General features: G+C 71.6%; 44 protein-coding genes and 1 pseudogene. 9 read left to right on the top strand and 36 right to left on the bottom strand.

Features of this window, described 5'->3' with window-relative positions; genetic code table 11:
* Positions 1–650 (bottom strand): annotated as a pseudogene (locus ACP4J0_RS33350) (hypothetical protein); the annotation flags it as partial.
* A 284-nt stretch (positions 651–934) separates the two neighbouring features.
* Here ACP4J0_RS33350 and ACP4J0_RS33345 point away from each other — a divergent pair.
* Positions 935–2,137, top strand: a complete 1,203-nt coding sequence (locus ACP4J0_RS33345; RefSeq protein WP_426602440.1) for an amino acid deaminase/aldolase — start codon at positions 935–937, stop codon at positions 2,135–2,137.
* 10 nt (positions 2,138–2,147) lie between these two features.
* Here the strand turns inward: ACP4J0_RS33345 and ACP4J0_RS33340 are convergent, their stop codons facing one another.
* Genes ACP4J0_RS33340 through ACP4J0_RS33325 form a run of 4 tightly spaced genes read right to left on the bottom strand, consistent with a single transcriptional unit; the run spans position 2,148 to position 6,836 of the window.
* A complete protein-coding gene (locus ACP4J0_RS33340) occupies positions 2,148–3,236 on the bottom strand; it encodes a DUF2510 domain-containing protein (protein WP_426602444.1) in 1,089 nt (362 codons plus the stop codon).
* A 37-nt stretch (positions 3,237–3,273) separates the two neighbouring features.
* Positions 3,274–4,056 (bottom strand): 3-oxoacyl-ACP reductase, encoded by a 783-nt coding sequence (locus ACP4J0_RS33335; protein ID WP_426602439.1) that lies wholly within the window; start codon positions 4,054–4,056, stop codon positions 3,274–3,276.
* A 6-nt stretch (positions 4,057–4,062) separates the two neighbouring features.
* Positions 4,063–5,463, bottom strand: a complete 1,401-nt coding sequence (locus tag ACP4J0_RS33330; RefSeq protein ID WP_426602438.1) for an aldehyde dehydrogenase family protein — start codon at positions 5,461–5,463, stop codon at positions 4,063–4,065.
* Between the two features lie 8 nt (positions 5,464–5,471).
* Positions 5,472–6,836, bottom strand: a complete 1,365-nt coding sequence (locus ACP4J0_RS33325; protein ID WP_426602437.1) for a glutamine synthetase family protein — start codon at positions 6,834–6,836, stop codon at positions 5,472–5,474.
* Positions 6,837–6,910: 74 nt separating this feature from the next.
* On the opposite strand from ACP4J0_RS33325, the gene ACP4J0_RS33320 reads away from it, so the two are divergent.
* Both ACP4J0_RS33320 and ACP4J0_RS33315 read left to right on the top strand, forming a co-directional pair.
* On the top strand, positions 6,911–7,645 hold the full coding sequence (locus ACP4J0_RS33320; RefSeq protein ID WP_426602436.1) for a FadR/GntR family transcriptional regulator: 735 nt from the start codon (positions 6,911–6,913) through the stop codon (positions 7,643–7,645).
* 76 nt (positions 7,646–7,721) lie between these two features.
* The gene (locus tag ACP4J0_RS33315) at positions 7,722–8,456 is read left to right on the top strand and encodes a gamma-glutamyl-gamma-aminobutyrate hydrolase family protein (RefSeq protein WP_426602435.1); all 735 of its coding nucleotides are present in this window, start codon (positions 7,722–7,724) and stop codon (positions 8,454–8,456) included.
* Positions 8,457–8,898: 442 nt separating this feature from the next.
* On the opposite strand, the gene ACP4J0_RS33310 is transcribed toward ACP4J0_RS33315, so the two are convergent.
* Positions 8,899–9,753, bottom strand: a complete 855-nt coding sequence (locus ACP4J0_RS33310; RefSeq protein ID WP_426602443.1) for a LysR substrate-binding domain-containing protein — start codon at positions 9,751–9,753, stop codon at positions 8,899–8,901.
* 184 nt (positions 9,754–9,937) lie between these two features.
* On the opposite strand from ACP4J0_RS33310, the gene ACP4J0_RS33305 reads away from it, so the two are divergent.
* Positions 9,938–11,095 carry a TDT family transporter gene (locus ACP4J0_RS33305; protein ID WP_426602434.1) on the top strand — a complete coding sequence of 386 codons (1,158 nt, stop codon included), beginning with the start codon at positions 9,938–9,940 and terminating at the stop codon, positions 11,093–11,095.
* On the opposite strand, the gene ACP4J0_RS33300 is transcribed toward ACP4J0_RS33305, so the two are convergent.
* From ACP4J0_RS33300 to ACP4J0_RS33285, 4 genes are all read right to left on the bottom strand, one after another.
* The gene (locus ACP4J0_RS33300; protein WP_426602433.1) at positions 11,022–11,744 is read right to left on the bottom strand and encodes a helical backbone metal receptor; all 723 of its coding nucleotides are present in this window, start codon (positions 11,742–11,744) and stop codon (positions 11,022–11,024) included. The two genes, ACP4J0_RS33305 and ACP4J0_RS33300, sit on opposite strands and share 74 nt — an antisense overlap.
* A 42-nt stretch (positions 11,745–11,786) precedes the next feature.
* Entirely contained in the window at positions 11,787–12,356 is a 570-nt protein-coding gene (locus ACP4J0_RS33295) for a helix-turn-helix domain-containing protein (RefSeq protein WP_426602432.1), read from the bottom strand.
* Positions 12,357–12,803: 447 nt separating this feature from the next.
* On the bottom strand, positions 12,804–15,419 hold the full coding sequence (locus tag ACP4J0_RS33290; protein WP_426602431.1) for an ABC transporter permease/substrate binding protein: 2,616 nt from the start codon (positions 15,417–15,419) through the stop codon (positions 12,804–12,806).
* Positions 15,412–16,503, bottom strand: coding sequence for a quaternary amine ABC transporter ATP-binding protein (locus ACP4J0_RS33285; RefSeq protein ID WP_426602430.1), 1,092 nt, complete (start codon positions 16,501–16,503; stop codon positions 15,412–15,414). Before ACP4J0_RS33285 ends, ACP4J0_RS33290 begins: the two co-directional genes overlap by 8 nt.
* A 286-nt stretch (positions 16,504–16,789) precedes the next feature.
* Between ACP4J0_RS33285 and ACP4J0_RS33280 the strand changes: the two genes are divergently transcribed.
* Together ACP4J0_RS33280 and ACP4J0_RS33275 are read left to right on the top strand one after the other, a co-directional pair.
* Complete coding sequence (locus tag ACP4J0_RS33280; protein ID WP_426602442.1) at positions 16,790–17,695, top strand: 5'-3' exonuclease; 906 nt, start codon at positions 16,790–16,792, stop codon at positions 17,693–17,695.
* 199 nt (positions 17,696–17,894) lie between these two features.
* The gene (locus ACP4J0_RS33275; protein WP_426602429.1) at positions 17,895–18,740 is read left to right on the top strand and encodes a siderophore-interacting protein; all 846 of its coding nucleotides are present in this window, start codon (positions 17,895–17,897) and stop codon (positions 18,738–18,740) included.
* Between the two features lie 368 nt (positions 18,741–19,108).
* Here the strand turns inward: ACP4J0_RS33275 and ACP4J0_RS33270 are convergent, their stop codons facing one another.
* Positions 19,109–19,690: a GNAT family N-acetyltransferase gene (locus ACP4J0_RS33270; RefSeq protein ID WP_426602428.1), complete on the bottom strand. Its 582-nt coding sequence runs from the start codon at positions 19,688–19,690 to the stop codon at positions 19,109–19,111.
* Between the two features lie 78 nt (positions 19,691–19,768).
* Between ACP4J0_RS33270 and ACP4J0_RS33265 the strand changes: the two genes are divergently transcribed.
* Positions 19,769–20,734: an RluA family pseudouridine synthase gene (locus ACP4J0_RS33265; protein WP_426602427.1), complete on the top strand. Its 966-nt coding sequence runs from the start codon at positions 19,769–19,771 to the stop codon at positions 20,732–20,734.
* On the opposite strand, the gene ACP4J0_RS33260 is transcribed toward ACP4J0_RS33265, so the two are convergent.
* From ACP4J0_RS33260 to ACP4J0_RS33185, 16 genes are all read right to left on the bottom strand, one after another.
* Positions 20,728–22,224 (bottom strand): cytochrome P450, encoded by a 1,497-nt coding sequence (locus ACP4J0_RS33260; RefSeq protein WP_426602426.1) that lies wholly within the window; start codon positions 22,222–22,224, stop codon positions 20,728–20,730. The two genes, ACP4J0_RS33265 and ACP4J0_RS33260, sit on opposite strands and share 7 nt — an antisense overlap.
* 53 nt (positions 22,225–22,277) lie before the next feature.
* Positions 22,278–22,898, bottom strand: coding sequence for a GTP-binding protein (locus ACP4J0_RS33255; RefSeq protein ID WP_426518638.1), 621 nt, complete (start codon positions 22,896–22,898; stop codon positions 22,278–22,280).
* Entirely contained in the window at positions 22,879–23,295 is a 417-nt protein-coding gene (locus ACP4J0_RS33250) for a DUF742 domain-containing protein (protein WP_426602425.1), read from the bottom strand. The genes ACP4J0_RS33255 and ACP4J0_RS33250 overlap by 20 nt, the downstream gene beginning before the upstream one ends.
* Entirely contained in the window at positions 23,292–23,669 is a 378-nt protein-coding gene (locus ACP4J0_RS33245; protein WP_383528034.1) for a roadblock/LC7 domain-containing protein, read from the bottom strand. Before ACP4J0_RS33245 ends, ACP4J0_RS33250 begins: the two co-directional genes overlap by 4 nt.
* A 26-nt stretch (positions 23,670–23,695) precedes the next feature.
* Positions 23,696–25,318, bottom strand: coding sequence for a sensor histidine kinase (locus ACP4J0_RS33240; RefSeq protein ID WP_426602424.1), 1,623 nt, complete (start codon positions 25,316–25,318; stop codon positions 23,696–23,698).
* 367 nt (positions 25,319–25,685) lie between these two features.
* Positions 25,686–28,538, bottom strand: coding sequence for a DEAD/DEAH box helicase (locus tag ACP4J0_RS33235; RefSeq protein WP_426602423.1), 2,853 nt, complete (start codon positions 28,536–28,538; stop codon positions 25,686–25,688).
* Positions 28,539–28,616: 78 nt separating this feature from the next.
* Positions 28,617–29,567 carry a twin-arginine translocase subunit TatC gene (tatC, locus tag ACP4J0_RS33230; RefSeq protein WP_426602422.1) on the bottom strand — a complete coding sequence of 317 codons (951 nt, stop codon included), beginning with the start codon at positions 29,565–29,567 and terminating at the stop codon, positions 28,617–28,619.
* 47 nt (positions 29,568–29,614) lie between these two features.
* Complete coding sequence (gene tatA, locus ACP4J0_RS33225; RefSeq protein ID WP_426518628.1) at positions 29,615–29,905, bottom strand: Sec-independent protein translocase subunit TatA; 291 nt, start codon at positions 29,903–29,905, stop codon at positions 29,615–29,617.
* Positions 29,906–30,183: 278 nt separating this feature from the next.
* Positions 30,184–30,378, bottom strand: a complete 195-nt coding sequence (locus ACP4J0_RS33220; RefSeq protein WP_426602421.1) for a hypothetical protein — start codon at positions 30,376–30,378, stop codon at positions 30,184–30,186.
* A 59-nt stretch (positions 30,379–30,437) separates the two neighbouring features.
* Positions 30,438–30,698: a hypothetical protein gene (locus ACP4J0_RS33215; RefSeq protein WP_053142264.1), complete on the bottom strand. Its 261-nt coding sequence runs from the start codon at positions 30,696–30,698 to the stop codon at positions 30,438–30,440.
* Positions 30,699–30,727: 29 nt separating this feature from the next.
* On the bottom strand, positions 30,728–31,765 hold the full coding sequence (locus ACP4J0_RS33210) for a helix-turn-helix transcriptional regulator (RefSeq protein ID WP_426602420.1): 1,038 nt from the start codon (positions 31,763–31,765) through the stop codon (positions 30,728–30,730).
* Between the two features lie 18 nt (positions 31,766–31,783).
* Positions 31,784–32,761 carry a helix-turn-helix transcriptional regulator gene (locus ACP4J0_RS33205; protein WP_426602419.1) on the bottom strand — a complete coding sequence of 326 codons (978 nt, stop codon included), beginning with the start codon at positions 32,759–32,761 and terminating at the stop codon, positions 31,784–31,786.
* A gap of 148 nt (positions 32,762–32,909) precedes the next feature.
* Positions 32,910–33,281, bottom strand: coding sequence for an FKBP-type peptidyl-prolyl cis-trans isomerase (locus ACP4J0_RS33200; protein WP_426602418.1), 372 nt, complete (start codon positions 33,279–33,281; stop codon positions 32,910–32,912).
* 60 nt (positions 33,282–33,341) lie between these two features.
* Positions 33,342–34,343, bottom strand: a complete 1,002-nt coding sequence (locus ACP4J0_RS33195; RefSeq protein WP_426602417.1) for an FKBP-type peptidyl-prolyl cis-trans isomerase — start codon at positions 34,341–34,343, stop codon at positions 33,342–33,344.
* A 144-nt stretch (positions 34,344–34,487) separates the two neighbouring features.
* A complete protein-coding gene (pafA, locus tag ACP4J0_RS33190; protein ID WP_217141436.1) occupies positions 34,488–35,849 on the bottom strand; it encodes a Pup--protein ligase in 1,362 nt (453 codons plus the stop codon).
* A gap of 9 nt (positions 35,850–35,858) precedes the next feature.
* Positions 35,859–37,118, bottom strand: coding sequence for an MFS transporter (locus tag ACP4J0_RS33185; protein ID WP_426602441.1), 1,260 nt, complete (start codon positions 37,116–37,118; stop codon positions 35,859–35,861).
* A gap of 107 nt (positions 37,119–37,225) precedes the next feature.
* On the opposite strand from ACP4J0_RS33185, the gene ACP4J0_RS33180 reads away from it, so the two are divergent.
* A complete protein-coding gene (locus ACP4J0_RS33180) occupies positions 37,226–38,242 on the top strand; it encodes a LacI family DNA-binding transcriptional regulator (protein ID WP_426602416.1) in 1,017 nt (338 codons plus the stop codon).
* A gap of 60 nt (positions 38,243–38,302) precedes the next feature.
* Here the strand turns inward: ACP4J0_RS33180 and prcA are convergent, their stop codons facing one another.
* The 6 genes from prcA to arc all read right to left on the bottom strand — a co-directional run bounded on the left by prcA (position 38,303) and on the right by arc (position 44,451).
* Positions 38,303–39,058, bottom strand: coding sequence for a proteasome subunit alpha (prcA, locus tag ACP4J0_RS33175; protein WP_426602415.1), 756 nt, complete (start codon positions 39,056–39,058; stop codon positions 38,303–38,305).
* Between the two features lie 63 nt (positions 39,059–39,121).
* The gene (gene prcB / locus ACP4J0_RS33170; RefSeq protein WP_398136586.1) at positions 39,122–39,967 is read right to left on the bottom strand and encodes a proteasome subunit beta; all 846 of its coding nucleotides are present in this window, start codon (positions 39,965–39,967) and stop codon (positions 39,122–39,124) included.
* Positions 39,919–40,527: an endonuclease VII domain-containing protein gene (locus tag ACP4J0_RS33165; RefSeq protein WP_426602414.1), complete on the bottom strand. Its 609-nt coding sequence runs from the start codon at positions 40,525–40,527 to the stop codon at positions 39,919–39,921. The genes prcB and ACP4J0_RS33165 overlap by 49 nt, the downstream gene beginning before the upstream one ends.
* A 17-nt stretch (positions 40,528–40,544) precedes the next feature.
* A complete protein-coding gene (locus ACP4J0_RS33160) occupies positions 40,545–40,763 on the bottom strand; it encodes a ubiquitin-like protein Pup (RefSeq protein ID WP_043374843.1) in 219 nt (72 codons plus the stop codon).
* Between the two features lie 177 nt (positions 40,764–40,940).
* The gene (gene dop / locus ACP4J0_RS33155) at positions 40,941–42,452 is read right to left on the bottom strand and encodes a depupylase/deamidase Dop (RefSeq protein WP_426602413.1); all 1,512 of its coding nucleotides are present in this window, start codon (positions 42,450–42,452) and stop codon (positions 40,941–40,943) included.
* A 232-nt stretch (positions 42,453–42,684) separates the two neighbouring features.
* The gene (gene arc / locus ACP4J0_RS33150) at positions 42,685–44,451 is read right to left on the bottom strand and encodes a proteasome ATPase (protein ID WP_426602412.1); all 1,767 of its coding nucleotides are present in this window, start codon (positions 44,449–44,451) and stop codon (positions 42,685–42,687) included.
* A gap of 245 nt (positions 44,452–44,696) precedes the next feature.
* Between arc and ACP4J0_RS33145 the strand changes: the two genes are divergently transcribed.
* Positions 44,697–45,002 carry a ferredoxin gene (locus ACP4J0_RS33145; protein WP_426518598.1) on the top strand — a complete coding sequence of 102 codons (306 nt, stop codon included), beginning with the start codon at positions 44,697–44,699 and terminating at the stop codon, positions 45,000–45,002.
* Between the two features lie 103 nt (positions 45,003–45,105).
* On the opposite strand, the gene ACP4J0_RS33140 is transcribed toward ACP4J0_RS33145, so the two are convergent.
* The 3 genes from ACP4J0_RS33140 to ACP4J0_RS33130 form a co-directional block, all read right to left on the bottom strand.
* Positions 45,106–45,684 (bottom strand): hypothetical protein, encoded by a 579-nt coding sequence (locus tag ACP4J0_RS33140; RefSeq protein WP_426602411.1) that lies wholly within the window; start codon positions 45,682–45,684, stop codon positions 45,106–45,108.
* A gap of 214 nt (positions 45,685–45,898) precedes the next feature.
* A complete protein-coding gene (locus ACP4J0_RS33135) occupies positions 45,899–46,801 on the bottom strand; it encodes a tRNA (adenine-N1)-methyltransferase (protein WP_398135289.1) in 903 nt (300 codons plus the stop codon).
* A gap of 58 nt (positions 46,802–46,859) precedes the next feature.
* Positions 46,860–48,102: site-2 protease family protein (locus tag ACP4J0_RS33130; RefSeq protein ID WP_426602410.1), on the bottom strand; the 1,243-nt coding region annotated here is incomplete at its 5' end.

The raw sequence follows: 48,102 nt of genomic DNA, 5'->3' as shown, positions 1-48,102 counted from the left end.
CCGCCCGGGGCGGTGTGGCCGACGGCCGGCGGGGCGTCGGGGAAGCGTGCGGAGGCGCGCGGTGGCGGGGGCGCCGGGTCGGTGCCGCGGGAGCCGGCGAGCCGGGAAGGCGGGTGGGGCGGCCGGGCGTCCCCGGAGCCGGCGAGCCGGGAAGGCGCGTGGGGCGGCCGGGCGTCCCCGGAGCCGCCGCCCTCCGTTGGTGCCCGGTCGTCCGGCGCGTCCGCGAGCCGCCGCACGCCCTGTCCGTGCGCCGGTCCGTCGCCCGTCGCCGGACGGCTGCCCGGAACGGCTTGGTTCTCCTCGGCGGAGGTGCCGCGGGTGTTCGGCTGCGGGGCCGTCGGGATCCGTCCGGCGGTGGGAGCCGACGTGACCGGAGAGCGTCGGTCCGCTTCGGTCATGCCGGTGCCGGGTGCCGCCGGTGCCTGTGCGGGACGGGGCGGGGCGGCCGGGTGGGGCGGTGCGGCGGGTCGGGGCGGCATGTCCGGACGGGCCGGCGTACCGGGGCGCGTGCCGGCGCCGGGCGGCACGTCGGGGGCGCGACGAGGGGGCGCGTCCGGACGGGGCGGCGGGGCGGCGTCCGGGACGGTGTCGGAGCGAGGCGCGGTCGAGGGGTGCGGGGGAAGGGAGGCGCGGCGTGCGTCCGTGCTCATGCACCCCCCGTTTCCTCGGGCCCGGGCCGTTCTCCGACGCGGGCCGGTGATGTGGTCTCCTGCCCCGGCCCGGCGCGGAACGATCCGTCCCGGGCACGCATACCCGCACGGGCCGACCGCCATCCCGGGGCGGACCCGAGGTCCCGCCGCCCAGGCCGTTCCGCCGTGCGTGCGCGTCACTCTACGGCGTGCCCCCGCCCGGCGGGGAACCAGTCCGCGTGCCCGTGGCATTGGCCCGGAACGTCCCCCTACCCTGCGGTAATCCCGTCTGGCAGGCTGCGTTCATGACTGCGCGCGCCGCCGACCGGGCCCGTTACGACCGGGCCACCGCCCACGTGGACGCCCCCGTGGCGATCGTGGACCTGGAGGCCTTCGACGCCAACGCGGACGACCTGGTCCGCCGGGCCGGCGGGAAGCCGATCCGGGTCGCCAGCAAGTCCGTACGCTGCCGGGCCCTGCTCGAACGGGCCCTGGCGAGGGACGGTTTCGCGGGCGTCATGTCGTTCACGCTGGCCGAGTCCCTGTGGCTGGCGCGCTCCGGATTCGGGGACGTCCTCCTCGCCTACCCGTCGGCGGACCGCGCCCGGTACGCGGAGCTGGCCGCCGATCCCGAGCTCGCCTCCGCGGTCACCGTGATGATCGACGACCCGGCGCAGCTGGACCTCATCGACGCGGCGCGCGACGGCGGCCGGGAAGTCGTCCGGGTCTGCCTGGAGTTGGACACGTCGCTGAGGCTGCTCGGAGGGCGGGTGCGGGTCGGGGCCCGGCGCTCCCCGCTGCACTCCCCCGCCCAGGTCGCCGACCTGGCCCGCGCGGTGGTCCGCCGGCCGGGGTTCGAGGTCGTCGGCATCATGGCGTACGAGGGCCATGTCGCCGGGGTCGGGGACGCGGTGGCCGGCCGGCCGCTGCGGTCGCGGGCGGTGCGGCTGATGCAGGCCGCCGCCCGCCGGGAACTCGCCGAGCGGCGTGCCGCGGTGGTGCGGGCGGTACGGGCCGTGGTGCCCGGCCTGGAGTTCGTCAACGGCGGCGGCACGGGCAGCGTGCAGCACACCGCGGCCGAGGACGCGGTCACGGAGATCGCCGCCGGGTCCGGGCTGTACACGCCGCGGCTCTTCGACAACTACACCTCGTTCCGCGGCCGTCCGGCGGCGCTGTTCGCACAGCCCGTCGTACGGCGGCCGGGGGTCGGGGTCGTGACCGTCCTCGGCGGCGGCTACCCGGCCTCCGGAGCGCCCGGCGCCGACCGGCTGCCGGTGCCGTACCTCCCCGAGGGGCTGCGCTACGACTCCCAGGAGGGTGCGGGCGAGGTGCAGACGCCGCTGCTCGGGTCGCCCGCCGACGACCTCCTCATCGGCGACAAGGTGTGGTTCCGGCACGCCAAGGCGGGTGAGCTGTGCGAGCGGTTCGACGCGCTGCACCTGGTGGAGGGGGACGCGGTGACGGCGACGGCGCCGACGTACCGGGGCGAGGGGCACACGTTCCTGTAGCCCGGCCCGGTCAGTCCGACGGGCCGATGCCGCTGCCCACACCGCCGTCGGTGGCGGCGTCGCCGACGGGCCGGATGCCCTTGGTGATCCTGTCCATGTCGTCGAGCGGCGGCCCGTCCTCGCCGGCGTCGAAGACGTAGCGGACGAGGATCGGGGACTCGGTGCCGACGGTGGAGGGGAACACCAGCGACTGCACGTAACCGCCGGGCCCCTCGGCCGTCGTCACCCGCCAGCGCACGTAGTAGCCGGCGCGTCCGGCGACCGCGACCGGCCCGGACGCCACCTCCTCGTGGGACTCGATGCCGCCGAAGGGCTTGTTGCCGATCAGGTCGCGGTCGTAGGCGTCGTCGGCCGCGTCCTCGACGTCCTGCTGGGCGATGGCCTTCGGGGAGGACTCGGCGTTCGCCGTGACCGTGCGGGAGATGACGAGACCGTGCCGGCACACGCCGCCGTCGGCGGGGCAGTCGTAGGTGCCGTCGGTGGTCATCATGACGTCGTCCTGGGTGACGTGCTTGGGCCGGACCCAGCCGTCCGGCAGCGGGAAGGTGATGCCGTTGAGCGGGTCCTCGACCACGGCCGGGGCGTCGGCGGAGGGTGCGGAGGGCGCCCGCGACGTGCTCGCCGGCGGCGGGCCGGTGGAAGCCGCCGTGGCCGGCGGGCCCTGTGCCCCGGTGCCGCCGCCGTCGTCCTCGCCGAGGACGAGAACGCCGGTGACGACGGCCGCGACCAGCACGGCCGCGGTGGCGACGAGGGCGACGGCCTTCCCCCGCCCGGTGCCACCGCCCGGCCGCCGCTGTGCCGGGCCGTCGCCCGTGAACAGCGGCACGGTCGACGGCCGGCCGGGCTGCGTCCCGTACGACGGCTGCTGCCGCAACGGCTGCTGATGTGGTGTCGGTTGCTGATGCGGTGTCGGCTGCGCCTGACGCGCCGGCTGCTGTACGGGATTCGGTTGTCGTACGGGCTGCTGGTGTGGGGGCGCGGGTGCCCCGTACCCGGCGGTCCCGGGTGGACGCCGGTGCTCCGTCCAGGCCGTGCCGTCCCACCAGCGTTCCTGGTACGGGGCCGACGGATCGCGGTACCAGCCGGGCGGCGGAGTCAGGCTCATTGCGGCACTGTAGGACGCCGCTCGCGGCCGGCTACAGCGGTGTGACGTACGCCCCGGAGATGCCGCCGTCCACCAGGAAGTCGGTGGCGTTCACGAAGGAGGAGTCGTCGCTGGCCAGGAACGCGACGGCGGCGGCGATCTCCTCGGCCTCGGCGAACCGTCCGACCGGAATGTGGACGAGGCGGCGTGCGGCCCGCTCCGGGTCCTTGGCGAACAGCTCCCGGAGAAGCGGGGTGTTGACGGGGCCGGGGCAGAGGGCGTTGACGCGGATGCCCTCCCGCGCGAACTGCACGCCCAGTTCACGCGACATGGCGAGGACGCCGCCCTTCGACGCGGTGTACGAGATCTGCGAGGTGGCCGCGCCCATCCTGGCCACGAAGGACGCGGTGTTGATGATGGACCCCCGGCCCTGGCGCCGCATGTAGGGGATGGCGGCCTTGCAGCACAGGTAGACGGAGGTGAGGTTGACCTCCTGGACGCGCTTCCACGCCTCCAGACCGGTCTCCAGGATCGAGTCGTCGTCGGGCGGCGAGATACCGGCGTTGTTGAAGGCGACATCGACACTGCCGTAGGTGTCGTACGCCGCCCTGAACAGCGCCTCGACCTGCTCGGGGTCGGTGACGTCGACCTTGACGAAGGTGCCGCCGGTCTCCTCCGCCACCGCCTCGCCCCGGGTCTCGTCCACGTCGCCGCAGACGACGTGCGCGCCCTCGGAGGCGAGCCGGCGGGACGCTGCGAGACCGATGCCGCTGCCCGCTCCGGTGACGACGGCGGTACGGCCGGCCAGACGGCGGCAGATGATGTCCTCGGTCATGAGTGGCTAGGCCTCCGTGCTCGACGAGACGTTGCTGATGAAGACGTTCTTGGTCTCGGTGAAGGCGGTCAGCGCGTCGGGGCCGAGTTCGCGGCCGAGGCCGGACTGCTCGAACCCGCCGAACGGCGTCCAGTAGCGGACGCTGGAGTGGGAGTTGACGGACAGGTTCCCGGCCCGGACCGCGTTCGACACGCGCAGGGCGCGGCCGACGTCCCGGGTCCACACCGAACCGGACAGGCCGTAGTCGGTGGCGTTGGCCAGGCGGATCGCGTCGGCCTCGTCCTCGAAGGGCAGGACGACGGCGACGGGCCCGAAGACCTCCTCGACGGCCACGCGCGCGTGCGCGTCGACACCGGTGAGGACCGTGGGCGGGAACCAGAAGCCGGGTCCGCCCTCGGGGGCCTTGCCGCGGATGCCGTCGGCGCCGTCGGGGACGTAGGAGCGGACCCGGTCCAGCTGGGCCCGGGAGATCAGCGGGCCCATGTCGGTGCGCTCGTCGGCCGGGTCGCCGACGCGGACGGACTCGACCGCGGGGGCGAGGAGGGCGAGGAAGCGGTCGTACACCGTGCGCTGGACGAGGATGCGGGTGCGGGCGCAGCAGTCCTGCCCGGAGTTGTCGAGGAAGGACATCGGTGTGGCGGCCGCGGCGGCCTCCACGTCCGCGTCGGCGAAGACGATGTTGGGGCTCTTGCCGCCGAGTTCGAGGGTGACGGGCTTGAGGAGGGCGGCGCCCTTGGCGGCCACCCGCCGGCCCACGGCCGTCGACCCGGTGAAGACGACCTTCGCGACGCCGGGGTGCCGGACGAGCGCGTCGCCCGCGACCGGCCCGTGCCCCGGCAGCACCTGGAACAGCCCCTCGGGAAGACCTGCCTCCAGGGCGAGTCCGGCCAGGCGCAGTGCGGTCAGCGGGGTCGTCTCGGCGGGCTTGAGGAGGACCGCGTTGCCCGCCGCCAGCGCCGGCGCGGTGCCCCAGGCGGCGATCGGCATCGGGAAGTTCCAGGGCGCGATGACGCCGACGACGCCGAGCGGTTCGAGGAACGTCACGTCCAGGCCGCCGGCGACCGGGATCTGCCGGCCGGTGAGCCGCTCCACGCCCCCGGCGGCGTAGTCGAGCAGGTCGCGGACGTTGCCGGCCTCCCAGCGGGCGTTGCCGATGGTGTGCCCGGCCTCCGTGACCTCCAGCCGGGCCAGTTCCTCCAGGTGCCCGTCGACGGCGGTGGCGAAGCGGCGCAGCAGCCGGGCGCGGTCGCCGGGGGCGAGCGCGGCCCAGGCGGTCTGCGCCCGCGCGGCCCGTACGACGGCGGCGTCCACGTCGGCCGCGGAGGCGGCGGGGACGGTGGCGACGAGCTCTTCGGTGGCGGGGTTCAGGACCCGCAGTCCGCCGGGCGGTTCCGATGACTCGGACATCTGATGCCTCACATGCGTTCGAAGGAGCGGCGCAGCTCCCAGTCCGTGACGGCGGCGGCGTAGGCGTCCAGTTCGACGCGCGCCATGTTGCGGTAGTGGGCGACGACCTCGTCCCCGAAGGCGGACTTGGCGAGGGTGCTGTTCTCCCAGAGCTCGGCGGCCTCGCGCAGCGTGGTGGGGACGTGTGCGAAACCGGCGGTGTAGGCGTTGCCGGCGCAGGGTTCCGGCAGTTCCAGACGCTGCTCGACGCCGTGCAGGCCGGCCGCGACCATGCCCGCCACCGCGAGGTACGGGTTGACGTCGCCGCCGGGGAGCCGGTTCTCGAAGCGGAGCGAGCGGCCGTGGCCGACGACGCGCAGGGCGCAGGTGCGGTTGTCGTGGCCCCAGGCGACGGCGGTCGGTGCGAAGGAGTCGGGCTGGAAGCGCTTGTACGAGTTGATGTGCGGGGCGTAGAGGAGGGAGAACTCGCGCAGCGCCACCAGCTGTCCGGCGAGGAAGTGCCGCATGACCTCGGACATGCCGTCCTGGTGGCCGCCGGCCATGACGCTGTTGCCGTCGGCGTCCGCGAGGGAGAGGTGGATGTGGCAGGAGTTGCCCTCGCGCTCGTTGTACTTGGCCATGAAGGTGAGGGACATGCCCTCCTGGGCGGCGATCTCCTTGGCGCCGGTCTTGTAGACCGCGTGCTGGTCGCAGGTGACCAGGGCCTCGTCGTAGCGGAAGGCGATCTCGTGCTGGCCGGGGTTGCACTCGCCCTTGGCGGACTCGACGGTGAGTCCGGCGCCGGCCATCTCGTTGCGGATGCGGCGCAGCAGGGGCTCGACGCGGCCGGTGCCGAGCACCGAGTAGTCGATGTTGTACTGGTTGGCCGGGGTCAGGCCGCGGTAGTTGGCGTCCCAGGCCTGTTCGTAGGTGTCCCGGAAGACGATGAACTCCAGCTCGGTGCCGACCTGCGCGGTCCAGCCGTGTCCGGCGAGGCGCTCCAGCTGGCGGCGCAGGATCTGCCGGGGGGCGGCGAGCACCGGGGAGCCGTCCTCCCAGGCGAGGTCGGCGACGACCAGCGCGGTGCCCTCGTGCCACGGCAGGCGGCGCAGGGTGGCCAGGTCGGGGTGCAGGGCGAAGTCGCCGTAGCCGCGGTCCCAGGAGGACATCGCGTATCCGCCGACGGTGTTCATGTCGGCGTCGACGGCGAGGAGGTAGTTGCAGCCCTCGGTGCCGTGCGTCAGGACCTCGTCGAGGAAGAAGCGCGCGGCGAACCGCTTGCCCTGGAGGCGTCCCTGCATGTCGGGAAAGGCCAGGACGACGGTGTCGAGGTCACCGGCGGCGACGAGGGCGTGCAGTTCCTCGACCCCGAGCGGGGGTGTGCGGTCTGGCACGGGGAGAGCCTCCTTCTGGCCGGGAGCCATAAGGTATGACCGGGAACCATTGCTTGGGAAGGGGGCGCGGCCGCATGCCGGAGGAAACCCGCGGGGGCGTGACGGACCGGCTCGTACCGGTGCTGCGGACGGTGCGGGCCGGCAACGGATTCGAGGAGGCGCTGGAGCAGATCCTGCAGATCGTCAGGCTGGGGCTGGTGTCCGAGGGCGAGCGGCTGCCGGCCGAGCGGGAGCTGGCGGAGCGGCTGGGGATCAGCCGGGTCACGCTGCGGGAGGTGCTGCGGGTGCTCCAGGACCAGGGGCTCGTGGAGGCCCGGCGCGGCCGGTACGGCGGAACGTTCGTGCTGCCCCGCGCGGACGCGGGCGGCCAGGACGAGCTGCGGCGCCGGGTCGCCGGGGTCGACATCGAGGACGTGCTGCGCTTCCGGGAGGTGCTGGAGGTGGGCGCGGCCGGGCTGTGCGCGGCGCACGGGCTGTCGGACGCGCGGGCGGCGCGGTTGCGCGAGGCGCTGGCCGGTACTCGGGACGCGCCGCTGGCCGAGTACCGGCGGCTGGACACGATGCTGCACCTCACCCTCGCGGAGCTCTGCGGCTCACCGTCCCTCGCGACGCAGTACGCGGCCGTCCGGGCCACCCTCAACGACCTGCTGGACTGCATCCCGCTGCTGGTGCGCAACCTGGAGCACTCCCAGCGGCAGCACACCGCGCTCGTGGCGGCCGTGCTCGACGGGGACGCGGACGGAGCGCGGCAGATCGCGCGGGAGCACTGCGCGGGGACGGCGGCGCTGCTGCGCGGGTTCCTGGCGTGAGGTTCCGGGCGCGACCCTGCCCCCGGCGGTGTCGCGCGGCAAAGGTACGAAGAGGATCCATTACCGAGGAGGTCGGATGGCGGACAGACCGCTGATCGGCGTCAGCACCTACCTGGAGCCCGGGGCGCGCTGGGGTGTGTGGGAGCTGGAGGCGGCGCTGCTGCCGGCCGGGTATCCGCGGCTCGTGCAGCGGGCGGGCGGACTCGCCGCGATGCTTCCGCCGGACGCGCCGGAGCACGCCGCCGCCACCGTCGCCCGCCTCGACGGGCTGGTGATCGCGGGCGGCCCGGACGTGGAGCCGGTCCGCTACGGCGCGGAACCCGGCCCGCGCACCGGCCCGCCCGCCCGGGCCCGGGACGCGTGGGAGCTGGCGCTCATCGAGGCGGCCCTGGGCGCGCGCGTGCCGCTGCTGGGCGTCTGCCGGGGCATGCAGTTGCTCAACGTCGCCCTGGGCGGCACCCTCGTCCAGCACATCGAGGGCCACGCCGAGGTGGTGGGCGTGTTCGGCGGCCACCCGGTCAAGCCGGTGCCGGGGACCCTGTACGCCGGTGTCGTGCCCGAGGAGATGTTCGTGCCGACGTACCACCACCAGGCGGTGGACCGGCTCGGCACGGGACTCGTGGCGTCGGCGCACGCGGCGGACGGCACCGTGGAGGCCCTGGAACTGCCCTCCGCCCCTGGCTGGGTCCTCGGCGTGCAGTGGCACCCGGAGATGGGCGAGGACGTACGGGTGATGCGGGCGCTGGTTCACGCGGCACGGTCGGAACTGTGCCGCCCCGCTCCGGCGATGGCACACGGCGGGCCAGGGTGATTCGTCGGGCCGATGCCGGCCGGCACGGGGTGGCCGAGAGGGCCGAGAGGGCCGAGAGGGCCGAGAGGGCCGAGAGGGCCGAGAGGGCCGAGAGGGCCGAGAGGGCCGAGAGGGCACCGGGCAGTGATCCGCCGGCGGCACACAGGGCCGGTGACCGCGGCAGCGGGCGCACGCGGGACCACACCCGCGGGCCCGCGGACCTCACGCCGCAACGCACGCGACCGGTCCGGCCCGAACCACCCCCCACTCCCCGCCCCGGTCACCCGCACCCGCGACCCGAACCGTCCCCACCCCCGCCGCGGGCATCCACACCCGCGCCCGCGGGACCACGCCCCCACCGCCCCCACCCGCACCCGCACCCGCACCCGCACCCGCACCCGCACCCGGCATGCTCGCCGAGGTCCCCTTGAGCAGTGTCGGCCCCGGACCCGCCCCGGCAGGCCTACGCCCGCGTCAGGGACAGCAGCCGCCGGGCCGGGCCCGTCGGGCGGTGTCCCGTGGGCCATACGGCCCGTAGGTCGCGGGCCAGCGCGACGTCCGCCACGGGCACGCTCACCAGGCGCCGGGTGGTGAGCTCCTCGCCGACGGCGAGTTCGCTGAGGACGGAGGGGCCGGCGCCGCCCACGGCCGCCGCCTTCACCGCCGTGGTCGACGACAGCTCGATCAGCGGGCGGGCCAGGCCGCCGAGGGCCGCGTCCAGGACCTGCCGGGTGCCCGAGCCCTTCTCCCGCAGGATCAGCGGGGTCGCCGCCAGCTCCGCCGCCGCGAGCGGGCGCCGGCGGCGCGCCCACGGGTGGCCCGGCGCGGTCACGACGATCAGCCGGTCATGGGCTATGACGGCGGAGTCGAGGCCCGCCGGGACGCTCACCCCCTCCACGAAGCCCAGGTCGGCCTCGCCGGACAGCAGGCGGTCCGCGACCGCCGCCGAGTTCCCGGCGAGCAGCGACACCGCCGTGTCCGGCAACTGGGTGCGCAGCGCGACCAGCCAGCCCGGCAGCAGGTACTCGGCGATCGTCATGCTCGCCGCCACCCGCAGCCTCGAGTCCCGCCGGTCCCGCAGCGCCTGCGCGCCCGCGTCGAACGCCTCGGCCGCCTCCACGATCCGGCGCGCCCAGTCCGTGACCAGCGCCCCGGCGTCGGTGAGCCGGGAACCGCGCGGGGAACGGTCCACCAGGGCCACCCCCAGCTGTCGTTCCATCGAGCGGATGCGGCTGCTGGCGGCCGGCTGGGTGATCCCCAGTTCGCGGGCCGCCCCGCCGAGGCTGCCCAGCCGTGCCACGGCCAGCAGCAGCTCCATCGCCCCGAGATCGGGCACCCGGTGCGCCAGCGAGCCCGCCGTGTGCCGCCCCGGTACGTCCTGTCCGCCCTCCGTGCCGCCCGCCCTGCCCGTACCGCCTGCGCTCCTGCTCATAACCCCAGCTTATGCCGTCATAGAGACATGATCCCTGGTCAGGGGCTTCGGCCGCCGAGACCCTGGACGCATGGTCACCGCAGCCCAGCCCCTGTCCCCTCCCGCCGTCCCGGCCCGACGCGTCCCGGCCGTCCGTCATCTCGGGCCCAACTGGTACGCCTGCGTCATGGGGACCGCCGTCGTCGGTACCGCGGGCGCCGCGCTCCCCTGGCTCGGGTCCGGGCCGCGCGCCGTCTGCACCGCGGTCTGGGCACTGTCCGTCGTCCTGCTGGCGGTCCTGCTGGTGGCCCGGTCCCTGCACTGGCTGCACCACCGCGACCAGGCCCGCGCCCATCTCCTCGACCCGGCGGCGGCCCCGTTCTACGGCTGTCTGTCGATGGCCCTGCTGGCCGTCGGCGGCGGCGCCGTGACCGTCGGGCGGGACTGGATCGGCGCCTGGGCCGCGGTCGCCCTGGACACCGTGCTGTTCACCGCCGGTACGGTCATCGGGCTCGCGGCGGCGGTCGCCGTGCCGTACCTGATGACCGTGCGGCACCGGATCGAGCCGGGGCAGGCCGGTCCGGTGTGGCTGCTGCCGCTCGTCGCGCCGATGGTGTCGGCGGCCGTCGGGCCGCTGCTGGTCCCGCACCTTCCGCCGGGACAGCCCCGGGAAACGCTGCTGCTCGCCTGTGTCGCGATGTTCGGGATGAGCCTGCTCGCGACCCTGGTGACGCTGCCGGTGATCTTCGGCCGGCTGCTCACCGGCGGCCCGCTGCCGCTCGCGCTCACCCCGTCGCTGTTCCTGGTGCTGGGCCCGCTGGGGCAGTCGACGACCGCCGTGGGGAAGTTCGCGGACGTGGCCCCCGGGGTCGTGCCAGGCCCGTACGCCGAGGGTTTCGCGGTCCTCGCCGTCCTGTACGGCGTGCCCGTCATGGGCTTCGCGCTGATGTGGCTGTGTCTCGCCACCGCGCACGTCGTACGGGCGCGGCGGGAGGGCATGGGCTTCTCGATGACGTGGTGGTCGTTCACCTTCCCGGTGGGCACCTGCGTCACCGGCGCCGAGGCGCTGGCCCGGCGCACGGGGCTCGCCGTCTACGACGGGCTCACCGTCGTCCTGTACGCCGTCCTCGTCGCCGCCTGGGCCGTCGCCGCCGTGCACACCGCGCGCGGCCTGGTCAGCGGCGCGCTGCTCGCAGGGCCGCGCCCAGCGCCCGGGGCGCCTCGGCCAGCGACGGCCCGTACCACGTGAGGTACCGCCCGTCGACGAGCGCGCAGGGCAGGCCGGGGAAGGCCTCCGGACCGTCGTCGGCGGTGAAGCGGTACGGCTCGTCCGGCAGGACCACGACGTCCGGGCGGGCCGCCCGCAGTTCCTCGACCGGGATCTTCGGGTAGCGCTCGGCGTGGGTGGCGTACAGGTGGTCGACGCCGAGGCGGGCCAGTACGTCGCCCGCGAAGGTGTCGCGGCCGAGCACCATCCAGGGCCTGCGCCAGATCGGGACGACGGCCGTGGCACGCGGCTCCGGGGGCGGCGGCAGGGCCGACCAGGCCGCCTCCGCCTCGTCCAGCCACCGGGGCCGGGACGGCGCTCCGCAGGCGGCCAGTACCCGGTCCAGCTCGGTGAGGGCCTGCGGCACGGTGCGGACCTCGGTCACGAGCACCTCGACGCCCGCCGCGCGCAGGGCGTCCAGGTCGGGGGCGCGGTTCTCCTCCTCGTTGGCGATCACCAGGTCGGGGCCGAGGGAGAGGATCCGCCCGGTCCGCGGGTTCTTCGTGCCGCCGACGCGTACGACGTCGAGGCCGGCCGGGTGCGTGCACCAGTCGGTGGCGCCGGCCAGGGCTCCCGGGACCGTACGGGCCACGGCCTCGGTCAGCGACGGCACGAGGGAGACGACCCTCATCGGACTCCCGCCCGGGTCCTCACCGGAGTCCCGCCCGGGCCCTCACCGGCGCGACCCGTCCCGTACCGCCTCGATGTGCTCGGCGACGGCCACCACGATCAGCCGGGTGTCGGGCACCGTGGCCCGCCAGCGGTGCCGCACCCCGCCGGTGAGGTACAGCGTGTCGCCGCGGCCCAGCCGGTAGGCGCGGCCCTCGGCCTCGATCTCCACGGCGCCCTCGGTCACGAACATCAACTGGTCGTTGCGGCACTGCAGTTCGCGGCCCGCGTCGTGGTCGCCGGTGAACTCGCTGGCGTGCATCTGGTGGTGTCCGCGCACCAGGGAGCGCACCTTGGGCGCCAGCTCCGGATCGGGTTCCTCGGCCCGGACCACATCCACACTGCACGCGGGGTCGGCGGCGGCGAGCAGCTCCACGGCGGTGGTGCGCAGGGCGTCGGCCACCTTCTCCAGGGAGCTCTGGCTGGGCCGCGCCCGGTCGTTCTCGATCTGGCTCAGGAAGGGCACGGACAGGCCGCTGCGCTCGGCCACGACGGCGAGGGTGAGCTCCAGGGCCCGGCGCCGCCGCCGTACGGCCGCGCCCACCCGGAGGTGCTGATCTTTGTGGTCGCCCATCGCTCCGGCTCCCTCCTTCACCCGTCGTACCGCCGCGGCGCCCCGGTCCGGTCGCCGTACTCCCGATGAGTTCTCGGACGAGACCTCTGATGGGTTCTCTGCACCCTACGCATGTTCGGCAAACCGTTTCACACGGCCGTCACGTCGACGTCACGGTGCGGTGGCCCCGAGCTCACGGTTCTCGCCATCGCGAGGCGCGCCGGTCCGCCGTATTGACGTCCTACCGGTTCAAGGCAGGGACGGCCCTCCATGTTCCCGTCGGCCACTGGAGCCCCGGTGGGACAAGGCTCGGGCAGGGGGTTGGCGCTCCGTGGTTGTCCGAATCCGTCCCCACCGTGTCCCCGGCCGTGGACGGCCCGAGGGGTGGGCCCGGACGCGCGCTGTCGGCAGACGCGTCCGGACCCACCCCTCGGGGCGGTCGGTACGGGAAGCCGTACCGGTGGTGAGCTACTGCGGGGTCATCCGGCGGACCATGTCCGGGTGCTCCTTCAGCCAGGCCGCCACGGCTTCCTCCTCCTGGCCCTGGCCGCGGTTCTTGATCTCCGCCTCCAGGCTGCCGAGCTCGTCCTCGCTCATGTGGAAGCCCTTGATCCACTCGGTGAGCTGCGGGTACTGCTCGGGGAACGCCTTGCTGGAGATGGTGCGGATGGTGTTGCCCTCACCGAAGGCCTTCTTGGGGTCCTTCAGCTTGGTCAGCTCGTACTCGCTGTACGCCCAGTGCGGCGACCAGAGCGTGACCGCGACCGGCTCCTTCTTGGCGAGGGCGCGCTTGAGCTCGGCCAGCATCGCCGGTGTGGAGCCGTCGACGACCTCGTACTCGTCCTCCAGGCCGTAGCCCGGCATGACCTCGTTCTTGAGCAGCTGCATCTCACCGGTGCCGGGCTCGATGCCGATGATCTTCCCGTCGAAGAGGTCGGCCTTGCCCTTGAGGTCCGCGAGGGACTTGACGTCCTTCACGTACGAGGGGACGGCGATCTCCAGGGAGGTCGGTTCGTACCAGGTGCCCAGGTCGGTGAGGTTGTTCTTGTTCTTCTCCCAGTAGTTGCTCTGGGCGTAGGGCAGCCAGGCGTCGAAGTTGAGGTCGAGGTCGCCGGAGGCCAGTCCGGTGTAGACCGGTCCGACGTCCATCTGCTTCAGGTTCAGCTCGTAGCCGCGCCGCTCCAGGACGTTCTTCCACAGGTGGGTGACGGCGACGCACTCGTCCCAGGGGAACCAGGCGACGTCCAGCGGGCGCTTGGCCTCGGCCGGCGTGGCGCCGGTGCCGCCCTGGACCGGGGCGAGCTTGTCGACGAGGCCCGGGTTGGCCTTCAGCCAGGTGCGGACGGCGTCCTGCTGGTTGCCCTTGCCGGCCGTGTTGATCTCGGCCTCGAGGCTGGTGAGCTGCTTCTCGGTCATCGAGAAGTCCTTGAGCCACTTGGCGACGGTGGGGTTGTCGCCGCCGAAGCCCTTGCGGGACAGCGTGTGCACGCCGTCGCCGGCGCCCCAGGCGCCCTTGGGGTCCTTGAGCTTCTTCAGGTCGAAGTCGTTGTACGCCCAGTGCGGGGACCAGAGCGTGACGACGATCGGCTCCTTCTTGCTCATCGCCCGCTTCAGCTCGGCCAGCATCGCCGGGGTGGAGCTGTCGACGACCTTGTACTCCTTGTCCAGGCCGTACTCCTTGAGGACCTTGCTCTTCAGCAGGGCCATCTCGCCGGCGCTGGACTCGATGCCGGTGATCTTCCCGTTGAACAGGCCGGCCTTGCCCTTGAGGTCAGCCAGCGAGTCGACGTCCTCCATGTAGGCGGGGACGGTCAGCTCCAGCGAGGTCTCGTCGTACCAGGAGCCGAGGTCGTCGAGGCGGTCGCCGTACTGCTTCCAGTACTGCTCGTGGGTGGTCGGCAGCCAGGAGTTGGTGACGATGTCGATGTCGCCCTGCGCCAGGGAGGTGTAGAGCGGCCCGGCGTCGAACTGCTTGGCCTCCACCTCGTAGCCGCGCTGTTCGAGGATCTCCTTCCACAGGAAGGTGGAGGCGATGCCCTCGTCCCAGGGGACGTAGCCGAGGCTGACCTTCTTGCCCTGGCCGACGTTCTTGCCGTCGGCGACGCTCTCGGAGTCGTCGGCGCCGCCGAAGACGCCCATGCCGCCGGCGACCAGGCCGAGGATCACGAGGCCGATGACGGCGACCTGGGGCTGGGGGCGGTAGGACCAGATCTTCAGGCCCTTGGCGGCGCGGGCCTTGGCGGCGGCGCGGCGGCCCAGCGGCGAGACGTGGGTGCCCAGCGCGCTGGTCATGCGGTCCAGGTAGATCGCCAGGATCACGATGGCGAGACCGGCCTCGGCGCCGAGGCCGACGTTGAGCTGGCCGATGGACTCCATGACGTCGCCGCCGAGGCCGCCGGTGCCGACCATGCCGGCGATCGCGGCCATGGACAGGCCGAGCATGATGACCTGGTTGACGCCCGCCATCACCGTGGGCAGCGCGAGCGGGAGCTGGACGCGCAGCAGGGTGTTGCGCGGAGTGGTGCCGAAGGCCTCGGCGGCCTCGACCAGTTCCTTGTCGACCTGGCGGATGCCCAGCTCGGTCATGCGCACGCCGGGGGCGAGCGCGAAGATCAGGGTGGCCACGATGCCCGGGGCGGAGCCGGTGCCGAAGAACAGGATCGCCGGGATGAGGTAGATCATCGCGGGCAGCGTCTGCATGAAGTCCAGGACCGGCCGGACGAACGCGCTCACCCGGTCGGAGCGGGCCGCCCAGATGCCCACCGGCACCGAGACGACCAGGGCGATGATCGTGGCGACCAGCAGGAGCGCCAGGGTCACCATCGAGTTCTCCCACAGACCGAGGGACTCGATGAAGGCGAACCCCGCGAAGGAGAGGACACCGGCGAGGGCGCCGCGCAGCCAGAAGGCCACCACGGCGAAGATACCGGCGAGCAGCAGCGGCTCGGGGGCCTGGAGGACGGCGTTGATGCCGTCGTAGGCGCCGGTGAAGACGCTCTTGAAGAAGGTGAAGAGCCAGGAGACGTTGTCGAGCAGCCAGTCGACGGTGCTGTTGACCCAGTCACCGAGGGGGATTCTAGGCACGGGACATCACCTTCTCGCCGCCCTTGTCCCGCGGGCTGTCGCAGACGCCGAGGACCGTGTCCTCGTCGTCGCCGAGGAAGCCGACGAGCCGCCGGGCCGGGACGACGCCGACCAGCCGCCGGTCGGTGTCGAGCACCGCCACCGAGTGGGTCACCCGGGCGCTGATCGCGCACAGCTCCGCGAACGTCGTGTCGGGCGTCGCGGTCTCGCAGCCGCAGTCGGCCTCGTCGCCGCGCACCTCCGTCTCCATGACGGAGCCCGCGGTGAGCACGCGGGAGCGGTCGACGTCGCGGGTGAAGGAGGCGACGTAGTCGTTGGCGGGGCGTATCAGGATGTCCTGCGCGGTGCCTATCTGCACGATCCGGCCGTCGCGCATCACGGCGATGCGGTCGCCCAGGCGCATGGCCTCGTTGAGGTCGTGGGTGATGAAGACGATGGTCTTCTTCAGGGTCTTCTGCAGGTCCAGCAGCTGGTCCTGCATGTCCCGGCGGATCAGCGGGTCGAGGGCGCTGAAGGACTCGTCCATCAGCAGCAGGTCGGCGTCCGTGGCGAGCGCGCGGGCCAGGCCGACGCGCTGCTGCATGCCGCCGGACAGCTCGTCGGGCCAGGACTTTTCCCAGCCGGCCAGGCCGCACAGGGCGAGCGCCTCGTCGGCGCGGCGTTCGCGCTCGGCGCGGGGCACGCCCTGCACTTCAAGACCGTAGGCGGCGTTGTCCCGGACACTGCGGTGCGGGAACAGCGCGAAGTGCTGGAAGACCATGCTGATCTGCTTGGAGCGGACCTCGCGCAGTCCGCGGTCGCTGAGCTCGGTCAGATCCTGTCCCCCGAAGCGGACGCGCCCGGCGGTCGGTTCCGACAGACCGTTGAGCATGCGCAGGAGCGTGGACTTGCCGGACCCGGACAGGCCCATGACCACGAAGATCTCGCCGGGCTCCACGGTGAAGGACGCGTCGATGACGGCGGCCGTGGTGCCGTCGGCGCGCAGTTCCTCCCGGTCGGCTCCCTGGCGCAGTCGTTCGACTGCCTGGTCCGGTTTTTTGCCGAAGACCTTGTACAGGTTTTCGGCCTCTAGCCTGGCTGACACGCTTACCTCTTGGATCGGGGGCAGGGACAGGGACGTGAAGACTCGTGACGCAGCTCGGTGAAACGACTCGGTGCGACGACTCGGTGGAACGACTCGTCGAGCGACCCGGTGTTGCGACTCAGCGTTACGAAGACTCGCTAACAGTTGAATGCATCAACCAGCTTCGGCCCGGAAGCGCGCCTGCCCTGATCACCCCGAACCAAACACAAGAGTGACCCAGTTCACACACCCTCCCTCATCCGTCCATGTGACCTGCGGCATGATGCGAGGCGTGACCGGACGACTGATGCTTCTCGACACCGCCTCCCTCTACTTCCGCGCCTACTTCGGCGTGCCGGACTCCGTGAAGGCCCCCGACGGAACGCCGGTGAACGCCGTCCGCGGACTCCTCGACTTCATCGACCGCCTGGTGAAGGACCACCGGCCCGACCACCTGGTCGCCTGCATGGACGCCGACTGGCGCCCGCGGTGGCGGGTGGAGCTGATCCCCACCTACAAGGCGCACCGCGTCGCCGAGGAGACCCCCGAGGGCCCGGACACCGAGGAGGTGCCCGACACGCTCTCGCCCCAGGTGCCGGTCATCGAGGCCGTCCTCGACGCCCTCGGCATCGCCCGCGTCGGCGTGGCCGGGTACGAGGCGGACGACGTCATCGGCACGTACACGGCGCGGGCGACCGGCCCGGTCGACATCGTCACCGGCGACCGGGACCTCTACCAGCTCGTCGACGACGCCCGCGGGGTGCGCGTGCTCTACCCGGTCAAGGGCGTCGGCACGCTCCACCTCACGGACGAGGCCGCACTGCGCGAGAAGTACGGCGTCGACGGCCGCGGGTACGCCGATCTGGCACTGCTGCGGGGAGACCCGAGCGACGGCCTGCCGGGCGTGGCGGGCATCGGCGAGAAGACGGCGGCCAAGCTGCTCGCCGAGTTCGGGGACCTGGCCGGGATCCAGGCGGCCGTCGACGACCCGAAGGCGAAGCTGACGCCCTCGCAGCGCAGGCGGCTGACCGAGGCCCGCCCGTATCTCGCGGTCGCCCCGAAGGTCGTCCGGGTCGCCGACGACGTGCCGCTGCCGGACGTCGCCACGGCGCTGCCCCACGCCCCGCGCGACGCGGCGGCGCTGGACGGACTGGCGGCCCGCTGGGGCCTGGGCGGATCACTGGAGCGACTGCTCACGACCCTCACCGCCTGAACCGGCCCGGCCGCACATCGCCGGGCGGGCGGTGCCCGCCCGGCGCTTCGGCACGCCGACGAGGGGAAGCCGTACCCTGCGCGACCCTGCGCGCGGGGGCCGGGTGTCCTCCCCTCCATGACGCGACAGGACGGGCGGGGATGCTAACTTAGGTATACCTAACTCAGGGAGCCCTCACGCAGGGAGCAGGGAGGCCGTCATGGCAGACCGTCCGGGACGCAAGCCGCGCAAGCCGCACAGCGCACAGGTCGTCCGCACCGAGCGGTTGACCCCGCACATGCAGCGCGTGGTGCTCGGCGGCGAGGGTCTCTCCGCATTCTCGGCGGACACCTGCACCGACCACTACGTGAAGCTGCTGTTCCCCGCCGGGGGCGCCACCTATCCGGAGCCCTTCGACATGGAGCGGATCCGCGAGGAGTTCCCGCGCGACCAGTGGCCGGTGACCAGGACGTACACGGTGCGCCACTGGGACGCCGAGCACCGCGAGCTGACGCTGGACTTCGTCATCCACGGCGACGAGGGTCTGGCCGGCCCCTGGGCGAGGCGCGTCCAGCCGGGCGAGACCGTCCGCTTCCTGGGCCCCGGCGGCGCCTACGCCCCCGACCCCGCCGCCGACTGGCACCTGCTCGCCGGTGACGAGAGCGCGCTGCCCGCGATCGCCCGGTCCCTGGAGGCGCTGCCCGACGGCGCCCGCGCCTTCGCCTTCATCGAGGTCGAGAGCGCCCAGGAGGAGCAGAAGATCGATTCCGACGCGGAGGTCGTCTGGCTGCACCGCGGCGACCGTCCGGTCGGCCGGGCCCTGATCGAGGCCCTGCGCGGCCTGGACTTCCCCGAAGGCCGGGTACACGCCTTCGTGCACGGCGAGGCGGCCTGCGTGAAGGAACTGCGGCGGCTGCTCCGGGTGGAGCGCGGGATCGCCCGCGAGGACCTCTCCATCTCCGGCTACTGGCGCCTCGGCCACAACGAGGACGGCTGGCAGGCCTCGAAGCAGGAGTGGAACGCACGCATCGAGGCGGAACAGGAAGGCGCCGCCCCCGCCGCGTAGCGCGGCGCGGCCGCCGGCTGGAACGGCACTCCGCCGCGCACGGACGAGCGGGGCCCGGCCCCGCGTGTCCGCACGCAGCGTCACGACGCCGTGGGGCCCCTCCGCAGGGCCGCACGCTCGCCGGGGCGTAGAGCGAGCCGGCGTTCGAGCGAGCCGGCGTTCGAGCGAGCCGGCGTTCGAGCGAGCCGGCGTCCCCGTCCCCGCCACACACGCCCAGCCCAGCCCGGCACCCGCACCGCGGCACCCACGCCTCGCCGGCCGTCCGTGCGGCGCGTCCGCCTCGCTCATCACGCCCGGTACGGCGCCACCCGTGCCCGGCGTCCCGCCCACCCGTGTGCGGTGCGCGCCCCGCGAAGCCGGCCCGCGCCTCAGTCCCCGCGTACCCGGGCGTGCAGGTGCATGTCGTGCCAGCCGTCGGAGTGGAGCAGGGCGCTGCGCTTCGTGCCCTCCAGGGCGAACCCGGTCTTTCCGGCGACCCGGCAGGAGGCCTCGTTGGCGACGGAGTGGGTGAGTTCCAGGCGCTGGAAGCCGATCTCGTCCAGGGCCCAGTGGGCGAGCGCGTTCGTGGCACGGGCGGCGACGCCCCGCCCCCGGGCCGCCGCTGTCGTCCAGTAGGCGACCTCGGCCACCCCGTCGCCGAGCAGCACCTGGCGCAGGGCCACCCGGCCGAGCAGCCGGTCGTCGCCCGCGTCGGCCACGGCCCACTGGACGTCCCGCTCGTCGGCCCAGCCCCGCTGCCACTCGGTGATCCAGCCGCGCACCTCCTCCTCGGAGTCGGCGGCGCGGATGTGCCACTGGTGCATCACCGGGTCCTGGAAGGCCGCGTGCACGGCGGGCGCGTCGTCGGTGCGCCACGGGCGCAGTACCAGCCCGTCTCCGGTGGGGAGCGTGGGCTGCGGGGTGCGGGAGAGGGTGCCCGCGGCGAGGACCGGGCGCGTCAGATAGGGCATGGGCGCATCCTGCCAACGGACCGGCCGGCGGCCCAGCGGTTTTCCCGGCGCCGGTCCGTCCTCGTACGCTGGCAGGCGATGAGACGCCGCACTCCTCCCCCGCCCTCACCCCTCCCGCAACGCGACGGCATCGACGCGGTCCGGGTGCGGCTGCCCGCGGCCGGGGGGCCGTGGTCCACGGTGCGCGAACACCTGAGGGAGCGGCTGTCCGGGGCGGGTGCCGGCGTCGTCGACGGCATGTTCGACGCCGGGCTGTTCGTCGGGGCGGACGGGCGGGCGGTGCCGTCGGACGCGCCGTACGAACCGGGGATGTTCGTGTGGTTCCACCGCGAACTGCCCGTCGAGGTACCGGTGCCCTTCCCCCTGGAGGTCGTGTACCGCGACGAGCACATCGTCGTCGCCGACAAACCGCACTTCCTGGCCACCACCCCGCGCGGCGGCCACGTCACCGAGACCGCGCTCGCCCGGCTCCGCCGGGAGCTGGGCGTCCCGGCGCTCGCCGCGGCGCACCGCCTCGACCGGCTCACCGCCGGACTGGTCCTGTTCACGGTGCGCCCCGAGGAGCGTGGCGCGTACCAGGGTCTGTTCCGCGACCGGCGGGTGCGCAAGGAGTACGAGGCCGTCGCCCCCCACGACCCCGCCCTCGCCCTGCCCCGGACCGTACGCAGCCGGATCCTCAAGGAACGCGGCGTGCTGGCCGCCCGGGAGACCGAGGGCGAGCCGAACGCCGTGAGCCGCGTCGAGCTGATCGGACACCGCCCCGGCCCGGACCTCGGACTGGGCCGGTACCGGCTGGTGCCCGCCACCGGCCAGACCCACCAGCTGCGCGTCCACATGACCGCGCTCGGCGTGCCGATCCTCGGCGACCCCCTCTACCCGGTGGTGACCGCCCCGGTGCCGGCCGGCGACTTCCGGCGCCCGCTGCAACTGCTCGCGCGGGAGCTGGGGTTCACCGATCCGGTCACGGGGCGGGAGCACCGCTTCCGCAGCGGGCGGTCCCTGGACGCCTGGGTGGCGTACGAGGACTGGGCCGGCCGTCAGTAGCCGCGCCACCAGAGCAGGAAGCGCTGCCAGGCACCGCGGGGACGGGGCTGCTCCGGTCCCGGTACCCGCTGGGGCTCCGCGGCCGTCACCGACACGGGCTCCGGCGGGGAGACCGGGACCTGCGGCTCGGGCCGGCTCTCCGGTCGCGGAATGCCGACGTGCCAGGCGGTGCGCTGCGCCGGGGCCGGGGCGTGGCTCGGCTGCTGCCTGATGTCCTGCTGCGCCCTGGGCTCGAACCGCACCGGCAGCTCCACCAGGTGCCGCGACGCGATCGACGACCGCCACCGCAGTTCGTCCTCGTCGCAGTCGAGCTGGACGTCCGGCAGCCGCATCAGCAGCGCGTCGATCCCGGCGTCGGCGATGGCCCGCCCGATGTCCTGGCCGGGGCACTCGTGCGGGCCGCCGCCGAAGGCGAGGTGGGCGCGGTTGCCCTCCATGCTCGCGGTCAGGTCGGGTCGGATGCGCGGATCGACGTTGCCCGGTGCGATGCCGAGCAGCAGCCCGTCGCCGGCCCGGATGCGCTGTCCGCCCAGTTCCGTCTCCTGCTTGGCGAAGTAGGCGAAGACGCTGCTGAACGGCGGCTCGTCCCACAGGGACTGCTCGACCGCCTCGGGCACGGTCATCTGACCGCCGCTGAGCTGGGCGCGGAAGCCCGGGTCGGTGAGGACCACGCGCAGCACGTTGCTGATGAGGTTGACGGTCGCCTCGTAGGCGGCGATGAGGACCACCCGCAGGTGCTCCCTGACCTCGTCGTCGGTGAGCCCGGCCGGGTGGGTGACGAGGCGGCCGGCGATGTCGTCCTCAGGCTTGGCCCGGCGGGCGGTGGCGAGGCGGCTCAGGGCGTCCATGACGTAGGCGTGGCTGGCGTTGGCCGTCTCGGTGCCCTTGAGCATGTCGCGGGCGGCCTCCACCATCCGGTCGTTGTACTCGTCCGGCATGCCGAGGAGATGGCACATCACGCCCATCGGCAGGTGCTCGGCGAACTGGCTGACGAGGTCGGCGCGGCCCGCCTCGCAGAACCGGTTGACGTGGCGCTGGGTGTACCGCTTGATGTGGCGACGCAGTTCCCGGTAGTCGATGTCGGCCATGGCACTGGTGACCGCGCCGCGCAGCCGCTTGTGCTCCTCGCCCTCGGCGTGGGAGCAGATGGGCTGCCAGGCGATGTGCGGCATGAGCGGGTGGTCCGGTTCGACCATGCCCTCGTTGAGCGGCGTCCAGATACGGCTGTCGCGGCAGAACTGGGCGGGCGTGCTCACCATGTGCAGGTTCTCGGCGTGCCCGAGGACCACCCACACCGGTACGTCGTCGTGGAGCAGCGCCGGCGCCACCGGACCGTGCTGCTCGCGCAGCTTCTCGTACAGCTCTTCCAGGTCGTCCGCCTCGTGCAGCCGGTGCAGTCCGCCCGGTCCGAGGCCGTGCGCGGGGCAGCCGGGAGGTGGTTCGAGCAGGGGGTCGCCCGTTCCGGTCAGGGAATGGCGTTCAGGCGTCACAGTGTCGCTCCGCAGCAGAAGTGTGGGTCAGGGGGTGGGTCGGCCGCGCCGGGTCAGGTGAGCGCGCCCTTCGAGGCGATGGAGTGCAGGAAGCGCATCAGCGTCATCAGGACGTCCCGGCTCGAGGCCCGGCGCCGCACGTCGCAGTCGAGGATGGGGATCTCCTCGGGCAGGTCGAGCGCGGTCCGCAGCTCCGCGACGGGGTAGCGGGGCGCGTCGGGGAAGGTGTTGACGGCGACGACGAAGGGCACGCCGCGCTCCTCCAGCCGCCCCATGACGTCGAAGCTGACCTCGAGGCGGCGGGTGTCGACGAGCACCACCGCGCCGAGTGCGCCCTCGAACAGGCCGTTCCACAGGAACCAGAAGCGCTCCTGGCCGGGCGTGCCGAAGAGGTACAGCACCAGTTGGTCGGTGATGCTGATGCGGCCGAAGTCCATGGCGACCGTGGTGGCCGTCTTGGAGGCGGAACCGAAGTTGTCGTCGACCCCGATACCGGCCTGGGTCATCGTCTCCTCGGTGGTCAGCGGTCTGATCTCGCTGACCGAGCCGACCATGGTGGTCTTGCCGACTCCGAAGCCGCCCACGATGACGATCTTCACGGCGGCCTCGGCCGTGTGCGGCAGCCGGTCCTCCGTCCGCGGGCCCGGGATCGTGTCAGAGTTTTTGAAGTCCATGCATCACCGCTTCGAGGAGGGTTCGGTCGGCGACCTTCTGGCGGACGATCGGGGCGCGGGCCTGCACCAGTTCCGTCGCCAGCAGGTCGGTGAGCAGTACGGTCACCACGCTGAACGGCAGGCTCAGGTAGGCCGACAGCTCGGCTACGGACAGGGGTGCGACGCACAGCCGCAGCAGGGCCGCCTGTTCCGGCGTGGCGGACACCGGCGGATCGGCGCGGGCCACGATCAGGGTGACCAGGTCGATGTCGGCGCGCTCGCCGCCGCCGTCCCCGCCGATGACGAACAGCCGCTCGGGGTTGGGGGTTCCGTCGTCCTTGGCGGGCTGTGCGGCACGGGTCGACGCGGCGGACGGCTCCTGCCCGGGAGATCGCCTCTGGCGCTGGGGAGGCGTCATACGGTCTGCCCGTTGCGCCGGGCCGGACTGGTGAGGTGGGGGCCGATCCGGGCGACCAGGTCGGCCATGCTGAGGCCCATCCGGCCGGGCTCGCAGCGGACGTCGGAGAGCACGGCGAGGTAGGCGTTGGGGCCGGCGGCCATCAGGTAGAAGTAGCCGCCGTTCATCTCGATGAGGACCATCTTCATCGCGCCGTCGCTGGTCGGGATCTCCTGGCTGACGGCGCTCGCCAGGCTCTGCAGGCCCGCGCAGGCCGCGGCGACCCGGTCGGCGGCGTCGGGGTCACCGGAGTAGCGGGCGATGCGCAGGCCGTCGGCGGAGAGCACCACGATCATCTCGATGCCCGGGACGCCGTCGTAGAGGTCCTGGAGCATCCAGTCGAACTTGCCTTGCTGCTCGATCACTTGAGGTTCCCCTCGTCGTCTGCCGGGGCGTGGGCCGGCTCGTTGCTGCTGGACTGCTGGTGGGCCTGGGTGCTGCCCGGGTGCTGCTTGAGGCCCTCCCAGAAGGCGCCGATGAAGTGCCCCGGCGGGAGCCCTTCGTCCTTCTTCGGCCCGGGTTCCGGGTCCGCGGCCGCCGGGAAGCCGTTGCGGGCGCGCTCGGCGGCCCGGCGGGCCTCGCGCTCGGCCTCCTCCCGCTCCCAGATCGCCTGTTCGGCGAGGCGCTGGCTGATCGGCATCTTGACCCGGCTGCGGCGCTGCGGGAGTCCGCCCGCCGTCCACTCGGTCACCTCGGGAACGTCGTCCTCCAGGGAGACCGTGTCCGGGATGCGGGGGCTGGTGGGACGGCGCTTCTTGGGCGTGCGCTCGGGTCCGGGGAGGGCGTCCGGGCCCGGGTGGGGGATCGACGCCGCGCCGATGCCGTGGGCGAGTCCGACTCCCGGCTCGGTGGTCATCATCTTGCTGGGCACGATGAGGATGGCCCGGACGCCGCCGTACGCGGAGGCCCGCAGCGACACGTCCATGCCGTACTGCGTGCACAGCCGGCCCACCACGGACAGGCCGAGACGCGGGTGCTGGGCGAGGTCCTGCACGTCGGTGCCGCGCTTGGCGTGCTCCAGCAGCCCCTCGATGCGGGCGCGGGACTCCTCGCTGAGGCTGACGCCGGCGTCCTCGATCTCGATGCAGACACCGCTCTGCACCTCGGTCGCGGTGACGTGGACCTTGGCTCCCGGCGGCGAGTACCGGGTGGCGTTGTCGAGGAGCTCCGCCGCGGCGTGGATGACCGGCTCGACCGCGGTGCCCTTGATGTTGACCTTGGCGATGGAGGCCAGGTTGATCCGGCGGTACTGGAGGATGCGGGACATGGCGCCGCGCAGCACGCTGTAGAGCGCCACCGGCTTGGGCCACTGGCGTCCGGGCCGGCCGCCGCCGATGACGGAGATCGAGTCGGCGAGGCGGCCGATCAGGGCGGTGCCGTGGTCGATGCGCAGGAGGTCGTCGAAGACCTCGGGGTTGCGTCCGTGGTCCTCCTCCATCTCGCGGAGTTCCTTGTTCTGCTGGTGGACGATCGCCTGGACGCGGCGGGCGATGTCGACGAAGGAACGCTCGGCGGATTCCCGCATGGAGTCCTGGTGGTCGACGATGTCGCAGATCATGCGGATCATCCGGCGCTGGGGCTCGCCGAGTTGGGTGTACGAGGGGTCGACCTCGCCGAGACGGCGCATCACCTCTTCGGGCGTGCTCCCCCGGCGCATGAAGTCCAGGATGTTGGGCAGGACTTCGCCGCCGAGCCAGACCATCTCCTCGTGGTGGCTCGCGGCCCGGCGTTCCAGATACGCGCTGTGACGGGCGTGCTCGGCGCGCAGGACCCGAAGCGCACGGCCGCGGCGTGCCGTCTCGGCCGCCGCGGCGATCACCAGCAGTGTGGCGACCGCACCGCACAGGCCGACGGCGAGCCGGGCCGGTTCCGCCACCACGGCGACGGCGGCCCCGGTGACCGCGGCCATCAGTATCGCCGGCATCAACAGGGTGCGCGCGTAGGGAAGTTCGCGGCGACCTGGAGGGGAATCAACACTCACCATGTAGGCCCTCTGGAAACGAATCGACTGGGATGGGGGAGCTTGCAGCGGGGTATCTCTGGGAGTTGTCGGGAGCTTCGGCGCATGGGGGAACAAGCGCGCGATTCCACCTCAACTCGGTGCGCTGCGGGCGAGCTTAGTCCGAGCGGATCATCGCCATGTCATATTCAGCAAGCACCTGAAACGGGCACCGGGACTGGAGTACCCTCGAACCCATTTGCACGTTCGGGAGTCATTCGAACGCATAGAGTAATGGCGAATGATGGTACGAAAATCACTCACCGTGATGAGGGAAAGAGACCCAGAGGCCACCTCGGAACGCACAGAGGCCCGGCGGGATCCCGCCGGGCCTCTGAGATGCGGAGTCTAGCTAGCCCACGGACGAGTAGGCGACCACTCCGCGCAGCAGTTCGTCGACCGCCTTGCGCGCGTTCTTCGGAACCGTCGAGCCCGCGGCGGCCGCGGCTGCCGAGATCTGGCCGAGGACGTCGATGACCTGCTTGCACCAGCGCACGAAGTCACCGGCGGGCATCTCCACCTCGCGCAGCACCTCGTCGAGGCCCTTGCCGGACGCCCACATGTACGCCGCCCAGGCGAAGCCGAGGTCGGGCTCGCGCTGGCCGACGCCCTCGGTCTGGCTGATCCGGAAGTCCTCCTCCAGGGCGTCGAGACGGCCCCAGATGCGGACCGTCTCACCGAGCGCCGCCTTGACCTTGCCGGAGGGCAGCTTCGGCGCCATCGCGTCGTCGGCGGCCCGGGACTCGTAGACCAGCGCGGAGACGCAGGCGGCGAGCTCGGCCGGGGAAAGGCCCTCCCAGACGCCCTCGCGCAGGCACTCGCTGGCGAGCAGGTCCAGCTCACCGTAGAGCCGGGCGAGGCGCTTGCCGTGCTCGGTGACCTCGTCGCCGCGCAGGTAGTCCAGCTCGGTCAGCAGCGCCACGATCCGGTCGAAGGTCCGGGCGATGGTGTTCGTCCGGCCCTCGATCCGGCGCTCCAGCTGGGAGGTGTCGCGCAGCAGCCGGTGGTAGCGCTCGGCCCAGCGGGCGTGGTCCTCGCGGTCGTCGCAGCCGTGGCAGGGGTGGGCTCGGATGTCCTTGCGCAGCCGGGCGATCTCCCGGTCGTCGGCTGCCTGGGAACGCTTCTTGCGGGCGCGCTCCGGCGGGATGTGCCCGGCCTTGGTGCGCAGCGCGGAGGCGAGGTCGCGGCGGGACTGGGGCGAGCGCGGGTTGAAGGCCTTCGGGATGCGCATGCGCTCCAGCGCCTCGACCGGAACCGGAAAGTCCATCGACGCCAGCCGCTTGACCTGCCGCTCGGCGGTCAGCACCAGCGGGCGGGGCCCGTCGTGGTGCTCGAAGCCGCGGTGGCCGTTGGACCGCCCGGCGGGCAGTCCCGGGTCCAGCACCAGGGCGAGGCCGGCGTACTTGCCCGTCGGCACGTGGATGACGTCGCCGGGCTTCAGCTTCTCCAGCGCCACGGCGGCCTCGGCGCGCCGCTGGCTGGCGCCCTGCCGGGCCAGCTCGGTCTCCCGGTCCTTCAGCTCGCGGCGCAGTCGCGCGTACTCCTCGAAGTCTCCGAGGTGGCAGGTCATGGAGGCCTTGTAACCCTCGAGCCCCTCCTCGTTGCGCTGCACCTGCCGGGATATGCCGACGACCGACTTGTCCGCCTGGAACTGCGCGAAGGAGGTCTCCAGCAGCTCCCGGGAGCGGTGCCGGCCGAACTGCTCGACCAGGTTGACCGCCATGTTGTACGACGGCTTGAAGCTGGAGCGCAGCGGGTACGTGCGCGTGCCGGCCAGTCCCGCGAGGTGCTCGGGGTTCATGCCGCGCTGCCACAGCACGACGGCGTGGCCCTCGACGTCGATGCCGCGCCGGCCGGCCCGGCCGGTGAGCTGGGTGTACTCACCGGGCGTGATGTCGGCGTGCTGCTCGCCGTTCCACTTGACGAGCTTCTCCAGCACCACCGAGCGGGCGGGCATGTTGATACCGAGGGCGAGGGTCTCGGTCGCGAAGACGGCCTTGACCAGCCCGCGTACGAACAGCTCCTCGACGACCTCCTTGAACGTCGGCAGCATGCCCGCGTGATGGGCGGCGATGCCGCGCTCCAGCCCCTCCAGCCACTCGTAGTAGCCCAGGACGTGCAGGTCCTCGGTGGGGATGGAGGCCGTGCGCTCCTCGACCAGGGAACGCACCCGTTCCCGCGCGTTCTCGTCGTTGAGCCTGAGCCCGGCGTACAGGCACTGCTGGACCGCCGCCTCGCAGGCGGCACGGCTGAAGATGAAGGTGATCGCGGGCAGCAGCCCCTCGGAGTCGAGCCGCTCGATGACCTCGGGCCGGCCCGGTGTCCAGACACGGGAGCGCTGTCTGCGCTCGCGCTCCCGGTCGGCCTCCTTCATGGCACGGCCGCGCCTGCGGTCCTGGTAGGACGGGCGGCTCGCCTCCAGGCGCGCCATGCGCGTCAGGTCCGGGTTGACGGCCTTCCGGTGCCCCTCCCCCTCCTCGAACAGGTCGTACATCCGGCGCCCGGCCAGCACGTGCTGGAACAGCGGCACGGGCCGGTGCTCGGAGACGATCACCTGGGTGTCACCGCGCACGGTATCGAGCCAGTCGCCGAACTCCTCCGCGTTCGACACGGTCGCCGACAGTGACACCAGGGTCACCGATTCGGGGAGGTGGATGATCACTTCCTCCCACACGGCGCCGCGGAAGCGGTCGGAGAGGTAGTGCACCTCGTCCATGACCACGTGACCGAGGCCGAGGAGGGTCTGGGAGCCGGCGTAGAGCATGTTCCGCAGGACCTCGGTGGTCATCACGACCACCGGGGCGTCGGAGTTCACGCTGTTGTCGCCGGTGAGCAGGCCCACCTTGTCCGTGCCGTAGCGGCGGCACAGGTCGGCGTACTTCTGGTTCGACAGCGCCTTGATGGGTGTCGTGTAGAAGCACTTCCTGCCCTGCTGGAGGGCGAGGTGGACGGCGAACTCGCCGACGATCGTCTTGCCGGAACCGGTGGGCGCGGCCACCAGCACACCCTTGCCCGCCTCGAGCGCCTGGCAGGCCTCGATCTGGAAGGGGTCGAGGCCGAAGTCGTACATCTCGCGGAAGGAGGCGAGCGCGGTGGCCTGCTCGGCAGCGCGCCGGCGTGCTGCCGCGTACCGCTCGGCCGGTGAGAGATCCTCTGTCATCGTGCTTTCGAGCGTACCCGGCCGCGCTGACAACAGGACGATCATTATCGGGATCGGCCCCGTGGGGGCTCCGTGAGGGCGTGCGCGGGGCGGCGACGCGTGCCGTCACCGCCCCGTCGTGCCTCAGGTCACGTCGTCGTAGCCGTTGACCCGGTCCTTCGTCGTCTGCTCGGGCAGGGCGCGGGCGGCGGTCACGGGTTCGATCTCGCCGATGTCCTCGGGGGTGAGGTCCAGCTCGGACGCTTCGTCGTCGTCCGGCATCAGTGCCTCCCGGCGGCCCCTGCGGCGGTCGTTCAGCAGGGAGATGCCGACCGCGACGAAGTACAGGACCCAGATAGGTCCGGCCAGCCAGAGCATGGTCAGCGGGTCCGTGCTCGGCGTGGCGATGGCCGAGAACAGGGTGATACCCATGATCATGGCGCGCCACCAGCCGAGCATCCGCTTGCCGGTCAGCGCCCCGGTGAAGTTGAGCATCACCAGCAGCAGCGGCAGCTCGAAGGAGAGACCGAAGACGATGACCATGCGCGTCACGAGGTCGAGCAGGTCATCCAGCGGCAGCAGGTTGTCGACTTCGTACGGTGTGAACTCGATCAGCACCTTGGCGGTGGTGGGCAGCACCACGTAGGCGAAGTAGGCGCCGAACAGGAACAGCGGGGCACCGGTGGCGACGAACGCGTAGGCGTACTTCTTCTCGTTGCGGTGCAGTCCGGGGGCGACGAACGCCCACAGCTGGTAGAGCCAGACCGGCGAGGCGAACACGATACCGGCCATCAGGGACACCTTCAGCGCCAGCGTGAAGGGACCGAGCAGACCGTTGATCGTGATCTGCGCGCACGGGTCCGTGTCGGCCTTCGACTTCGCCAGCTCTTCGAACGACTTCGCACAGCCGACCGAGTCGAGGACCGGGTCGGTGAAGAAGTTGATGATGTCGTTGTAGAAGAAGGCGGCGGCGACGGTGACGGCGACGATGGCCAGCAGCGCCTTCGCGAGCCGGTTGCGGAGCTCACGAAGGTGCTCCGCGAGGGGCATCCGCCCCTCGGGGTCCCTCTCCTTGTTGCGGGCAGGCTTCAGCAACCCACGTTCCCATCTCGTGCGGCGGGCCGGAGGTCACCGGCCCTGTGTCAGCGCTTGGTCGTGTCCGTCGGCTCGGCGACCGGCCGGGAGCTGGTCACATCGCCGGGGGCGGCCTGGATGGTGCGCTGCGCCGCGGCCTGCTCGGGGTTGTTGGGCGGGTCGGCGGGAGCGGCGTCGTCGGACTTGCTCTCGCTCTTCATCGCCTTGGCCTCGCTCTTGAGGATGCGCGCCGACTTGCCGAGCGACCGCGCCATGTCCGGAAGCTTCTTCGCGCCGAACAGCAGGATGATGACGACGAGGATGAGAATGATCTCGGGGGCGCCGAGCCTTCCGAACATAAGTCTTTACCTTCTCACCGAGGCGGCTGGGTGGGGGTGCTGTCCGATCGGTCGGACATGCGTCCGATCGATCGTCTTGTGCAGCGATCGTAACGCTCAGGGGTAAACGTGAGGCAATCCCCGTGCGTACTCCCGTCCGCGGCCGGGCCTCGTTTTCCGGGCCGCGACCAGCAGCGTACCTTCAGGGACGTGTGGGGTGACAGGGCGAAGTGCCCCATAACGCAACTCACACGGATCCGGCGGGTCACGTGCGAAGATCGGCGGCGGCCTTCAGGCGTTCACAGTGCGTCCACGGCGCGTGCGGCGCTCGCGGTCGCGCGCTCCAGGTCCTCCGCCGCCCGGCTGATCCGGTCGGCGGAGTCCGTCACCTGCCGGCCCAGGCGCCGCGCCTCCACGAACACCTTCACGGCGCACACCGCGAGAACGACGAGACCCAGGAAACCCACGGCAACCGCAAACATCGGCCAGAACATGAAGCCGAGCCTAGACCGTCCCGCGGACCGGTCCCGAACGCCGGTCCCGGACGCCGCTCCTAGACAGTGGAGTGCAGCCGAAGGGTCCTGACCCCGCCGCCGGTGAGCAGCTCCACGACCCGCTCCCCCGCCGGCTTGCGGACGGCGGACCCGCACTCGGGACAGGTGAACGAGTAGAACGTCGTACGGCTCGTGGCCCCGATGGCGAGGCGCAGGGCGCTCGCGGCGAGCTCGAAGCGGCCCCGGCAGTCCGGGCAGCCCGCCTTGAACACGACCGGGGACACACGGCGCATGCCGGCGAACGCGGACGCCGCCGTCATACCCGGCGCACCTGGTCCCGCGGGCTCGCTCACAGTCCTCGCTCCTGCCTGTCGTGCCGCGCCCCGCCCGGCGCGCCGGCCGCCTCGATGCCGTCGTACGCCGCCAGCGCCTCGCGGGCCGCCTGCCGGGCGCTGCCGGCGAGCTCGGGCGGGGAGACGATCCGGCCGTCGCGCCCGAGCCGCAGCGCCAGCCGCCGCAGGGACGCGGGGTCGGGGGTGCGCAGGGTGATGCGCAGTCCGCCGTCGGGAAGCTCGTCCGCGCTGTCGTGCGGGTAGTACTCGGCGACCCAGCGCCCGCCCGGGCCGACCTCCACGACGACCTCCGGGTCCTCGGCGGCAGGCTGCACCAGCCCCTCCGACAGGTCCCGCAGCTCCACCTCGGGCGGCGCGGACGGCTCGTCCAGGATGCGGATCTCGGCAACGCGGTCGAGGCGGAAGGTGCGCCGGGCCTCGGAGCGGCGGCACCAGGCCTCCACGTACGTGTGTCCGACGCTGACCAGGCGGATGGGGTCGATCTCGCGCTCGGTGACCTCGTCGCGGGCCGGTGAGTAGTAGCGGATCCACAGCCGGCGGCGTTCCGAGATGGCCCGGTCGACGTCGGCGAAGACGCCGCCCTCGGACTCGAAGGTGACGGACAGGCGCGAACTGGCGCCTGCGGCCTCCCCCGCCGAGGTCTCCACCTTGGCGGTCGCCCGCAGCAGCGCCTGCCGGTCGCTCTCGCGCAGGCCGGGCAGGGTCGCCACGGCACGGGCGGCGACGAGCAGCGCCGTGGCCTCGTCGGCGGCGAGCCGCAGCGGCTCGGCGGCGTCCGCGCCGAGGGCGGCGGGATTGTGCCACCAGATGCGCTCGCCGTCGGTGTCGATGTCGAGCAGGTCGCCGCCGCGGAAGCTGGTGCCGCACATGGGCAGCACGTCGAGGTCGGAGACCAGCTCGTCCTCGGTGATACCGAAGGCGCGCGCGACGTCCTCGACCCGGGCCCCCGGGCGCTCACGCAGATACGTCACCAGGGACAGCATCCGTCGGGTCTGGTCGATGGCGTTCACTGGCCTGACCGGTTTGCCTGCCACAGTGTTGTCCGCTCCCCCTCAGCCCTTGGCCACGGCACGCAGCCGGTCCACCACGTCCGCACGCAACTCCGCGGGCTCCAGCACCACCACGTCCGGCCCGAACTCGACCAGCCAGGCGTCCAGGCCGTGCCCGTACGGAATCTCCAACTCGTCCCAGCCGTCCCCGAGTTCCCGGACCCCGGTGGCCTTCGCCCGAAGGGGGTACCCGGCGCCCGTGCGCAGCCGGATCAGCGCGGAACGGTCGGCGGTCTCCCCCGCCCAGCTCGCGACCGTCTCCCGGACGGTGACGACGTCGGGCACGGGAGCGGTGAACCGGGCGCCGCGCGAGCGCACCTTCCCCGTGATCCGGGACAGCCGGAAGACCCGTTCGGCACCGCGGTCGCGGTCGAAGCCGGCCAGGTACCAGTGGCCGCGCCAGCACTCCAGCGCCCACGGTTCGACATGCCGGGGCTCGGGCTGTGCGGCGTTGGCCTTGCGGTACTCGAAGACGACCGGCCGCCGGTCGCGGCAGGCCAGCATCAGCGGCTCGAAGGCGGCCTCGTGCACGGGGATGCGCGGCTCCAGCGCGCTGTGCGCCTCGTACGGGTCGACGTCCTCGGGCAGTCCGGCCGCGCGCAGCTTCTGCAGCGCGCCGCTCGCGGCACCGGCCAGCCGGGCCTGCTGCCACACCTTGGCGGCGAGCCCGAGCGCGGCGGCCTCCTCGGCGTCCAGGGTGATGGGCGGCAGGCGGTTGCTGTCACGGCGGGCCAGATAACCGACCTCGCCGTCGAGGCTCTCGACGGTCTCGATGACCAGCCCGAGCTCCCGCAGGTCGTCCTTGTCCCGCTCGAACATGCGGTTGAAGGAGTCGTCGGAGCCCGCCGCTCCCTGGCCGGGCCTGGAGGCCTCGACATACGCCTCGATGGAATCACGCAGCTCACGCTTGCTGAGTGGCCGCCGCGTCCCGAGCAGACACAGCGCCAGGTTCATCAGCCGCTCGGCCTTGGCAATGGCCATCGACGCCCTTCTCCCTATGGTGCTTACGACGGATGACCGTACCGCCCCGCGGCGGCCCGGCAAAAGCCGAGGGCCCATGCCCGGACGGGGATGGGCCCTCGGTGACCGGCTCCGATCGGAGGTCGATCAGACTTCGATCAGACTTCGATCAGACGCCGAGCAGGTCGACCACGAAGATCAGCGTCTCGCCCGGCTGGATGGCCGGGGTCGGGCTCTGGTCGCCGTAGGCGAGGTGGGCCGGGACGGTCAGCTGGCGACGGCCACCGACCTTCATGCCCTGCACGCCCCGGTCCCAGCCCGCGATGACGCGGCCGCCACCGAGCGGGAAGCGGAACGGCGTACCACGGTTCCAGCTGGCGTCGAACTCCTCGCCCGTGCTGAAGGCCACGCCCACGTAGTGGACGGTCACGGTCTGACCGGCCTCGGCAACCGGGCCGTCACCCTCCCAGATGTCCTTGATCTCGAGGTCCGCCGGGGGCTCCCCGCCAGGGAAGTCGACCTCGGGCTTGTCGATGCTCACGTGTTCAGCTCCTGCTTGTCTGCGAAAAGGCAACGGCCCAAGTCTTACATTTCCGAGGCGTCACATCTTCGCCAGGATGTCGACGGAGAAGACCAGCGTGGAGTCCTTCTCGATGCCGCTGCCCTGCGGCGGGCTGTCTCCGTAGCCCAGGTCCGGCGGGATGACGATGAGGACGCGGCTGCCGACCTTCTTGCCGGTCAGGCCCTGCGACCAGCCCTTGACGACCTGCTCGAGCGAGAACGACGTCAGCTGCTTCCTGCCGTACGTCGAGTCGAACTCCTTGCCACCGTCCCAGACCACACCCTTGTACTGCACGAGCACGCTGTCCTGGGCGCCGACCTCCACGCCGTCGCCCTCCAGGACGTACTCCGCGACGAGCTTCTTCGGCGCGTCGGCCTTGGGTACGTCGATGGCGGGCGCCTTGCCGTCGGTGTTGGTGCCGACCTTGGGCAGGGCCGCGTCGTCCTGGGGGACTTCCTTGCCCTTGGCGGAGCTCCTGGCGTTGAAGGTGTCCCGCACGTCGACCACGAACACCAGCGTGTCGGAGCCCGCGATGCCCGCCTGCTCGTTGCCCTGCTCTCCGTACCCCCAGGTGGGCGGCACGGAGAACTGGACGCGACTGCCGGTCTTCTTACCGGTGAGGGCGTACCGCCAGCCGTCGATGATGCTGCCCTGGGCCAGCTGGATGACCAGCGGGGCCTTGCGGTCGTAGGAGTTGTCGAAGACCTTCGCGCTCTCCCAGATCTGGCCCAGGTAGTTCACCGACACGAAGTCGTTCTCGGCGACGGCCTTGCCGCCACCGGCGATGACCGTCTTCACCGCGAGGTCCTTGGAGGGCTCGCCACTGCCCTTGGCCACGGTCGGCTTCTCGTCGAACTTCGTCCCCGCGGTGATCGCCGGCAGCGGACCGTCGACGATCTTCGGCGCGGGCGGTCCGGACGTGGCCGACGCCTCCGGCGTCGCACTGTCGCCGGCGTCGCCCGAGCCGGAGTCCTCGTCACCGCATGCGGCGAGTGTGACCAGTCCGGCTGGGACTGCGATGAGAAGTGAGCGTCGGCGCACGGTGGGGGCCTCGTATCGGTATCGGTCCTGCTTGACGAAGTGCGCGCAACTCTACGGCGTGAGAAGGGCACCGTACGGCTAACGTACGGTGCCCGTGTGGCGTTCCGCCGCTCGTGCGGAAACGCGTGTCTCACCTCGCCCGGCTCACATCCCGGCGATCAGCTTCTCCACCCGGTCGTCCACCGAACGGAACGGGTCCTTGCACAACACGGTCCGCTGGGCCTGGTCGTTGAGCTTGAGATGGACCCAGTCGACGGTGAAGTCCCGGCGCTGTTCCTGGGCCCGGCGGATGAAGTCGCCACGCAGCCGGGCCCGAGTGGTCTGCGGCGGAACGGACTTGCCCTCGAAGATCTTCAGGTCGTTCGCGACCCGCGCGGCCTGGCCCTTCTTCTCGAGCAGGTAGTACAGGCCACGACGGCGGTGGATGTCGTGGTAGGCGAGGTCTATCTGCGCGACCCGCGGATGCGACATGGTCATGTTGTGCTTGGCCCGGTACCGCTCCAGGAGCTTGTACTTCATGACCCAGTCGATCTCGGTGTCGATGCGGTCGAGGTCCTCCGCCTCGATCGCCTCCAGCGTGCGGCCCCACAACTCCAGCACCCGCTCGACGGTGCCGGTGCGGATACCGCGGCGCTCACAGAAGTCCACGGCCTTCTCGTAGTACTCCCGCTGCACCTCCAGCGCGGACGCCTCCCGACCGCTCGCCAGGCGCACCTTCCGACGCCCGGTGATGTCGTGACTCACCTCGCGGATCGCCCGGATCGGGTTCTCCAGGGTGAGGTCGCGCATCACCGTGCCCGCCTCGATCATGCGCAGCACCAGGTCGGTGGCGCCGACCTTGAGCAGCATGGTCGTCTCGGACATGTTCGAGTCGCCCACGATGACGTGCAGGCGCCGGTAGCGCTCGGCGTCGGCGTGCGGCTCGTCGCGCGTGTTGATGATGGGCCGGGAGCGGGTGGTCGCCGAGGAGACGCCCTCCCAGATGTGCTCGGCCCGCTGGCTGACGCAGTACACCGCACCGCGCGGCGTCTGCAGCACCTTGCCGGCACCGCACAGCAGTTGCCTGGTCACCAGGAACGGAATAAGGATGTCCGCGAGCCGCGAGAACTCCCCGTGCCGGGCCACCAGGTAATTCTCGTGGCAGCCGTAGGAGTTGCCCGCGGAGTCGGTGTTGTTCTTGAAGAGGTAGACGTCGCCCGCGATTCCCTCCTCGTGCAGGCGTCGTTCGGCGTCCACCAGGAGTCCTTCGAGAATGCGCTCGCCCGCCTTGTCGTGGGTGACGAGTTCGATCACGTTGTCACATTCGGGTGTGGCGTATTCCGGATGCGATCCCACGTCGAGATAGAGGCGGGCCCCGTTGCGCAGAAAGACATTGCTGCTGCGGCCCCATGACACGACACGGCGGAAGAGGTACCGCGCCACCTCGTCAGGCGACAGGCGGCGCTGTCCCCTGAACGTGCACGTGACGCCGTACTCGTTCTCCAGCCCGAAAATGCGGCGGTCCATGACTGAACATTACGCCTGATGACCCGAACTGAAACGGGGTTCGACGGCACGGTTCGGATCATTTTCCGATGAAGCCGCAACCACCGCCTGCCGGGCGGGAACTGCGAGGACCCGGCCGGTGCACGCCAGGACGAGCAGGGACACCACCCCGGCCGCCCCGGGCACGGCGAACCCCCACAGCGCCCCGCCGTGCTCCACGACCGGCCCCGCCAGGCCCGTACCCACCGAGGCCCCCACCGTGAACGTCGTCACCAGCCACGAGAACGCCTCCGTCACCGTCCCCCGCGGTGCGTGCAGATCGACCAGAACGAACGCACAGGCGATGCACGGCGCCAGGAACACACCCGCGAGCACGGTCAGCAGGACCATGGCGACCGCACCCGGCATCAGCATCAGCGGCAGGTAACACACCGCCAGCAGGGCCACGAGCACCCGCAGTCGCCGCGCGGGCTCACCGGCCCACCGCCGGGCCCCGTACACGGCCCCACCGATCAGCGCGCCGAGCCCCAGAGCGGCCATCAGCCAGCCGTAGACGGCGTCCCCGCCGTGCTCGTCGGCATACGGCACGGAGGCGACGGTGATGGATCCGAGCGCCATCCCGATGAACAGGAAGGCCCCCAGCAGCACCAGCAGCCCGGACGAACGCAGCGCGCCCAGCCAGTGCGCCTCGCGCGGCGCCGACCGCCACGCGCGCGAGGGGGGCGACACCACCACGGACAGGGCCCCCAGCACACCCACCGCGTTCAGCACCAGCAGGGCCACCAGCGGCGACCAGAGCGAGACGCACACCGTCACGAGCAGCGGCCCGACGGTGAACATGACCTCCTGCGCGATGGCGTCCATGGCGTACGCCGTGTGCACCTGGTCCTCCTTGCGGAGCACACTCGGCCACAGCGCCCGCAGCCCGCCCTCCAGCGGCGGCGTGAACAGACCCGCGGCTCCCACCGCCGCGTACGCGAGCGCGACCGTCCCGGTGCCCGCGAAGGCGAACACGGCCATGGCCAGCCCCGACAGCACGGCGGCCGGCAACTGCACCCGCGGCTGCCCGTACAGGTCCACGAGCCGCCCCAGCACCGGCTGACCCACGGCGTTGGCGACTCCGTACACGGCGGCCAGCGCTCCCGCGAGGCTGTACGACCCTCCCTCGGCCCGCACGAACAGCACGATCGCGATCGGCGCGGTGGCGTTGGGCAGCCGCCCCACGAGCGTGCCGACGAGCAACCGGACGGCATGCCGCGCCCGAAGAATGTCCAGGTACCCGGCGACCACGACCCACCCCTTCCGCTGAACCATCCAATGAGGTTTTACGTATAACTTCCGCCGCCATACGTACCATGTCGCCTGTTCACGAGTCCAGAAGAAAGCGCAGGCGAACGGTGGCACGAGGCAGCACCCGCCCCACGAGCCGGGACGTCGCCCAGGCCGCCGGCGTCTCCCAGGCCGCGGTCTCCCTGGTCCTCGGCGACAAGTGGCGCGGCCGCGTCTCGGAGCCCACGGCCCAGCGGGTCCGCGAGGCCGCGCACGCACTCGGCTACCGCCCCAACCTCGCCGCCCGCAACCTCCGCCTCGGCCGCACCCGCACGGTGCTGCTGGTCGTCCCCGCCCTGACCACGGAGTTCTTCGCGGAGGTCTACACGGGCGCCGCGCGCGTGGCCGCCCAGCACGGCTTCGGAGTGGTCCTCTACCCCTCCCCCGAGGGCGTCGGCCCGGCCCGGGACCCCTTCGCCTCCGCCCAAGCCGCCCTGGACGGCGTCATCGCCTCCTCCATGGCCGCCGACGCACTCACCGCGATCCGGGGCGACCAGCTCCCCCTGGTCATGCTGGACAGCGACCCGGAAGGCAGTCTCGGCGCCGCGACGGTCAACCTGGACATCGCCGACGGCATCCGCCAGGTCGCGCAGCACCTGCTCTCCCTGGGCCACCGCCGCTTCCTCCACCTCGCGGCGGACGTCCCGTCCTGGACCTTCGAGATCCGCGCCCGCGAACTGTCGGCAAGACTGGCCGCCGCCCCCGGCACCGACCTGCGCACCGCCTACGCCCCCATCTCCATCGAGGGTGCCCTGACCGCCACGGAAGCCGCACTCGCCGCCCCCGGGCCCCGGCCCACGGCACTGGTCTGCGACGACGACAAACTCGCGGCCGGCGCCTACAAGGCCGCCCGGCGCGCCGGACTCCGCATCCCCGACGACCTCTCGATCACCGGCCTCGACGACCTCGGCCTCGCCACGGCCATCGACCCCGAACTGACGACCGTCCGCCTCGACGCGGAACTCTTCGGCGAACGCGGCATGCGGGCCCTGCTCGCGGTCATGGAAGGACAGCCGCCCCAGGCGGGCGACATCCCCGTCCACCTGGTCGTACGAGGCTCCACGGCACCGCCCCCCGAAAACTGAACGGCACCGGGGCCCATGGCACCCGGCGCCGCTCGAAGGCTCTCGCGCAGCGACCGCCCGCTACTCCTCGCCCTCGTCTCCGTCCTCGTCCGGCAGGGGCAGGTCCTCGGCACCCGCGCCCGCATCCAGCAGCCGCGACAGCTGACCCCCCACGATCCGCTTGAACTTCCGCTTCTGCGGACGCGTACGGTCCAGCACCGCGACCTCCAGCCGCTCCGCCGGAATCTCCCGCTCACTGCCGTTCGTGTCACGGGACAACGCCTGCACCGCCAGCTTGAGCGCCTCGGCCAGCGTCATACCGTCCCGGTGCCGCTGGTCCAGGTACCCACTGATCTGCTCCGCGTTGCCCCCGACCGCGACCGAACCGTGCTCGTCCACGATCGAACCGTCGTGCGGCAACCGGTAGATCTGGTCGTTCTCAGGGCTGTCACCGACCTCGGCGACGACCAGCTCCACCTCGTACGGCTTCTCGGCCTGGCTGGAGAAGATCGTGCCCAGCGTCTGGGCGTAGACGTTGGCCAGCCCCCGCGCCGTCACATCGTCACGGTCGTACGTGTAACCGCGCAGGTCGGCATAGCGCACCCCGCCGATCCGCAGGTTCTCGTACTCGTTGTACTTGCCGGCGGCCGCGAAGCCGATCCGGTCGTAGATCTCACTGAACTTGTGCAGCGCACGGGACGGGTTCTCGCCGACGAACACGATGCCGTCGGCGTACTGCAGCACGACCAGGCTGCGGCCACGGGCGATGCCCTTGCGGGCGTACTCCGCCCGGTCCGCCATCGCCTGCTGGGGTGAGACATAGAACGGCGTCGACACCGGTTATCCGTCCCTTTCTGAAGAGGTCACTGAACCACCTGACAACACGACCGACCGCGCCCGCTACAGCAGCGCGGCCCGCGGGCCCTCGGGCTGCTCGAGCCGCCGCTCCAGCACCGCGCGGGCCAGCTCCGCACCCTCGTCGTCGCTCAGCCGGCGGAAGCCGTCCTCGGTGATCACAGTGATGATCGGGTAGATCCGGCGCGCGACATCGGGACCACCGGTCGCCGAGTCGTCGTCCGCCGCGTCGTACAGCGCCTGCACCACGAGCGTCGTGGCCTGCTCCTCGGTCAGGTCCTCACGGAACAGCTTCTTCATCGCGCCACGGGCGAAGATCGAGCCCGACCCGGTGGTCGCGTAGCTCTGCTCCTCGGACCGCCCGCCCGTCACGTCGTACGAGAAGATGCGCCCCCTGCCCCGGTCCACGTCGTACCCGGCGAACAGCGGCACCACGGCCAGACCCTGCATCGCCATGCCCAGGTTGGACCGGATCATCGTGGACAGGCGGTTCGCCTTGCCCTCCAGGGAGAGCTGCGCGCCCTCGACCTTCTCGAAGTGCTCCAGCTCCAGCTGGAACAGCTTCACCATCTCCACGGCCAGACCCGCCGTACCGGCGATGCCCACCGCCGAGTACTCGTCCGCCGGGAAGACCTTCTCGATGTCCCGCTGGGCGATCATGTTGCCCATCGTGGCCCGCCGGTCACCGGCGAGAACGACACCGCCGGGGAACGTCACCGCCACGATCGTGGTGCCGTGCGGCGCCTCGACGACACCCTGCACCGGCGGCAGCTGCCGGTTGCCCGGGAGCATCTCCGGCTGGTGCTCACCGAGGAAGTCCATGAAGGATGAGGACCCGGGCGTCAGGAAGGCAGCTGGTAGACGCCCGGTGCTACGAGTGTTGGCTTCCACGAAGTTCCCTCCAGGTAGGCGGCAGCCCGACGAACAGCGTCGGGATCGTCTCCCAACTTGCCGATGGCCGAATTACAGTTGAAGCACAGTACGCCACGGACCTTACCCGTCTTGTGGCAGTGATCCACGTGCACGGCCGGAGCCTTCAGACAGATCACGCAGAGGCCCATCTGAGAGGCGACCATCGCGTCCCGCTCGGCTTCGGTGAGGCCGTAATGGCGCTTCAGATGTCCGGCACGTCCCTCAACGGCCCGGCACGCCTTGCAACGAGTGGATAGCCCATCCGACGCGGTCGCATTGCGGTGCCACTCGCTCCAGGGTTTGACCTCGCCACATTTGATGCAGAGCTTGTGACCTTCAGGCACTTCCACCGTGGGGCGCACCTTCCGACCCAAGGCCTGCTGCCGCGCCCGATGGTAGTCCGACGCACAATCTCGGCAGTGATGCTGCAGGCCGTCCAGGTTCGACCGCTTGCGGGCGAAGTCTGCGCGCGGCTTGTAGTCGCCACACCGCACGCAGCGCTTCGCGTCACCTTCCGTTTTCAACCCACGCCCCCCCATTACCTTCGATTCGAAGGCTATTCGCCACCCTTCTGAACGAACGACCTCACGAAGTCCTCGGCGTTCTCCTCCAAGACATCGTCAATCTCGTCCAGAACGGAGTCCACGTCGTCGTTCAGCTTCTCTTGGCGCTCCTTGAGGTCCTCGGAAGCCTGCGCGTCCTGCGCCTGCTCCTCGACCTCCTCGGTGGAACGTGTGGCCTTCTGCTGGCCGCCGCCGGTGTCCTTGGTCGCCATAACCCTCACCCCGCTCGGTTCGCCCGACACAGTTGCTCGGTCAAGATCAGACCCTACAAGCCGGGTCCGACATCGGCCCCGCGTTTCTCCAACGAACGGGGGCCCTCTCGATGGTTCCCGGACCGGGTGGGTTTCCACCCTGTCCGGCGGTCTCCTCCGTGTACCCGCTCGGCCCGCCTACCCGCCGGCCAGGACCTTGACCAGGTCTTCCGCGGTGCGGCAGCGGTCCAGGAGCTCCTTGACGTGATTACGCGTTCCGCGAAGCGGTTCCAGGGTTGGCACCCGCTGCAGCGAGTCCCGTCCCGGCAGATCGAAGATCACCGAGTCCCAGGAGGCCGCCGCGACGTCGTCCGCGTACTGCTCCAGGCAGCGCCCGCGGAAGTACGCGCGGGTGTCCTCCGGCGGCTTCGTACGGGCCCGCTCGACCTCTGTCTCGTCCAGCAGCCGCTTGATGCGGCCGCGACTCACGAGGCGGTTGTACAGGCCCTTGGCGGGCCGTACGTCGGCGTACTGGAGGTCCACGAGGTGCAGCCGGGCCGCGTCCCAGTCCAGGTCGTCACGGCGCCGGTAGCCCTCCATGAGCTCCCGCTTGGCGACCCAGTCCAGTTCGCCGGCCAGGCTCATCGGATCGTTCTCGAGCCGGTTGAGGGTGTCCTCCCAGCGGCCCAGGACGTCCTTGGTCTGGTCGTCGGCGTCCGCGCCGTACCGTTCCTCCACGTACTTGCGGGCCAGCTCGTAGTACTCCATCTGGAGCTGCACCGCGGTGAGCGTGCGCCCGCTGCGGAGGGTGACCAGTCGTTTCAGGGACGGGTCGTGCGAGACCTGGTGCAGGGTGCGGACCGGCTGGTCCACGGCCAGGTCGACGGCGATGAACCCGTCCTCGATCATCGAGAGGACCAGGGCCGTGGTGCCCAGCTTCAGATAGGTCGAGATCTCCGACAGGTTGGCGTCGCCGATGATCACGTGCAGCCGCCGGTACTTCTCGGCGTCCGCGTGCGGTTCGTCGCGCGTGTTGATGATGGGCCGCTTCAGCGTGGTCTCCAGGCCCACCTCGACCTCGAAGTAGTCCGCGCGCTGGCTGAGCTGGAAGCCGTGCTCGTGGCCGTCCTGGCCGATGCCGACGCGGCCGGCACCGGTGAAGACCTGGCGGGAGACGAAGAACGGCGTCAGGTGGCGCACGATGTCCGAGAAGGCGGTCTCCCGCTTCATCAGGTAGTTCTCGTGGGTGCCGTAGGAGGCTCCCTTGTTGTCGGTGTTGTTCTTGTAGAGGTGGATCGGCTGGGCCCCGGGCAGCTGGGCGGCCCGTTCGGCGGCCTCGGCCATGATCCGTTCGCCGGCCTTGTCCCACAGCACCGCGTCCCGCGGGTTGGTGACCTCCGGAGCGCTGTACTCGGGGTGGGCGTGGTCGACGTAGAGCCGTGCTCCGTTGGTGAGGATCACGTTGGCGAGGCCGATGTCCTCGTCGGTGAGCTGGCTGGAGTCGGCGGCCTCGCGGGCGAGGTCGAAGCCTCGCGCGTCCCGCAGCGGGTTCTCCTCCTCGAAGTCCCAGCGGGCCCGGCGGGCCCGGTGCATCGCCGCCGCGTAGGCGTTGACGATCTGGGACGAGGTGAGCATGGCATTGGCGTTCGGGTGGCCGGGGACGGAGATCCCGTACTCCGTCTCGATGCCCATTACTCGCCGTACGGTCATGCGGCCCTCCTTGCCCGGCGGCGCCCGTCGTGGGTGCCGCTCAAGTACCGCTGGCGCTCCGATGCGTGTGCGGTGCCCGTCCCCGCACTGCGCGACTCGGCGGTACGGAAGAGCCTAGAACGCCTTTGCGCTGGTGGGGAGATCATTTGCGGCATTGCCTTGCTCCAGTCGGGGCTCCGGAAAACAGTCGGCTGCGGGTACCCGCTGAGGGCACCCGCAGCCGCCCCGCCTTTTACAGGTATTGACCGGTGTTGGCCACCGTGTCGATGGAGCGTCCGGTGTCGGCGCCCTGCTTTCCGGTGACGAGCGTACGGATGTACACGATGCGCTCGCCCTTCTTTCCGGAGATGCGGGCCCAGTCGTCCGGGTTGGTGGTGTTGGGCAGGTCCTCGTTCTCCTTGAACTCGTCCACGCAGGCCTGGAGGAGGTGGGAGACGCGGAGGCCTTTCTGGTTCTTCTCGAGGAAGTCCTTGATCGCCATTTTCTTGGCGCGGCCCACGATGTTCTCGATCATGGCGCCGGAATTGAAGTCCTTGAAGTAGAGGACTTCCTTGTCGCCGTTGGCGTAGGTGACCTCCAGGAAGCGGTTCTCCTCGGATTCGGCGTACATCTGTTCCACCGCCGTCTGGATCATGCTCTGGACGGTGGCTGCCTTGTCCTTCTCGTGTTCCGTGAGGTCGTCCACGTGGAGGGGGAGGCGTTCGGTGAGGTACTTGCCGAAGATGTCCTTGGCCGCTTCGGCGTCCGGGCGCTCGATCTTGATCTTCACGTCGAGCCGGCCGGGCCGGAGGATGGCGGGGTCGATCATGTCCTCGCGGTTGGAGGCGCCGATGACGACCACGTTCTGCAGGCCCTCCACGCCGTCGATCTCGGCGAGCAGCTGCGGGACGATGGTGTTCTCCACGTCCGAGCTGACGCCGGAGCCGCGGGTGCGGAAGAGGGATTCCATCTCGTCGAAGAAGACGATGACGGGGGTGCCCTCGCTGGCCTTCTCGCGGGCCCGCTGGAAGACGAGGCGGATCTGCCGCTCGGTCTCGCCGACGTACTTGTTGAGGAGTTCGGGGCCCTTGATGTTGAGGAAGAAGCTCTTGCCGGCGGCCTGGCCGGTCACCTCGGCGACCTTCTTGGCCAGCGAGTTGGCGACCGCCTTGGCGATGAGTGTCTTGCCGCATCCGGGGGGACCGTAGAGCAGGACGCCCTTGGGCGGACGCAGCTCGTGCTCCCGGAACAGGTCGGGGTAGAGGTAGGGGAGCTCGACCGCGTCGCGGATGGCCTCGATCTGTCCGCCGAGGCCGCCGATCTGCTCGTAGCCGATGTCGGGGACCTCTTCGAGGACGAGTTCCTCGACCTCGCTCTTGGGGACGACCTCGTAGACGTAGCCGGAGCGGGGTTCGAGCAGGAGGGCGTCGCCGGGGCGGATGTTGATGCCGCGCAGCGGTTCGGCGAGCCGTACCACCCTCTCCTCGTCGGTGTGCCCGAGCACCAGGGCTCGTTCGCCGTCCTCCAGGATCTCCTTGAGGGTGACGATGTCGCCGACGCTCTCGTACTCCATGGCCTCGACCACGTTGAGTGCTTCGTTGAGCATCACTTCCTGGCCGCGTCGGAGCTCGTCGAGCTCGACGCTCGGGCTGACGTTCACCCGGAGTTTGCGGCCGCCGGTGAAGATGTCGGCGGTGCCGTCCTCGTTGGCCTGCAGGAAGACGCCGAAGCCGGCCGGGGGCTGGGCCAGCCGGTCGACCTCCTCCTTGAGGGCCACGATCTGGTCGCGGGCCTCGCGCAGTGTGCCGGCGAGCCGCTCGTTCTGGGCGGACACGCCGGCCAGGTTGGTCTGCAGCTCGACAATCCGCTCTTCGAGAATCCTCGTGTGCCGCGGAGATTCGGCGAGCTTGCGTCGCAGGACGGCGATCTCCTGCTCAAGGTAGGCCACCTGCCCGGCCGGGTCTTCGGACCCGCGTCCCGGGCGGATGCCGCGGTTCATGTCGTCGTCGTGGGCTGCCACGGTCCTCACCTCCTCCAAGGGGAGCTGGACGCTTCCAGACCCTACCTGGGTGGGTGTCGATTGAAACCCCTAGATCACAAAGACTGTCGGGGTGTGTCCGATCTTCACCCTTGCGCTCTCCCTCACGCCAGGGGAATACCCACGGAACGTGGGTGGAACCCAGCCGGAGGTAGGGTCGAGGCGTTCAACACCCGTCAGAGCTGGCCGGATTCCCGAACGGCTCGGCGCAGGAAACGGCAGGAGAGATGACTGTGCAGCAGGAGGCCGGAGTCGACGGCGAGGCACTGGAGGTCTGGATCGATCAGGACCTGTGTACCGGCGACGGCATCTGTGCCCAGTACGCGCCCGAGGTGTTCGAGCTGGACATCGACGGTCTGGCGTACGTCAAGGGTGCGGACGACGAGCTTCTGCAGAGCCCGGGGGCGGCAACGCCCGTGCCGTTGCCGCTTCTCACGGACGTGGTCGACTCCGTGAAGGAGTGTCCGGGGGAATGCATCCATGTGCGTCGTGTTTCGGACAGGGCCGAGGTTTACGGTCCGGACACAGAGTGACCGAACTGTGACTTAATCCGCACGCTCCGTGACCGCTGTCGATGCTGTCTCATGCTGTCTCGTGCTGTCTGATGTGTCGCACCGTCCGTCGCGGGGTCGTCGGTCAGACGGTGCGCGCCTGGGACGGCGTGTCGCGGACGAACGTGCCGTTCTTCCACTGCCACTTCACGTGGTCCGTGACGTCCGGGCAGCAACTGGGCACGTCGGCCGACGAGTAGCTGAGAAGCGTCGCGTGGACGGCGCCGCCGCGCACCGCGAGGTCGGTGACCGTCCGGCGGTCCCGCGGGTTCACGAGGGTGGCCACCACGCGGGGCTTGCCGCCGTCGGCGTCCCGCGTGATGACGTACACCCCGTCGGGCGGGGTGCCCATGGGTGCGTCGCAGTGCACGACGGCCACCGTCTCGGGCCGGCCGTCGCCGTCGAGGTCGCCGGAGGCCTTCTGCTGCACCACCGCCTCGACCGGGCCGCACTCCAGGGGGAAGGCGACGGCCGCCGGATCGGGCGGCGCGGTGTGCGCGGGGGCGTTCTTCGGTGCGGGCGCTGCGGTCTGCGCCGCCGTGGCGGCGTCGGGCTGCAGGACCGAGGACAGGGCCACCACTGCGGCGAGGGCCGTGGCGGTGGCGACCCAGTGGATCGGACGGGTGTGCGTGTGTGACAGGTCCGGAACGGCGGGGTGCTGCACGAGGAGTGTCTCCTGTGAGGGCTGTGCCGGCGGGGGGTGGCCAGCATCGTGCCACACGTCACAGTGAGGGGGAACGGCGGGGTGGGCACCCGGCCGGGCCGAGCCGTGCCGTGCCGTGTCGCCGGGCCAACGCGAAGGCGCCGTGGCGGACTTCCCGAAGGGTCTCGGGAACTCCGCCACGGCGCCTGTACGTTGATCGCGGCACGGGGCCGCTTCAGCGGCCGGAGCCTCCACCGGCGTTGGGGCCGTCGTAGTCCTCGCCGTAGGCGCCCTTCGCGGGGCGGCGGCGGCGCATGGGCGGCTCGACGCCGTCCGCGAGGCGGCGGGCGGTCAGCAGGAAGCCGGTGTGGCCGATCATCCGGTGGTCCGGGCGGACGGCCAGTCCCTCGACGTGCCAGTTGCGGATCATCGATTCCCAGGAGGTGGGCTCGTTGAAGGAGCCGATCTCGCGGATGGACTCGACGGTCCGGGCGAGCTGGGTGGTGGTCGCGACGTAGCAGCACAGGATGCCGCCGGGCACGAGTGCCTTGGAGACGGCCTCCAGGCACTCCCAGGGGGCGAGCATGTCGAGGATGACGCGGTCCACGTCGGTGTCGGACAGGTTGTCCTGGAGGTCGCCGACGGTGAGCTGCCAGGCGGGGTGCGGGCCGCCGAAGTAGCGCTCCACGTTCTGCTGGGCGATCTCGGCGAAGTCCTCGCGGCGCTCGTAGGAGTGCAGCATGCCCTGGTCGCCGATGGCGCGCAGCAGGAAGCTGCTGAGGGAGCCGGAGCCCACGCCTGCCTCGACGACTCGGGCGCCGGGGAAGATGTCGGCGAAGGCGAGGATCTGCCCCGCGTCCTTCGGGTAGACGACGGCTGCCCCGCGGGGCATGGACAGGACGTAGTCGGGGAGCAGGGGGCGCAGCGCGAGGTAGGCGACGTTCCCGGTGGTGCGGACAACGCTGCCCTCGGGAGCACCGATCAGTTCGTCGTGGGGGAAGGAACCCTTGTGGGTGTGGAAGTTCTTCCCGGCCTCGAGCGTGAACGTGTAGTGGCGGCCCTTGGGGTCGGTCAGCTGAACCTGGTCCCCGACCTTGAAGGGCCCGCGCCTGCGGGCGGCACCGGTCGGTTCGGACATGTGACCAGCCTACCGGTCTCCGGCGGGGCCGCCGACCACCGCTTCGGGAGAACGGTGCTCAGGAGGGCCGGGCCATGGCCTTGACGAAGGCGCGTTCGACGTCGGCCGCGGACAGGACGCCGTAGATCTCGCCGGTCTCCTCGACCACCAGGTACTCGGTCGCGGGGTCGGCGCGCAGGGCGTCCAGGAGTTCCTCGCCGGAGAGCTCGGCCGACAGGCGCATGCCGTCGGTGAGGTCCTGGGCGAGGGTGCTGACCTGCACCCAGGGGCGGCGGTGCTGGGGTACGCCGACGATGGCGGCCTCGCGGACCAGCGAGACCGGCCTGCCGTCGCCGTCGACGACGACCAGGGCGCGGGCCCCGGAGGCGTTGGCGCGGCGCAGGGCCTCGGAGAGCGGGGTGTCGGCCGGGACGGGGACGGCGCGCCGGGTGAGGGCGCGGGCGCGGAGTTCGGGGAGGTGTTCGCGCAGGCGGGCCATGCGCAGGCTGTTTCCGGCGCCGGTCCAGATGATCGCTGCGAGGATCGCCGCGAGCAGGGCGTCCAGGACGGTGTCCATGCCGACGTCGTCCGCGGCGCCGGAGCCGAGGGACTGGGTGAGCAGGGGCAGGCCGATCAGCACGGCGATGGCGAGTGCCCGGCCGACCCAGGCGGCGGCGATGGTGCCGTGCATCGGTTTGCCGGTGATCTTCCAGACGACGGCGCGGAGCATCCGGCCGCCGTCGAGGGGGAGGCCGGGCAGCAGGTTGAAGGCGGCCACGAGGAGGTTGGAGACCATCAGGCCGGCCAGCAGGACGCCGGGGACGCTGTCGGGCTCGACGGGCAGGAGGGCGGCGTAGAAGACGCCGGCGAGGACGAGGGAGAGCAGGGGGCCGACGAAGGCCAGCACGAACTCGCGGCCGGGGGTCTCGGCCTCCTTCTCGATCTCGGAGACGCCGCCGAAGAACTGGAGCTGGATGCGGCGGACGGGGAGCTTGAAGCGGAGGGCGGCGACGGTGTGGGCCAGTTCGTGGACGAGGACGGAGGCGTAGAAGGCGACCGCGAAGAAGAGGGAGACCAGGTAGCGGGCGGCGCCGAGCTCGGGCAGCACGCGTTCCAGCTGGCCGCCGAACACCCAGGTGATCAGGGCGGCGACCAGGAACCAGCTGGGTGCGACGTACACGGGCACCCCGAAGGGGCGGCCCATCAGCAGTCCGCCGCCGGGTTCCGGCCGCCGCTGCGGCGGCCGTCCCGGCCCGGTCCCGGCGTCGGCGCGGGCATCGGCTCGCGGCCGGTCGGCGCGGGCGTCGCGGCTGCCGCGGCCG

Origin of the sequence: Streptomyces sp. WG7, from assembly GCF_049975785.1 — a bacterium.
Lineage (GTDB): Bacteria > Actinomycetota > Actinomycetes > Streptomycetales > Streptomycetaceae > Streptomyces.
Note: the sequence above shows the minus strand (reverse complement) of the source record. Positions and strands in the feature narration are given on the sequence as shown.

Bases quoted from the DNA above. Each gene is read 5' to 3' on its own strand.
- ACP4J0_RS33345 (WP_426602440.1), top strand. From the start codon at position 935: ATGACTGCGCGCGCCGCCGACCGGGCCCGTTACGACCGGGCCACCGCC.
- ACP4J0_RS33335 (WP_426602439.1), bottom strand. From the start codon at position 4,056: ATGACCGAGGACATCATCTGCCGCCGTCTGGCCGGCCGTACCGCCGTC.
- ACP4J0_RS33330 (WP_426602438.1), bottom strand. From the start codon at position 5,463: ATGTCCGAGTCATCGGAACCGCCCGGCGGACTGCGGGTCCTGAACCCC.
- ACP4J0_RS33320 (WP_426602436.1), top strand. From the start codon at position 6,911: ATGCCGGAGGAAACCCGCGGGGGCGTGACGGACCGGCTCGTACCGGTG.
- ACP4J0_RS33315 (WP_426602435.1), top strand. From the start codon at position 7,722: ATGGCGGACAGACCGCTGATCGGCGTCAGCACCTACCTGGAGCCCGGG.
- ACP4J0_RS33310 (WP_426602443.1), bottom strand. From the start codon at position 9,753: ATGGAGCTGCTGCTGGCCGTGGCACGGCTGGGCAGCCTCGGCGGGGCG.
- ACP4J0_RS33305 (WP_426602434.1), top strand. From the start codon at position 9,938: ATGGTCACCGCAGCCCAGCCCCTGTCCCCTCCCGCCGTCCCGGCCCGA.
- ACP4J0_RS33300 (WP_426602433.1), bottom strand. From the start codon at position 11,744: ATGAGGGTCGTCTCCCTCGTGCCGTCGCTGACCGAGGCCGTGGCCCGT.
- ACP4J0_RS33295 (WP_426602432.1), bottom strand. From the start codon at position 12,356: ATGGGCGACCACAAAGATCAGCACCTCCGGGTGGGCGCGGCCGTACGG.
- ACP4J0_RS33280 (WP_426602442.1), top strand. From the start codon at position 16,790: ATGCTTCTCGACACCGCCTCCCTCTACTTCCGCGCCTACTTCGGCGTG.
- ACP4J0_RS33275 (WP_426602429.1), top strand. From the start codon at position 17,895: ATGGCAGACCGTCCGGGACGCAAGCCGCGCAAGCCGCACAGCGCACAG.
- ACP4J0_RS33270 (WP_426602428.1), bottom strand. From the start codon at position 19,690: ATGCCCTATCTGACGCGCCCGGTCCTCGCCGCGGGCACCCTCTCCCGC.
- ACP4J0_RS33265 (WP_426602427.1), top strand. From the start codon at position 19,769: ATGAGACGCCGCACTCCTCCCCCGCCCTCACCCCTCCCGCAACGCGAC.
- ACP4J0_RS33255 (WP_426518638.1), bottom strand. From the start codon at position 22,898: ATGGACTTCAAAAACTCTGACACGATCCCGGGCCCGCGGACGGAGGAC.
- ACP4J0_RS33250 (WP_426602425.1), bottom strand. From the start codon at position 23,295: ATGACGCCTCCCCAGCGCCAGAGGCGATCTCCCGGGCAGGAGCCGTCC.
- ACP4J0_RS33245 (WP_383528034.1), bottom strand. From the start codon at position 23,669: ATGCTCCAGGACCTCTACGACGGCGTCCCGGGCATCGAGATGATCGTG.
- ACP4J0_RS33240 (WP_426602424.1), bottom strand. From the start codon at position 25,318: ATGGTGAGTGTTGATTCCCCTCCAGGTCGCCGCGAACTTCCCTACGCG.
- ACP4J0_RS33235 (WP_426602423.1), bottom strand. From the start codon at position 28,538: ATGATCGTCCTGTTGTCAGCGCGGCCGGGTACGCTCGAAAGCACGATG.
- tatA (WP_426518628.1), bottom strand. From the start codon at position 29,905: ATGTTCGGAAGGCTCGGCGCCCCCGAGATCATTCTCATCCTCGTCGTC.
- ACP4J0_RS33220 (WP_426602421.1), bottom strand. From the start codon at position 30,378: ATGTTCTGGCCGATGTTTGCGGTTGCCGTGGGTTTCCTGGGTCTCGTC.
- ACP4J0_RS33215 (WP_053142264.1), bottom strand. From the start codon at position 30,698: ATGACGGCGGCGTCCGCGTTCGCCGGCATGCGCCGTGTGTCCCCGGTC.
- ACP4J0_RS33205 (WP_426602419.1), bottom strand. From the start codon at position 32,761: ATGGCCATTGCCAAGGCCGAGCGGCTGATGAACCTGGCGCTGTGTCTG.
- pafA (WP_217141436.1), bottom strand. From the start codon at position 35,849: ATGGACCGCCGCATTTTCGGGCTGGAGAACGAGTACGGCGTCACGTGC.
- ACP4J0_RS33165 (WP_426602414.1), bottom strand. From the start codon at position 40,527: ATGGGGGGGCGTGGGTTGAAAACGGAAGGTGACGCGAAGCGCTGCGTG.
- ACP4J0_RS33160 (WP_043374843.1), bottom strand. From the start codon at position 40,763: ATGGCGACCAAGGACACCGGCGGCGGCCAGCAGAAGGCCACACGTTCC.
- dop (WP_426602413.1), bottom strand. From the start codon at position 42,452: ATGACCGTACGGCGAGTAATGGGCATCGAGACGGAGTACGGGATCTCC.
- ACP4J0_RS33145 (WP_426518598.1), top strand. From the start codon at position 44,697: ATGACTGTGCAGCAGGAGGCCGGAGTCGACGGCGAGGCACTGGAGGTC.
- ACP4J0_RS33135 (WP_398135289.1), bottom strand. From the start codon at position 46,801: ATGTCCGAACCGACCGGTGCCGCCCGCAGGCGCGGGCCCTTCAAGGTC.